Genomic DNA, 56,674 nt, shown 5'->3' with positions numbered 1-56,674 from the left:
ACGGACTGAACCACGGCTGGAGGGGCAGGACGTCAGTCCTCGAAGGGGAAGTCGGACACCGCGAGCCCCGCGGTGCTGGTGTGCAGGGTGCCGTCATGGCCGCCGATGCGCGCTGCCAGGGATGCGGGCTGTCGGTCCTCACGTGGAGCCGGCCGCCCTCGCGGCGCACGCGGAAGCGGGCCGTGTGGAAGACGCTCAGTGGGATGCCGCGCTCGGCCATGCCGTCGATGAACCGGTTTGGGTCAGCTCGCCGGAGGTGAGTTCCAGCAGCGTGCCGTCCCGGCTGACCTTCCCCACGCCCTCGCCGGCGCCGGGCAGCGCGAACTCGGGGCCGCGGCCGTGCCGCCGCGGCGGGTGACGTGCTTGACGGGGGCGTGGAGAGTCATCCGGCTGACGCCGGCGCGGACGTCCGCGACCTCGGCGGCGAAGCGCGGGGTGCAGCCCCGGCGCATCAGCCAGTAGCCGTCCGTGAACTTCATCGGGTGTCCTTCCTCACGGCACGGTGTGCGCTGATCGGGTCCCGGTAGCAGCGGTAGCTGTCCTTGGGGGTTCGGGTCAGGGTGTCGTCGGCTGCGACGGTGTCGGTCTCGGCGGAGCCGTTCTCGGTGATCCGGACCGGGCCGCTTCCGTGGTGGTCGGCGGCCGTGTCACCGGTGGCTCCGGCGACCGTGCGGCCCGGGCCGTGGCTGAAGGTGTCCCGGTTGGAGGTGCCGCGGCCGTCCTCGTCGTGGGCGCCTCGGTCTGGTGGGCGGCGGTGGCGGCACCGAAGCGGAAGCCGGCGGGCGGCACCGGGATGGCGGGGCTGGTCATGTGGTTCGGTCCTGGCTCTGTCAGACGGCTCCTGGCTCGCCGTGCGGGTCGTCGGCGGGCGAAACGAAGCGGAAGGCGGCGAGGCGGAAGGCACCGTGCAGGGTCAGCCGCAGGTCCTGGACACCGCCACCGGGGGCCGCGGTGTGGGCGGTTGCGGTGGTCCACGTGTAGCGGCTGCCCGTGACCGGTACGGCGATCTCCGTCAGAAGCCGGTCGCCGGCCCGGACCTCGAGGCGTGCCTCACCCGGGCCGGTGGCCTCGCGCGCGACCTCGGCCTCGAAGCGGGCGGCACCGGACAGGTCGACGGCGCGGAACAGCAGGGTCGCGGGGCGTGCGGGATCGGCCGGGGTGACCGCGTCGCCGGCAGTGCGGGTGGCGTCGACGAGGGTGACGTCCGTGTAGTCGTCGAAGTCGACGGCCAGGGTGCGTCGGTCGACGACCGCCCGGGGTGCGGGGGCCGCGCCGGTCACCGTCAGCGGGGCGGTCAGGGTGACGTGTTCCGCGGAACGGGCGACGAGGACCTCGTAGGCGCCGGGGTCCACGGTGAAGGCCCCGGTGACGACGTCCCAGTGAGCGAGCTGTTCGGCGGCGAGGCGGAAGACCAGCTCCCGGCTCTCGCCTGCTTCGAGCCGTACCTTGCGGAAGTCGGCGAGCTTCAGCCGGGGCGCCTCGTAGCGGGCGTCCAGGGCGCGGACGTAGAGCTGGACCACCTCGCTTCCGGACCGCGTTCCGGTGTTGGAGAGCGTCACCGTGACGTCGAGCGTGCCGTCCTGCGCCACCGTCGCCGTGGACAGCCGCAGGTCGTCGTGGGCGAAGGCGGTGTACGACAGGCCGTGGCCGAACGGGTACAGGGAGGCCGTGCGGTGGTACTGGTAGGTCCAGCCCGCCTTGATGACGTCGTAGTCGAGGGGGTGCGGGAGCTCGTCGTCGCCCCGGTACCAGGTCTGCGGCAGCCGGCCCGTGGGGTCGGCCTCGCCGAGCAGTACGGCGGCCAGTGCCCGGCCTGTCTCCTGCCCGCCGTGGGATGTCCACACCACGGCGGGCAGGTGCTCGTCGGCCCAGTCGAGGGCGTAGGGGTAGCTGCTCATGACGACGAGCGCCGTCTCCGGGCGGACCGCGGCGACCGCGCGCAGCAGCGCCTCCTGGGTCCGGGGCAGTGCGATGCCCGTACGGTCCTCGGTCTCGCGGCCGTTGATGAGCGGGTGGTTGCCGAGGACGACGATCGCCACGTCGGCCGCCTCTGCGGCGGCCCGGGCCTCGGCGGAGCCGTCCCGCAGCAGCTCGCGCTGCCAGCGTTCGGCGGCCTGCGGGGTTACGGCGGTGACGCGGACCCGGCCGTCGGCGGGATCGACGACCGCGTAGCGGCCGGTGAAGACGTTGCGCAGGAGCACGGCGTCGGCGTCGCCGGCCGGATCGGGCTCCAGGACGAAGGTTTCGTTGACGAACCAGGTCTTGATGACCTCCTGGTCCGCGACGAGTGAGTCGTCGTCCTTGCGCGTGAGGTAGCGGCCGGTCGCGGTGTCGCGCAGGGTCAGGACGCCGTTTCCCCACTCGGAGACGGCGAACGCGGTCCCGCCCAGCGGGTCGCCCGTGGTGCGGGAACGCAGTGCGATCAGGTCGGCGCCCTCCACGGTGACGACGTCTCCGCCGCCCTCACCGACCGCCGCGCGCAGACCGGAGGCGATGCCGACCTCGTAGGGCAGGGTGCCGCTGTACCAGTCCTCGTACAGGGCGTCGGCGTGCGGGCCGATGACGGCGATCCGCGGTGTGCGGTCCGCGTCGAGGGGCAGCAGGCCGTCGTTCTTGAGCAGCACCACCGATTCGGTCGCGGCGCGCAGGGCGAGGGCGCGGTGCTCGGCGCAGTCGATCACCTCCGGGCCGATGCCGGTGTACGGATCGAGGTCCGGGTCGAACTCGCCGAGCCGGAAGCGCAGTTGCAGCTGGCGCCGTACCGCGCGGTCGACGTCCGCCTCGTCGATCAGGCCGCGCTCCAGAGCCTCGCGCAGTCGTCCGACAACGGTCGAGCTGTCCTCGTTCTGGTCGGTGAAACTGTCGATGCCGGCTTTGAGCGCCGCGGCGTGGCCCGCGGCGTGGTCGTCGAAGTAGTGCTCCTGGTCGACCAGGTTGGACGGCGCCTCGGCGTCGCTGACGACGAACAACTCATGTCCGGTCGGCGGGGACCAGCTGCGCAGCTCGGTCTCGATGAGCGGGCTGACGTGACAGGGACGGCCGTTGACCAGGTTGTACGCGGCCATCGCGCCGGTCGCCGCGCCCGAGGCGACGACGGGTCGGAAGGCGGCCAGGTCGTACTCCTGCAAGACGCGCGGGCGCAGGCCGGAGGAGGTGACGCAGCGGTCGTCCTCGTTGTTGTAGGCGAGGAAGTGCTTGAGCACCGCGGCCGCGCGCAGGTAGGTGGGGTGGCCGCCGGCCAGGCCCGCGCAGTAGGCCGTGCCCAGCCGTGCCGTGTGTACCGGGTCCTCGGAGTAGCCCTCCTCGTTGCGGCCCCAGCGCGGGTCGCGCAGCAGGTTCACCACGGGGGCCCACGCCTGGAGGCTGTTGGTACCGATGCCGTTCGCCGTCGGGCGGTGGTAGTGGAAGGCGCGCAGCTCGATGGAGACGGCCTCGGCGACCTGGTGGACCAGGTCCTCGTCCCAGGTCGCGCCGAGTCCCACGGCCTGTGGGAAGACCGTCGCCTCGCCGAGCCAGGAAACGCCGTGCAGCGCCTCCGTGCCGGTGCGGAACGAGGCGATGCCGAGGCGCTCGACGGCCGGTGCGTACTGGTGCAGCAGCGCGATCCGCTCGTCGAGCGTGAGCCGCCCGAGCAGGTCGTCGACGCGCTTGTCGATCGGCAGCACCGGGTCGCGGAACGGAAGCCGGGCGGCGGGCAGGGACGAAGAACCCACGAGGAAGACCCCTAAGCAGGCTGGTTGCGGGCTGTCGAAGCGCTTCGACGCTCCCACCGCAGCGACAGGCTGTCAACGACCTAGGCCAAAGGAATTTTCTTGATTCCTGCCCTCTTGTCTCGCAAGAAGCGTGTCATTAACGTTCCCGGCCAGGTGAAGCGCTTCGATGATCCGGAGGGAAGGGCCGCCGCCTTGAGTAACGAGCTGAACCGCGGAAGCTTCGTCGGCAAAGCAGGGTCGACTCCGGCTTCGGCTCCGCGCACGCACAGACGGCTCCGCTGTCCCTGCAGAGGGCGGTGGTCGTCCTGACACTCGTACCGCTGCTGATCGTCTGCCCGTTCGGGCAGAAGCACTTCCGCACCGGTGTGCTCTCGGGCGCGATCAAGGGGTGAACCGGCCGCCCGTCTGCGCCCCCGCCCTGTGACCGGGAGCGGCTCCACCCGCCCATTCCCCGCTGCTGGAGCGGAGCCGCTCCCTCACCACCGTCAGGAGGGACGCTCTGACGGTATGTCAGAGCAGTCGCCCAGCAGTTGCCGAGTCCCTTCTTCCCGAGGACCAGTCATGACCACCCGCAGCCTGACCGACCGCCTGGGCGGCCTCGCCTTCGGCGGCGACTACAACCCCGAGCAGTGGGACGAGCCGGTGTGGAAGGAGGACGACGCGCTGATGCGCCGGGCCAGGGTCAACCTGGCCACCGTAGGCGTCTTCTCCTGGGCCCTGCTGGAACCGGACGAGGGCCGCTACGACTTCACCTGGCTCGACGCCCACATCGACCGCCTCCACGCGAACGGCGTGGCCGTCGACCTCGCCACCCCGACGGCCTCCCCGCCGCCCTGGTTCACCCTGGCCCACCCCGACGCGCTGCCGGTCACCCCGGACGGCACCCGCCTCACCCACGGCAGCCGGGACACCTACTGCATCACCGCGCCCGCCTACCGCAGCGCGGCCCGCCGGATCGCCTCCGCCCTGGCCGAACGCTACGGAGACCACCCCGCCGTCGCCCTGTGGCACGTCCACAACGAGTACGGCACGCTCTGCTACTGCGACCACACCGCCGCCGCCTTCCGGGTGTGGCTGCGCACGCGCCACGGCTCGCTGGACGCCCTCAACGAGGCGTGGGGAACAGTCTTCTGGAGCCAGCGCTACACCTCCTGGGAGCAGGTGCTGCCGCCGCGCGTGACGCAGTGGCACAAGAACCCCGGCCAGGCACTGGACTTCCGCCGCTTCTGGTCCGACGAGATCATCGCCGCCTACCGCGAGCAACGCGACGCGATCCGCGCGCACAGCGACCGGCCGGTGACGACCAACCTGATGCTCCCCGCCTACCAGAACATCGACCTGTGGGCCCTGGCCCGCGAACTCGACGTCGTCACGTCCGACCAGTACCCCGGCTCACCCGGTCTGGACGCCGCCGCCGACGCCGCCTTCCACGCCGACCGCGCCCGCTCCCTGGGCGGCGGCCACCCCTGGCTGCTGATGGAACAGGGCACCAGTACCGTCTACGACCGCGACCGGGTCCTAGCCAAGGAGCCCGGGGACATCCTGCGCCACACCCTCGGGCACATCGCGCGCGGTTCGGAGGGGGCCTTGTTCTTCCAGTGGCGGCAGTCCCGGGCCGGCGCCGAGACGTGGCACTCGGCGATGGTCCCGCACGCGGGGCCGGACAGCCGCATCTTCCGTGAGGTCGCGCAGGTCGGCGAGGCGGTCGCCCGGCTCGGCGAGCTGGCGGGATCGACGGTCACCGCTTCGGTGGCGGTCCTGCACGACGCGGACGCCTGGTGGGCGCTCGGCGTGGACGGCCTGCCCTCGGCGGACTTCGACTACCACGCGGCACTCGGCCGGGCGCACCGGGCACTGTGGGACGCCGGCGTCACCGTCGACTTCGCGCACCCCGAGCACGAGTTGAGCCGCTTCCCGCTCGTCATCGCACCGGCCCTGTTCCTCCTGCCCGACGGGGCGGCCGAGAACCTGTGCCGTTACGTCGCCGACGGCGGAACCCTCCTCGTCCAGCACGCGAGCGGATACGTCGACGACCGCATGCACGCCCGCCTCGGCGGCTACCCCGCCGAGCCGCTACGCGAGGCGCTGGGCATCCGCGTCGAGGAGTACCGGCCGCTGCGGCGGGACGAGCGGATCGCCCTGTCGGACGGATCGCACGGCACCGTCTGGAGCGAGTCGCTTCGCGCCGAAGGTGCGGAAACGCTTGCCGCCTACGCCGAGGGCATGCTCGCCGGCAGCCCGGCGCTGACCCGTCACCGCTTCGGCACCGGACAGGGCTGGTACCTCTCCACCCGCCTGGACGACGCCGGCTACGCCGCCCTGGTCGCCCGGCTGCTCGACGAGGCGGGGGTGGGTCCCGAGGTGCCGGGCCTGCCCGCTCAGGTCGAGGCCGTCATCCGACGCGCCCCGGACGGCCGTCGCTGGCGCGTCCTGATCAACCACCGCCCCGAGCCCGTGCCCCTGCCCGAGCCCGCCCACGACCTGCTCACGGGCAGCACATTGTCCGAACTGCCGCCCGGCGGCTGCGCGGTGCTCCGTACCGCCTGACTCCCCGCCCGAGTCCCTCCCTTACCGCTGGGGCCTGCCCCCGCGCGTTCTGACCCCTACCAGAAAGGCCATCATGACCGGCGCACCGCAGACTCTCCGTTGGGGCCACGCGGCCCTGGAGGTCGAGATCGACGTCGGCGAGGACGGCACCGCCCGCCTCACCCGCATCGGCCTCCCCGGCGGGACACCCCCCGAGCGGCGCTCCTGGCCTCCGCTGCCACTGCTGGAGGTGACGGCCGCGGGGCACGGCCGCGCCTGGTCGAGCGGGCGTCTCATCGACTCGTACGTCGGCGGACGGCTGCGCCACCGCGCGCACCGTGTGTCCCGCGACGGTGACTGGCACGTGCTGACCGTCGAACTCCGCGACCCTGAAACCGGGCTCGTCGCGGAGGTGACCTACCGCTCGCCGGACGGGGTGCCCGTACTGCGCAGCGAGGTGGTCCTGCGCAACGGCGGGGAGGCCGCGCTGTACCTGGAATCGGTCTCGTCCCTGGTCGTGGGGTGCCTCGCGGACGGTCCGGAGGCCATCGGGGGCGCGGATCTGCTGTGGGCGGAGAACGACTGGGTCGCCGAATGCCGCTGGCAGCGCCGGCCGATGCGGGTGACCTCGCCGGTGCTGAGCGACCGCGTCGTCGTCTACGACAACGGCAAGGGCGAGTTCACGCAGACCGGCCGGGGCGTGTGGTCCAGTTGCGGCCGCCTGCCCATGGGCGGCCTCACCGACCGTCACTCGGGCCGCACCTGGCTGTGGCAGATCGAGCACAACGGCGGCGGCTGGCACTGGGAGTGCGGTGAACGCGACCGGCTCGCCTACCTGGCCCTGTTCGGCCCCACCGACACCCACCACGGCTGGCGCCATCCCCTGGAGCCCGGCGGCGAGTTCCACACCGTACCCGTCGCCCTCGCCTTCAGCGCCGACGGCGGCCCGGACGACGCGTTCGCCGCGCTGACCCGTTACCGCCGCACCGCCCGCCGCCCGCACGCCGACCACCGGCGTCTGCCCGTCATCTTCAACGACTACATGAACTGCCTGATGGGAGACCCCACCACGGAGAAGCTGCTGCCGCTGATCGACGCGGCGGCCGAGGCCGGCGCGGAGTACTTCGTCATCGACGCCGGCTGGTACGACGACGAGATGGGCGGCTGGTGGGACAACGTCGGCGTCTGGGAGCCGGCCGCCTCCCGTTTCCCCGGAGAGCGCGGGATCCACGAGGTGCTGGACCGCATCCGCGAGCGCGGCATGGTTCCCGGCCTGTGGCTGGAGCCGGAGGTGATCGGCGTACGCAGCCCCATGGCCAAGGCCCTGCCGGACGAGGCGTTCTTCCGCCGCGACGGCGTTCGCGTCACGGAGACCGGCCGCCACCACCTGGACCTGCGTCATCCGGCCGCCCGCGCCCACCTGGACCAGGTCGTGGACCGTCTGGTCGGCGAGTGGGGCGTCGGCTACCTCAAGCTCGACCACAACATCGACCCCGGCTCCGGCACCAGCGCCCACCCCGGCGAGACCCCGGCCGCCGGACTGCTCGGCCACAACCGCGCCCAACTGGACTGGCTCGATGGCATCCTGGACCGCTACCCGCACCTCGTGGTGGAGAACTGCTCCTCCGGAGGCATGCGCTGGGACCACGCACTGCTGTCGCGGCTGCAACTGCAGTCCACCAGCGACCAGCAGAACCTCCAGCTCTACGCGCCCATCGCCGCCTCCGCACCCACCGCCGTCACCCCCGAGCAGGGCGCCGTCTGGGCCTACCCGCTGCCGGAGGACTCCCTCGACGAGGTCGCGTTCACCATGGCGAACGCGCTCCTCGGCCGCATCCACCTCTCCGGCCTGCTTTCGGATCTGCGGCCCGAGGCCCGGGCCCTGGTCCACGAGGCCGTCACCGTGTACAAGGCCATCCGTGCCGACCTGCCTCAGGCCGTCCCCGCGTGGCCGCTCGGCCTGCCGGCCTGGGACGTCCCGTGGCTCGCCCTGGCCCTGCGCACCCCGGCCACCACCTACCTCACCGTGTGGCGCCGCCCCGGCGCCGAGTCCACCATGAGCCTTCCCCTGCCTCACCTCCGCGGCTCCGCCGCTCGCGTCGACGTCCTCTACCCCACCGCGAGCCAGGCCGTCGCCGCCTGGAACCCCGACGCCGCCGACCTCACGCTGACGCTGCCCACAGCTCCGTCCGCCGTGCTGCTCCGCCTCACCCACACGGTGCCGGACGCGCCCTGAACCGCCGGTGCCACATGACAACGATCCGCTGAAGGAAAGGGACTTGGCCCAATGTCAGAAACGCAGCAGGCGGACGCCACCGTGACCAACCCCGTGATCCCCGGCTTCCACCCCGACCCCAGCGTCTGCCGCGTCGGAGACGACTACTACCTCGTCTGCTCCAGCTTCGAGTACTTCCCCGGCATCCCCGTCTTCCACAGCCGCGACCTGGTGCACTGGACGCAGATCGGCAACGCCCTGGACCGGCCGGCCCAACTGCGCCTGCCGGCCTCCATGCCGTCCTCCGGCGGGATCTACGCTCCCACCCTGCGCCACCACGACGGACGTTTCTGGCTGATCGTCACCAACGTGGCGGAGGGCGAGGGCAACATGCTGTTCACCGCCACCGACCCGGCCGGGCCCTGGTCCGACCCGGTCCGACTGCCGGAGGTGAGGGGCATCGACCCGGATCTCGCCTGGGACGAGGACGGCACCTGCTGGTGCACGGTCGCCGGGGGCGCGCAGGTCCGTATCGACCCGTACACCGGCGAGACGTTCGGACCTCCGCACAAGGTGTGGGCCGGCACCCCCGGCGCCCAGGCGCCGGAGGCGCCGCATCTGTACCACATCGGCGCGTACTGGTACCTGCTCATCGCCGAGGGCGGCACCGAGCGCGGCCACGCCGTCTCGATCGCCCGCGGGCGCACGCCCACCGGCCCGTTCGAGCCGTGCCCGGCCAACCCGGTCCTCACCCACCGCGGCACTCACCGCCCGATCCAGAACACCGGTCACGCGGACCTGGTCCAGGGGCCCGACGGTTCGTGGTGGATGGTGCTGCTGGGCGTCCGGCCGCGGGGTGGCACGCCCGGCTGGCACGTGCTGGGCCGCGAGACCTTCCTGGCGCCCGTGGAGTGGGTGGACGGCTGGCCCGTCGTCGGCGAGGTGTCGCCCGAACTGCCCGCGCCCGCCTGGCCGCTCGTCCCCGGCCCCGCCGAGGCCCGCCGGGACGACTTCGACCTCAGCGAGTTGCGGCCGCAGTGGATCTCCGTGCGCGACCGTCCGGAGGAGCACTGCACCACCAAGGAGCGGGCCGGCTGGCTGACGCTGCGCGCCCGCGGCGCCTCGCTGGACAAGCCGGACGTCGTGTTCGTCGGCCGCCGCCAGCAGCATCTGGCATGCCGGGTGCGCACGTGCATCGATCCGGCGGGAGGGCGCGGCGGCCTCGCCGTTCGGCTGGACGAGGAACACCACTACGAGATCGAGGCGTCGGACGGGGAGGTGCGGGTGCTGTGTCGCATCGGCCCGCTGCGCACCGTCATGGGGTCCCGGTCCGTGCCCGCCGGGCCCGTGGTCCTCGGCGTCCGGATCTCCGGCACCCCACCGCGGGACGCCCGCACCGGGCCCGACACCGTCACGCTCGGCATCGAGGAGCCGGACGGCACGTTCACCGTGCTCGGCACGCTCGACGGCCGCTATCTGTCGACGGAGGTGGCCGGCGGATTCACCGGCCGGGTCATCGGCCTGTACGCCGCGGCCGGCACAGTCCACTTCGACTGGTTCGACTACGAGCCGCTCGGCCTCTGAACCGGCGCGGCGAGCCGAGGCACCACGTCGGCTTCCGAAGACGCCCCGCCCCACTTGCTGCCTGCCGCTCCATCCCCCCACGGGCGGAACCCGCTCGGCCAACAGAGAGAGGTCAGAGATGAAGGGAACGCACCACCCCACCAGCCGGCGCAGAGGCGGCCCGGGCCGGGTGCTCGGTCTGCTGCTGGCGCTGGTCGCCGCGATCGGGCTGACCAGCACCACCGCGTTCGCCGTACCGTCCCACAAGGGCGCGTCCGCGGCGACGAAGAACATCGCGCTCAGTCCGATGGGCACGGTGGCCGCGATGCAGCCCAGCTGGAACCTCGGCAACACCCTGGACGCCATCCCCGACGAGACGTCCTGGGGCAACCCACCGGTCACCAAGGCCCTGTTCGACACCATCAAGTCCCAGGGCTTCCGCAGCGTCCGGATCCCGGTGACGTGGACCGACCACCAGTCCTCCACCGCCCCCTACACGATCGACGCGACATGGATGACCCGCGTCAAGCAGGTGGTCGACTGGGCCCTGTCCGACGGTCTCCACGTCGTGATCAACGTCCATCACGACTCGTGGCAGTGGATCGCCGACATGCCCACCAACCATGACGGCGTCCTGGCCCGCTTCAAGGCCACCTGGACCCAGATCGCCGCCACGTTCAGGGACTCCCCGAGCAGCCTGCTCTTCGAGAGCAACAACGAGCCGCAGTTCAACAACACCACCGACGCCCAGGGCATCCAGTACAACGACGAACTGAACACCGCGTTCCACACCGTGGTGCGCCAGTCCGGCGGCAACAACGCGACCCGTCTGCTCGTCCTGCCCAGCCTGCACACCAATTCCGGCCAGGTCTTCCTGGACGCCCTGGTGAGCGAGATGAAGTCGCTGAACGACCCCAACCTGGTGGCCACCGTGCACTACTACGGCTGGTGGCCGTTCAGCGTGAACATCGCCGGCGGCACCCAGTTCGACGCCACCGCGCAGAAGGACATGACCGACAACTTCGCCCGGATCCACGACACCCTCGTCTCCAAGGGAATCCCCGTCTACCTGGGCGAGTACGGCCTGTTGAGCTACCCCGACTACTTCCACCCCGCGCGTGTCGAACGGGGCGAGGCCCTGAAGTACTTCGAGATGCTGGGCTACGAGGCCCGCACCGCGGGGGTGACCACGGCGCTGTGGGACGCCTACAACTTCCTGAACCGCTCCACGCTGCAGTGGCGTGAGCCCGAGCTGATCGACCAGATCAAGTCGAGCTGGACCACCCGCTCGGGCACCGCCTCCTCGGACCGTGTCTTCCTGGCGAAGTCGAGTGCGATCGCCGCCAGGACACTCACCCTGAACCCGAACGGCACCACCTTCCAGGGCGTTTGGCAGGGCAGCACCAAGCTCGTCCAGGGCCGGGACTACACCGTCTCCGGCAACCAGCTCACGCTCACAGCCACCGCGCTGACCCGGCTCGCCGGCAACCGCGCCTACGGGGTCAACGCGACGATCGAGGCCCGTTTCTCCCGGGGCCTGCCCTGGAAGATCTACGTGACCACGTATGACAGGCCGGTGCTCTCCGACGCGACCGGTGACGCCAGCGGTCTCACCATCCCCACCCAATACCGCGGTGACCAGCTGGCCACCATGGAGGCCAAGTACGCCGACGGCAGCAACGCCGGCCCGACCGACTGGACTCCCTACCAGGAGTTCAACGAGGCCTTCTCTCCCGACTACCCGGGCAACGGTCTTCTCCTCACCTCCAAGTTCGTCAACTCACTGCGTGACAACACCCAGGCGACGCTCGTCTTCCACTTCTGGAGCGGAGCCACCGTGACGTACAACGTGACGAAGAACTCAGGCTCGGTGACCGGAACCGTCGCCTGACCCTTCCCCGCCCCGGGTGTCCCCTGGCACCCGGGGCTCTCTTCCTGCCCGGTCAGCCCTTCGGCGGGCCCGTGCTCTCCCGGATGGTGAGCGTGTTCGCGATCTCCGGTGAGCAGTTTTCACCCACTGGCGGAGCAGTGGTAAGCGTGAGCGGCCGAGATCGGTCAGCTGGTCAACGGGAGCCCCGCGCGCCTGCCCTCCCGACGTTGTTCAGGCGGAGCCGAAATTCGAAAGGGGGCGGCTGCAGACGCCGACGGGATTGGAACCCGCGGACGAGGACGGGCAGGGCCCGCCCGGTCCTCATCAGTCGTCGCGCGGAGGGCCTTCCGCGCGACGATCGCAATGGACCGCTCTGCCACGGCGCCGCAACCTGCCGGGCCTGAGCGGGATGGGCGTCGCCGTCCTGGACGACGTGGACGCGGCCCGGGAGCGGGCTGCTCTTGGGGGCGGGGTCGACTATCGGGGCGAGCCGCTGCCACATGCCGGCGCTGACCCGGGCGAGGATGACGGTGGAGAACTGCTCGCGGGCGCCGGGGATGAGGCGACCGCCGACGGTGGCGGGTCCGTCGTAGATGACGTGGATGCGGGCCGCGCGCCCCTCGTACAGAACGGCCTCGAGGGCGGCGATGGCCGGGGACCGCTTCGGGTCGTCCTCCTGCCGGAACGTCTCCCAGTAGCGGGCGAGATGCCGGAGCATGTCGTCGGCCCGGTCGATCACGACCATCAGCCGCGGCACACCGTCAAGGTCGCCGTCGAGGGCGATGCGGCGCTCCAACTCGGAGCCGAAGCCGACCAGGGCGTCGTGGATGCCGGCGACGTCGCCGCGGTGCGTGACCGTCGGCAGGTCCTTCGCCCACAGGTGGGCGATGCGGGTGTAGTCGAGGACCAGGGCGTGGCCGCCCTGGTGGAGGAACTGCGCGGTGGAGGAGGAGGTGGCCCGGGTACGGAAGCGAGGCCGGTTGCGGATCAACGAGGCGCGGGTGGCGGGGGCGCGGGTCGTGCTGGCGATGGGTGAGGCCGGGAAGACGGTGGCCGGGTGCAGCCATCGGTTGGGTGTGGGGGTGGAGCGGGTCAAGGAGCTGCGGCGGCTGGCGCGTGCCGATCTGGCTGCGGAGGGCTCGGAGTTAGCGCCGAGGAAGGTGGAGGCGGACGGCCCGGGGAAGGCGGCGGCTGGGCCGGGTGCGGCGCAGCGGGATGGTGTGCGTGCGCCGGTGTCGTCGGCCGGGGACACGGGGGCCGCGCCGGTCGCTGCTGCGCCGGTGACGGGGGCGCAGTTCGGCATCGACCAGCCCCTCGGTGACGCCGTGGCGATCTTCTCCCACGTCCTGGCGGGCCGTATGGCTCTCGCCGACGACGGTGGTCAGACATCCCACCGGCAACGACGTGACAACGCCCGCCGAGGCGCTGCTCACCCTCGCGAGAAGAACTCGTGCGCCATCGCGATCATGGCACGTTCCGCAGCACCGGGCGTGCGCTCTGATGGAGTGGCCAGGGAAAACGACCATTCCAGGTCGGCGTCGTCGACGGTCAGCGTGGCGACATCCTTTGCCTTGCCGAGGACGGGCCGTGGCAGCAGCGCCACGCCCAGGCCGTTTCGAACGTAGGCCACGCCGGTGGTGGGGTCGGTGATTTCGATGGCGACGCGATGGGGGACGGAGGCGGCGGCGAAGGCTCGGTCGGCGACGGCCCGGTTGCTGTAGCCCACGGGAAAGTCGACGAAGTCCAGACCGGCCAGATCGGTAATCGACACGGTGCGGCGTTTCACGAGCGGATGGTCGGCCGGCACGACTAGGTCCAGCACTGAGGTGGCAAGTTGGATCAGCGTGATGCCTGTCGGGCGCGGTCCGGGCCCCGAGACGAAGGCGAGGTCGAGCCGCCGTTCGAGGAGCGCTTCGAGCAGGCCCTGGGAGCCGGTGGGAGCCGCGCTGGTCTGCAGGAACACACCGGGATGCCGCCGGTGGAACTCGCCGAGGAACACGGGAAGGTCGATGAGCCCGACCGTGGCTATCGCGCCCAGCCGCAGGGTGCCGCGTAGTCCGCTTGAGACCTCGGCCACCGCGTCCTCAGCCTCCCGGGCGGCGTCGAGAGCGGCATGGGCACGAGGGAGCAGGGCAGCACCGGCATTGGTGAGCAGTACGCGTTTGGGAGTGCGTTCCAACAGTGGCGTGCCGAGTTCTCGCTCGAGGTTCTTGATTGTGGTGGAGACCGCGGACTGGACGACGTGCAGCCGTGCGGCGGCACGGGTGAAGTTCCCTTCCTCCGCGACGGCGACGAAGTGTTCGAGCTGGCGCAGTTCCACCCTCCGAGTATCCCTCAGCGAGCCCCTGCGGTATCTCTCAGCGAGATGGCGAGATTCGCTGACTTTCATTGGACATTTCCTGTTGCGTCCGGCGATTGTGTTGGAAGCGACCGAACCGATACAGGAGGCTGGAAGATGACCTACAAGACGCCACCGACATATCTGGGCAGCGGTGACCCTGCGCGGCAGCGCAAGGACTACTACCCTCCTTGGCTGGACAATCTTGCCGACGATGTGACACTGGAGGCCGGGGTCTTGAAAGGGACCATCCACGGGGCCAAGGACGTTCTCGCCATTCTCTCATATGCACGCACTCTGTACGATTTTCAGGACTTCATCTACATCGGTAAGTACGGAGAGAACGGTTTCGTCGAGGACTACGCTGCAACGGTAGACGGTAAGCCGATCGCGAACATCGCCGTTGTCTACTTCAATGAGGAGGGGAAGACGCAACATCTTGTGATGAACCACCGTCCACTGCAGATGCTCAACTACTTCTCCCGAAAATTGGGCGAGCATTTCGCTGTGACCGAGTACGCAAAATATGTCGCCGACTCGTCGGATACCGACCGCGACTGAACGGATTCCCGCTTATTTCTGCTGCGCCACGCAGAAACATGTAGCGGGACCAGCTAATCCCGGATGCTCGCTGGCGCGCATATTCCGAATTCTCGGAGCATGATTCTCGACCCTGGTCACCCTGACGCCCACCTGCCTGTCTCATGGCGGCAAGACCCTGTGCGGATGAAGAAGACCGGCCGCGCCGTAGGCCGGCTGTACGTGGGCATCTTCAAGGGGCGTGACTCGATCAACGGCCTCCAGGTGCACACCTTGGGCGGCCTCCCAAAGGGAGCGGAGCAGTGGGTGTTTGCGTCACGCTGCATCCGTCCGGCGCCAGGAATCTCCGGAGCCGGGCGTGGCGATCCCGAAATGGCCAAGTCATGCTCTCAACTGAGACAGTGCGCTGCGGCGAGCGGGCACCAGCAGCATTGGTGTCAAGAACGGCCGCCGAGTTCGTCGGGCGCTGATATTCGAAAGGTCACTCATGCCTCAATCCATGCGCGCGCTCGTAGCCGAAGAGGCTGGCGAGCCGACCGATGTCCTACTGCTGGAATCCCGGCCTGTTCCCACGCCGGAAGCCGGTCAGGCGTTGATCCGTGTGAACGCGACTCCGATTCACGCCAGTGATCTGCATGTGCTGCGTGGCCGCTACGGCTTCGCTCCCGAGTTTCCCACTGTCGGGGGTCACATGGAATGCGTGGGCCGTGTTGAGGCCCTCGGCCCGGATACCGAGGGGCTGAAGATCGGCGAGCGCGTGGTGGCCGCTGCGGTCCCGGCGGTACCCGGGCCCCCCATGGCCGGCACGTGGCAGGAATACCTTGTCATCGATACACGGCGGCTCCTACCGGTTCCCGATCACTTGAGCGACTCCGACGCCTGTCAACTCGCCGTGAACCCGTTGACCGCGCTGCTCCTTGTGACTCGCGAACTCGACGTGCAGCCGGGTGAATGGTTGTTGCAAACGGCCGCGGGCTCCACCGTCGGCCGGCTCGTCATTCAACTGGCCGGGCATCTCGGTATTCGCACGATCAACGTCGTGCGGCGACGAGATGCCGTCGAGGAGATCAAAGCGTTCGGTGGTGACGAGGTCATCTGCACCGAGGACGAGGACCTGTTGCAGCGTGTGGCCGAGATCGCGGGATCGGCCGGCGTCCGCAAGGCCATCGACTGCGTCGCGGGCCAGGTAGGTGCCCAGGTGTCCCAGGCACTGGCTCCGGGAGGGGAGGTCGTGGTCTACGGCGCGCTCTCCACCCATCGGCAGACCAACCCGGCAGCGCTGACGATCCCGCTGCAGGCACGCTCGGTCATTTACGACACCAAAACGGTCCGAGGCTTCTGGCTGAATCGCTGGTTCGGCACCGCCTCACCCGAGGAGGCGCTGCGCGCGCTGTCCCAGGTGCGCAGTCTCGTCGCCGACGGAGACCTGAGTATCCCCCAGGGCCGGCCGTTCCCGCTCGAACACTTCCCCGAGGCCGTCGCGCTCGCCGAGGCACCCGCGCACGGCACCAAGCCGCTCTTCGTATTCGAAGACAGCCGGAACGGGGACAACGGATAGGAAGAGGCCTGCCGGTGCGTCGGAACGCTTCCAGGTCAGCCACACCACTGCCGCCCTATGAGCCAGCCGCTACTAATGGGACCGGGGTTACGTCCAGTAGCCCAGTTCCGTGGTGGGCACCGCAGGTCGTTGCCCGCTGGACGGAGGAGAGCGTCAAGGCGGCCGTAGCGCTGCGAGGCGCGGATTCGGCCGAGCCGCCGCATCAGGTGCTGGATTACGCCAGCGCCGGATAGGGCGCCGGTGCCGCCCTCAAAGCGTTGATTCGGGTCTCCTTCGGCAGGGCGATCTTCAGTTCGCTGGAAGTGCCCCTCGGTGGGGAACCTTCCCCGCGCGCTCGGTGCCAATTCCGACGCTCCCGCCCGGGACGGATACAACCTGTGATCATCAGGAGGTTTCGGTGATCAGCGGTCCCCGGAATGGGCTGGCAGCGGGCGTAGAATGGGGCCAGCACCGAAAGCAACGCCCGTTGGGCGGTGACGCACATGCAGCCGCACAAGGCCAATCCGCCGAGTTCGAAGCGTCTTGCCACAGCCGTGTCCGACAGGGAGCAGCTGCTGGCCTCGGCGGCTGGGGACGTGGTGCGCGTCTTGAGGGCGTCGGCCGTGACGGTCTTTTTGAAGGTTCCGGGCGCTCCTGAGCTGCATGCCGCGGCGGCGGCACTGACCGCCATGGGCGTGGGGGCTCTCGAACGGATAGCCCTGGACGACCTCAGCTACGCGTCGTCGCGGGCATGGCGGTCGGGACGGGTAGAGGTCGGCAGCAATGTGGAGATTTTGGCCGGCCATCCCAACCTGACCGTCTTCGCCTCCTTCCCACTCGAGGCCGCTGCCGCTCCTCTGTTCTCGCCCAGCCACCGCTTCGGGACGCTCACCGCGTTCTGGCAGCGAGCCGGCGGCGAGGCCACCGAGCCGGAACGGCAGCGTCTGGCGGCCGCGGCCGCGTCACTGGCCCGGGACCTGGACCGGCTGGTCGATCACGGAATCTCGCTGGTCCCGCCCGGCGTCCCGTACGTCGTGGCCGTCGAAGACCTGACAGCGGGAGGCGAGGGCAGGGCCTCGGACTCCATCGCGCTGATCTACCACCTGCACAGACTCGCCATGCTCCTGGCAAGCGCGGTGCATCCGCAAGAGGTGGTGGAAAGGACCATGCAGCGCGTCATGGACGGGCTGGGGGCCCGGGCGGCCCTGGTCTGCCTACTCGATACCGACCGGCTCAGCGTGGCCGGTGCACAGGGCTGTGCGGGCGCATTCATCCGCGCCATCAACGGCTCACCACTCGGGCAGTGCGGGCCAGAGGGGGAGGCGATACGCCTTCAGCAACAACTGGTGTACAGCCCCGCGGATGTGCGGACGGCCGGCCGTCTGCCTGAGCCGCTGTCCGGCCAGGAGTGCTTCTGGGTCGTCCTGCCGCTGCTTGCCGGACACAGGGCGGTCGGCGCGCTGTCGATGGCGTTCGGCAGCGAGCGCCAGGACATCATCGCTGGGCAGGGGCCGCTGACGGCGCTGGCCACGGCAGTCGGCCAAGCCGTCGAACGCACCCGGATGGACGAAGTCCGCCACGCACTGGCCGACGACTTGCAGCACGCGCTGCTGCCCCCGGTGCTGCCCCAGCCGGCCGGGGTGGTGAGTACCAGCAGATACGCCTCGGCGACCAGCGGGATAGACCTCGGCGGAGACTGGTACGACCTCATCACCCTTCCCGAGAACCGCATCATGATGGTGATCGGGGACGTCCAGGGCCACAACACGGCGGCTGCCGTGGTGATGGGCGAGCTTCGTAGCGCGGTGCGGGCCTACGCGGCCGAGGGACACGATCCCGCAGTCGTGCTCAGCCGGGCCAATCAGCTCCTCATCGGCCTGGACACCGGCCTGTTCGCCACGTGCTGCTGTGCCTGGCTGGACCCGGACACCGGCCGAGCCCAGCTCGCCACGGCCGGGCATCCGCCGCCGCTACTGCGCACCGCTGACGGCCGCATGCCACCCGTTCGCGCCGAGGCGGGCATACCGCTCGGGATCGACCTCCAGGCGGCCTACACGGTGACCGACTTGTCCTTGCAACCGGGAACCCTGCTCGCCTTCTATACCGACGGCCTTGGCGGGATGGGAGGCGATGTGGATCCGGCAGCAGTACGTTCGGCCTTCGACGAGCCTGGCAATCTGGAGTCCGTCGGCGACCGACTCATCCGGGGTTTCAGCAGGTCGCCCCCGCGGCACGCTGACGATGCCGCCCTGCTCCTGGTCGGATACGAAGGGCCCTCGGCCGACGCTCAGCGCAATGTCCGCCAGCTGCACATCCACCGGCGCGACCTTCACGGAGCGCAGCACACCCGCAGACTGCTGCGCGAGTGGCTGGATGGGTGGAAGCTGTCCACCATGGCCGACGACGAGGAACTCCTGGTGTCGGAGGTGGTCACCAACGGCTTGGTCCACGGCGACAGCGACGTGTACGTCTACGTCCGCCGGTATCCCGAACGCATCCGGGTGGAGGTCCGCGACAGCGATCCCCATCTCGCGCAGGCCGTGACGATCCCTCGCGAGGAGGACCAGGCCGAGGGCGGGCGCGGACTGGTCATCGTCTCCGCGCTGGCTTCCGCGTGGGGCAACTCACCCAGCGGACGGGGCAAGACGGTGTGGTTTGAAATGCCGACGCCCGATTCCCGCGATGTCGAAGCCTGACCCGCTGACCTCTGTACCCACCGCGGGCCGCATGGCGTCGCCGCCCACCACGGCCCGCGCGGCAGATGTCGGTGACGACGAGGCAGCGGCCCTTAGCCGAGCCGGGTGGCGGTCAGGAGCTTGGGCCGCTTCGGGGCCGTCTGATCATGCCGCCTCCTCGCTCCTTGTGCCAGGGATCGCTCCCTGGGCGCGCAGCTGGGCGATCTCGATGGGGCTGAATCCCAGCTCGGCGAGAATCTGGTCGTTGTGCTCGCCCAAGTCCGGTCCCCGCTTGGCCGGGACCTTCGGCACCCCTCGGAGGGTGACCGGGCTGTTGACGGTGTGTGCTAGCCCGCTGACCCCTTGCAAGGGGACGACGATGTCGTTCGCGCGTAGTTGCGGGTCCTGTGCGGCTTCTTCCGGTGTCTGGATGAGGCTATAGGTGATGCGTTCCCTGGCCAGGGCCTCCCTCCAGTGGGCGAAGGGCCGCGAGCTGAACTTGGCGTCGAGCAGCTCGCTCAGCGCGACGGCGTTCTTGGCGAAGGACTCGATGTCGGTGAAACGCGGATCATCGATCAGTTCGGGGCGCTCGATGGCCCGCGCCAGTTCCGCCCAGTGCAGGGGCGAGGTTGCCAGCATGATCCATCGGCCGTCAGCGGTCTGGTAGGGGTTGGTCAGCGCGTTCACCGGCGTGCTGCGGTCGTGCAGTTCGAACGGTGTACCGTCGGCGAGCGCTCCGGCCACGAGTGTGCCCGTGGCCCAGACGCCCGTGGCGAGCAGCGACGTCCCGACACTGGTGCCTTGTCCGGTCCGCTCGCGGCGGTAGAGGGCGGTCACGATCGCCGCGTAGAGGGCGGTCGCCGACGTGTAGTCGCCGCTGCCCCAGACCGGCACGGTCGGTGGGGCTCCCGCGTCCCGGGTGGAGGCCAGCAGCCCGCTGCGCGACCAGAAGGCGGTCAGGTCGAAGCCCGGTTGCCGGGCGTCGGGGCCGGCGTCCCCGAAGCCGGTGAGGTCGGCGTAGATGACCCGCGGGTTCCAGCCGGAGACCTCGTCGTAGCCAAGGTGCAGCTTCTCGCGCGTTCCATGCGGGAAGTTGGTGATCACCACGTCGGCCCACTGGACGAGGCGTTTGAGGACCTCGGTGGTGGCCGGGGACTTCAGGTCGAGCACCATGCCGCGCTTGTTGCGGTTGGCGAGGTGCCAGCCGTAGTTGGCCTCGGCCCGAGGGCTGGGCGGTACGGAGCTCAGCCTCCGCTGGGGGTCGCCGTGTCCCGGTGGCTCGATTTTGATGACGTCCGCTCCGAAGTCGGAGAGCACAGTGGCCGCGGCGGGTCCTGCGATGAAGGTCGACGCGTCGAGGACCTTCAGGCCGGTGAAGACGGATTCGGTGGTCACGGTCGTCACCCCACGAAGGCGCTGTGGCCGGTGATGGACTTGCCGACGATGAGGGTCTGCATCTGGTGGGTTCCCTCGTAGGAGTAGAGCGCTTCAGCATCGGAGAAGAACCGGGCGACGTCGTATTCGAGGACTATGCCGTTGCCGCCGAAGAGTTCGCGGCTCCAGGCGACGACCTCGCGCATGCGGGCCGCGACGAAGTCCTTGGCAAGTGCGGACTGCTCGTCGCGGAAGACGCCCTGGTCCTGAAGCCGGGCGAGCTGGACCAGCATGCCCCAGGAGGCGGTGATGTTGCCCACGCTCTTGACCAGCAGGTCCTGAACCAGCTGGAACTTGGCGATCGGGCGGCCGAAGGCGATGCGCTGCTTGGCGTAGTCCAGGGCGAGTTCGTAGGCGCCGATCATGACGCCCAGGGCCTGCCAGGCCACGCCGCTGCGCGTCTGGCGCAGGATCTCCGCGACGTCCCGGAAGCCCTTCATGTTCTGCAGCCGGTTCGTCTCCGGGACGCGGACGTCGGTCAGGGTGATCTCGGCGTTCTGCACGATCCGCAGCGCGATCTTGCCCTCGATCTTCACCGGCTCGAAGCCGGGGGTGCCCTTCTCGACGACGAATGCCTTGACCTTGTTGTCTTCGACGTCCCGCGCGAAGACCACGACGTATTCGGCGAAGGTGGCGTTGCCGATCCACTTCTTCGCGCCGTTGAGGACCCAGGTGTCGCCCTCGCGCTTGGCGGTGGTGCGCATGCCGCCCGAAACGTCGGAGCCGCCGAGCGGCTCGGTCAGGGCGAAAGCGGCGATCTTCTCCATCGTGGCCATGGCGGGCAGGAACCTGTCGCGCTGTTCCTGGTCGCCGCCGTAGTAAATGGAGTAGAAGCCGAGCCCGTTGTGGACGCCGAAGAAGGTGGCGCACGAGGCGTCGACCCGGCTCAGCTCCATTGCGAGCATCCCGCCGAGCATGTGGCTGATGGCCGGCTGGTGCTCGCCGTAGCCCTCGTAGCCCAGGGCATTCAGGCCGCTGCCGCGGAACTTCCCGATCATCTCCTGGGGCAGCTCGCCCTTGCCCCAGGCCTCGTTGACCAGCGGCTTGATCTCGTCCCGCAGGAAACTGCGAGCCTTGAGCAGTATCTTGCGCTCCTCATCCGAAAGCAGCGACTCGTACAGGTAGAAGTCGGCGGTCAGCTGGTCGTCGAGCTGCGCGAGGGGGGTGTTGTTGCTGGTCATCTCAGGTCTCCTTCTGGTGCTGGTTGTGGCGGGTGTCTTCGACGGCGGACAGGACAGCGAGTTGCTTGCGGTCGCGGGCTTCGGCGAGGTCGGTGTACGGCGTGGAGGCGTATGCCTTCTCCACCGCTTGGACGACTCGCTCGCGGTCCTGGGGATCATGCGAGGGCTGTCCGAGGGTCAAATGCTGCATGGACTGGCCGATGTGCGCGCTCATGTGGCGGTAGCCGCCGGGGCCTCCGCCCAGGTGGGAGGCGAGGAAGGGCCCGACCGTCGCCCAGCGGATGCCGAGCGAGTGAGTGACGACGGTGTCCAGTTCGTCGGGGGTCACGACGCCCTGCTGGACGAGGTAGACGGCCTCCCGGCTGAGCGCGCTCTGGAGACGGTTGCCCACGAAGCCGGGGATCTCCCGGCGTTCAACGACGGGGGTACGACCGACGGCGGTGTAGAAGTCGACGGCCGCCTGCACGGCCTTCTCCGTGGTGCGTTCGCCCGGCACGACCTCCACGAGCGGCAGCAGGTGCGGGGGGTTGAAGGGGTGTCCGATCAGGATGCGACCGGCGTCTTGGAGTTCCGTGGTGAAGGCGGTCGCCGGGATCGCCGACGAGGAGCTCAGCAAGAGCGCGTGTCCAGGGGCCTCTCCCACTAGTTGGGCGAACAGTTCCTTCTTGAACTCGACGCGCTCGGGCCCGTTCTCCTGGACGATGTCCGCGTCCCGGACGGCTTCGGTGGTGTCGGCCGCGAGGCGGACACGGTCGGCGAGCCCGTCGGTGCCCAGGCCCTGGGCGGCCAGGTGCGGGCCGAATTCCGCCAGCGCCTCGGCAACCGCCTCCTTCAGGTCGGGGCGGGGATCGCTGACACGGACGGTCAGACCGTGTGCGGCGAACAACGCCGTCCAGGACAGTCCGATGGTGCCCGCGCCGATCACGGCGGCGGTGCGGAAGGGGTGCGTCATCGCTCGTCTCCCTTGAGGTAGTCGAAGACCGGCTTGACCGGGGCAAGAGTCAGATCGGTGAGGATGTGGCTGGCGGAGACGATCTCCAGGACGGGAAGGTCGGCCAGCGGGGCGAGGACGTGCTGGAACAGCTGCAGCCTCGCCGGGCCTGTGTAGGCGGCCTTGACGACCACGTCGGTGATCTGGGTACGGACCAGCTCCAGGACGCGCGGGGCGCCGTCGTAGCTGGGCATGGCCTTGAGCATGAAGGTCGGCACTGTGATCTGCTCTTCGGCGTCGCAGGGGTCGAGCGCGTGGTGCTTGTAGCCCATGGTCGCCGTGGCGACCCGCAGCGTGCCGTAGTCGAGGGTGCCCACCAGCACGTCCTGGTCGATGTACAGCCTTGGCGCGCCGAGCACCTTCGGGTAGGCGCTGACCTCGCGTCCGGCCGCGGTTGCGGGGAAGTTGTCGAGGTACATCGCGTGCAGGTACTCGCCCCGCTCGCCGTCGAAGCTGACCTGGATCGCCTGGCCGCCCTCTGTGTAGGGGCCGAACCCGGTGACGTCGTTCATCTTCATGATCTCGAATCGGACCAGCGGCTCCTCGATCCGCAGCGGTTCAGGAACGACAGCCCGCAGCGTTTCCAGGTCGGTGCGGTAGACGATGTTGAGGTACTCGCGGTCGGTGAACCAGGCGGCGGAGTGAGGAAACGCCGGGCGGGTCAGCGGTGTGGTGGCCTGGCGGCGCACGTCTTCGATCCGCATGTCACTTCCCCGTCCACTTGGGGGCGCGGCGCTCGGCGAAGGCGGTCATGCCCTCATGCGCGTCGGTCGAGGACATCAAGGCGCGCATCTGCCTGTCCTGCGCGGGGAAGACCTCGCTCTCCGGGACGCCGTCGGCGGCCTGGAGGAGGCTTTTCACCGCGGTCAAGGCGAGCGGGGCGTTGCGGTGGAGCTGCTCGGCAAGTTGGAGGGCGACGGCCACGGCTTCACCGGGCGCGGTGACCCGATTGACCAGGCCCAGCTCGCCGGCGCGCCTGCCCGTGACCGCCTCGCCGGTGAGCAGCATCTCCATCGCCAGGTGGTACGGGATGCGTTTGGGCAGCCGGATTACGCCGCCGCCGGCAGCGATCAGGCCGCGCTTGACCTCGGGAAGGCCGAGGGTGGCGTTGTCGGCGGCGACCAGCAGGTCACAGGCCAGGGCGAGTTCGAATCCGCCGCCCAGGGCAAAGCCCTCCACGGCGGCGATCAGCGGCTTGGTCCGGTCGGCCTCGGTCAGGCCGCCGAACCCGCGGCCCGGGATGGACGGCGGCTCGCCGTTCAAGGCGGCCTTGAGGTCCATGCTGGCGCTGAAGGTGCCGCCCGCGCCGGTGAGGACACCGGCCCGCAGCCTGGGCTCGGTCTCCAGTTCATCCAGTGCGGCGGCCAGGCCGACGGCGACCGCGGCGTTGACCGCGTTGCGGGCTCTGGGGCGGTCGATCGTGATCAGCAGCGTCGAGCCCAGCCGCTGCACGCGTACGTCATCAGTGCTCATCGCATTCTCCTACGGGTTCTCGGGCGTCTTCAGCGGGTGGCGGCCAGCTAGGCCAGAACATGCGCGGTGTCCAGGGCCGGGCGTGGCGGAACACCGCACCAGAAGCCTGTTCGTCGGCAGCGGGCCCGCGGCGGGCGCGCGACCGGGTCCAGCAGGTAGCCCTCGCGCGCGGAGGAATCCTCCTGTGTGTGATCCAGTTGAAGCACCGGTCCCGTCGGGATGCTGTGCTTTACGCGCACCTCGGCCCACTCGACCGTGGTCAGCGCCTCATCGACCAGGTCGGACGAATCGTCTACGTCGTCCAAGTCCAAAGCGGAGCCGTCGACGCGTGGATCCGCAGCGAGGTCCGGGCGGCGCGCTGCAGAGAAGACGTGGCGGAAGGACTGCGGGTTGTAAGGGGTTACGGCAGCCAGGCCGTCCGGGGTGCGCCGCGAACCGAGCACCACCGTCGACAGATCAATGACCCGCATGCTTTCAAGCGGCCCTGCCATATGTATCTCCGTCACGGTCGCATTCCTTTCGCCGTCTCGACTGGCTATGACAAGGAACGCTAGCGGCAAAATGCCCGGTGGCGGAATTACCGCCTCGCTCATGCCGGTGTTACCGTGACAGTCACACCAAAACCGGGGGGGGGTGACCGACAGGAAGGAACGGCCGTAAATCGGTGTTTCGGTCTTCCTGATTCTTGGTACCTGGGCGTGCCGCAGGGTGCGGGCATCACAGGTGCAGCGGGACACCGACGATCTCACGGGCGCAAGCCGAGTTCGCAGGTGCCGCCCACCACGGACGTCGGGGAAACGGGCGACCCTCCGAGAGCCTCGTGCGGGAACCCTGTTTTCTACCTGCACCTGCCGACAACTGCGGGTGTCAGAGGTTGATCGGCTCGGCGAAGACCTCACGAGCTACTTGCACGAGTTCATCTAGATCGCCGCCCGAGGCGCGGTCGCGGCGCCAGACCAGAGCGGTCTCCAGCCGCGGCTCGAAATCGGTAAACGACACCACCTTCGTATTCTCCAGCGCATACCCGTGCATGGGACTTTCCGGGTCGAGCATGGCGAAATAGAATGCCGTACCAGTGGAGACCATTTCAGCGATTCCACCATAGCCGGCTTCGATCAGCTTGATGCGTTTCCTGATTCCCCGCTCGAATATTTCCCGGTCGAGCTGGTCGAAATATGTGGACCTGATCTCGTTGGGCGCCACGACGAAACACAGATCGCTGAGGTCGTCCAGCGCCACAGAATTCCGCCCGGCGAACCGGTCGGCCGGCACCACCGCCCCGAGCCGTTCCGACATGACCGGCAGCACATCCAGCGACGCATCGCTGACCGGCAACCGGGCCAGCGCGATCGCCAGCGTGTTCTCCCTCACCCCGGCGATCAGAGCCTTGGACGTGCCCGGCCAGCGCAGCAGCTCGCACCACTGCGCGACACGATCGACGAGCGCGGTGACAAGGTTCCGCAACTTCGGATGCATCCCGGTGGGAATACCCACGAACATGGTGCTGCGCCCCGGCTGGGTCGCCTTACGCACTCGGTACGGAATGGCATTGATCTGCTCCAGCACCTCCCGCGCGAGCGGCAACAACGCCTCCCCCGCGGGCGTGAGCGCGACGCGGTGGGTGTCACGCTCGAACAGCCGGCGATCAAGTTCCCGCTCCAGAGACCTGATCCGCTGACTCAAGGGCGGGGTTGCCATGTGCAGCCGCCGGGCCGCCGCCGAGAAATTCAGCTCCTCAGCAACCGCAACGAAGTACCGCAAATGCAACACATCCACCCGGCCACATTAACCCCGAACCGCCCGCCCTCACCGACCCATCTCGTACGGGAAGCGCCAACAGTGTGGTTGCGATCATCGAACTCCTCGCGGAGGAAAGGAGAAGTCGCTGCGCCTGGTGGTTCACGCACTGCAGTGGGGCGGGGACTTCCTCTTCACCAAGGACGAGGAGCCTTTGCCGCTTGTGGAGAGGAGCACCGGTGAGCGGAAGCGCCCGGCCCAAGCCGGCGCTTCCCAGTGGTCGTGTGCTCACGGCCGATTCCAGGACCTGGAGGATCGCCCTGTGATGATCAGCAGAGACCACCCGTTCCCGAGCTGATCGAGCGACCGTGCCACTGGGCGTGAGGCAGCGGTGAAGGCAGTCCTGGGTGCGTGCAGTTCGGCCAGCGTTGAGCTCAGGCTTATCGGGCGAGGCCGATTGCTTCTGAAGGCTCGGTGAAACGCCTGACGCCTGCTCGAGTGCTGACCGTCATCTGGTTATCGCCCCTCAGCCCGAGGCAGGTCGGGTGCGGGTTTTTCGAGGCTGACCGCGCCGATGACCGAAGGTCGCTCAGCTTTGACTGGCTCGATGGGACGTACTCGCCGTCGCGGACTGCACTGGACCGGACTGGTCCCAGCCGGGCGTGAGCTCCTCCCGATGGATGTCCTCGCCATGGACCTGTTCACCACAGGTCTCGCAAACCGTGTAGGTGACGAGTTCGTGGTCCCGGTGAATGAGCCGGCTGGGCGGCGTGGTGACGGCCCAGCGGTCGCCCCAGCCGATGAGCTCGCGGGTGATGTTTCCCAGATCGCGCCCCGCCTCCGTCAGGTAGTAGCCGCTGTGGCGTACGTCGTCCGGCAGCGGACGCCGTTCGAGGACACCGCTCTCCACCAGCGCCTTCAGACGGGCCGCCAAGCGGTCCGTGGGGGCGCCGGTGTTCCTGGCGATCTGCCGGAACCGGTGATTGCCGAGCATGACCTCGCGGATCGCCGGCAGAGCCCACCGGTCGCCGACGACCTGCAGGGCGGCAGCCAGCGAGCAGGGTCGTCCAGTCATGTCCTTGGGATCGATGCGCGTCGTCACCACCCCATTGTCACTCGACGTGGTTTGATTCCCAAACTGAGCTGTGTTTGGCTTGCCACATGACTGAGATGCTTCGATTTTCAAAGCACTCCCGGACGGCCGCCGCGGTCGTCCTGGTGGCCGTGTTCATGACCAACCTTGATCTGCTGATCGTCAACGTCGCACTTCCGGCGATGGGAGAGACCTTCTCCGGTGGGGGCGGCGGGGGCGCGAGCCTCGGTTCGCTGTCCTGGGTCCTGAACGCCTACGCGATCACCTTCGCCGCGCTGCTGGTGGTGGCCGGGCGCGCCGGTGACCGCATAGGCCAGCGGCCGGTCTTCCTCAACGGAATCGCCGTCTTCACCCTCGCGTCGCTGGGCTGTGCCCTCGCCCCGAACCTACAGACCCTCGTCGTGGCCCGGATCGTGCAAGCTGTCGGGGCGGCCGCCCAGATTCCCACGTCCCTGGCCCTGCTGCTGGCGACGGTGCCGGCCGAGCGACGTACCCAGGCCACCCGGAGCTGGGCTGCGGTCGGCGGACTCGCCGCGGCCACGGGACCCGTCGCCGGCGGTCTCCTGACCGAGGTGGACTGGAGGTGGGTGTTCGCCGTCAATCTGCCCATCGGGATCGCGGCGCTCGCCGCCGGCCGATCGGTCCTGCCGAAGCCGGCCGCCCGGGAGGCCGGCCCGCTGCCCGCCCTCCTCGGCGCCGTGCTGGTCGTCTCCTCGGTCACCGCGCTGTCCGGGGCGCTGGTCCAGGCGCCGGACTGGGGCTGGACGAGCGGCAGGACTGTACTGCTCCTGGCCGTTGCCGTGATCAGCGGCGCCGCGTTCGTCCTCAGGTCCCTGCGGCACCCTCGGCCGCTGTTCGAGCTGGACCTGCTGCGGCTGCCGCGCTTCGGAGCGGCGAACGCGGGCAGCTTCGTGTTCGGTGTCGCCTTCGCGATCATGCTGCTGTCGAATGTGCTGTGGTGCCAGGAACTCTGGCACTGGAGTGCACTGCGCACCGGTCTCGCCCTGGTCCCCGGTCCCGCCCTCGTGCCGATCGTCACCCTTCTGACCGCCCGCGCCGCGCAGCGCTTCGGACACGGTCCGCTGGTCGCCACGGGCGGCTTGCTGTTCGCCGGCGGCATGGTGTGGTTCGCGTACTTCGCGTCCGTCACCCCGGACTATTGGCGTGGGATGCTGCCCAGCCAGTTGTTGACCGGTGCGGGTGTCGGTCTGGCCCTGGGCACTTTGGTGGCCGCCGGTGTGCACGCCGTTCCGGGGCACCGTGCGGCGACCGGGTCGGCGCTGGTCAACTCCGTCCGTCAGATCTCAACCTCGGTCGGCGTCGCGGTCCTGGTCGCTGTGGTCGGCTCCCACGTCGGTGCCGCCTCCCTCCACGACTTCCGGGTCGTCTGGTGCGTAGCCGCCGTACTGGGCCTGGCGACATCCGCGTTCGGTGTACACCTCAGCCGTGGCAACGGCTCAGCCCAGACGGCGCTCGCCGCATCGAAATAGCTCAAGGCGGATGTGCGGACTCCAAGGGACACGTCCACATTGACCGTTTTAGGCGTTAAAAGCCCCAGTGCGGGCAGTACTTCGGCCGCCCGCAACGGTCGCGCTCGCTCGGCCGTGAACAACGGCGCGGAAAGCGGATAAGGCTGACCTCGGTAGCTCCGCCGGGAAAAACGGTGAGTGCGATCGACGATGCCGATGATGGTCACCAAACCCTGGCTGATAACCAACTGCAGGAGACTCACGTGAACGAACTTCTCACATCGGCAATCGAAGCCCACGGCGGAAACGCACGCTGGCGCTCCCTTACCCGGGCGCGAGCCACCCTTGTCAGCGGAGGACACCTGTTCGCCACCAAGGGCCTGCCGCAGGATCCCGAACCCCGCGAGATGACCGTGCTGCTCCACGAAGAGCACGCCTCGGTCAGACCCTTCGGTGCCCCTGACCAGGAGACCGACTTCACGCCCGGACGGGTGAGCATCAACAAGCTCGACGGGCGAGTGGTGGCTGCTCGCGAGGACCCGCGGGCGTCCTTCAGCGGCCACACGCTGGAGACCCCCTGGGACCCGCTGGACCGCGCCTACTTCAACGGCTACGCCCTGTGGACCTACCTCACCACCCCGTTCCTGCTGGCCATGCCCGGCTTCACCGTCACCGAGATCAAGCCGTGGCGGGAAGGAGACGAACTCTGGCGAGGACTGCGCGCCACCTTCCCACCCGGCATCGCCAGCCACAGCACCCGCCAGGACTTCTACTTCGGGCCCGACCGGCTGCTGCGCCGACACGACTATCACGTCGACGTGGCGGGCGGATTCCCGGCCGCGCAGTATGTCTATGACTGTGTGGAAGCGGACGGCATCGTCCTGCCCACCAAGCGCCGGGCCTACCGCCGCGACGCCAACGGCTACCCCATTCTCGATCAGGTCATGGTCTCCATCGACCTCAGCGACATCCACTTCAGCTGACAGTGACAGGTTTCCATCTTGACAAGCGCTGATCAGTGGGCCGCTGTGAGTTGGGTGGTGCTGTGGGAGCACGGCTGAACGTCTCGGGCGGCGGTCAGGAGGCAACGACGCATCGTCGGCGGTCCCGGCTGCGCGGGAGGGGTCCCGGTGTTCGATCCCGAACTTCGGTAGGCACACCACCCGAGGCTGCCCACTTGGTAGGCCCCTGGTGCCAGTGAAGGGACGTAAACCGACAGCGGTCATAGCGACACCGAAGCCGCCCGGACCGTCGTCGGCCCGCCGTGTCGGCGAGAGCGCGTCGGTGCGACCACACCTGCTGGCTCTGTCAGCCCGGGAACCCCGCCACCGCCTTGCCGAGGTGGCGTTCGAGGTCACCAGACGTCTGGAGGCCCCGGTTCGCAAGGTAGTCCAGGCGCTCACGGCTTTCAGGCAAAGCGACCAGGCTCAGGAAAATGGCCGAGTCGGAGCGGACGTTCGCCGGCTGTGGCAGCGTCAGGTCATTGATGGCGCGCTTCTCGGCCCTGACTCCTGCGGGCGGGAATCCGGCGATGCGCTTGGCCAGGCGTTCGACGAAGCCGTCCAGTTGGGCATCGGGCAGGGCGCGGTTGATCCAGCCGTAGCGCTCTGCGAGGTCGGCATCGAAGTCGTCGGCGCCGGTGATGGCCTCGATGGCGCGTGCTCTGCCAAGCCGCCGGGTCAGGTGCTGGATACCGCCGGCGCCGGGAAAGGCGCCGGTGCCGGACTCGAACTGCCCGAAGATCGCGTTCTCGCGCGCGGCGAAGATCATGTCGCAGGCCAGGGCCAGTTCGTTGCCACCGCCGCGGGCCCTGCCGCGCACCTTGGCGACAGTGATCAACGGGACGTGCGCCAGCTTGTACAGGAACATGCCGAGCGAGGCGTCACCAGGGCCGCCAGCCTTGGCGGCCTCCGCGGCGTACTGCGGGATCGCCGTGAGGTCCACGTGCGCCGAGAAGAATTTGGGTGAGGCGCTTTCGATGACTACGACCCGCACGTCACCGGGGGGTCGCTGTACAGCGCGTCGACGAGCGAGACCAGGTCACGGACGAGGTCGACACCGATGAGGTTGAGGGGGCCAGCGTCGAGGGTGGCGAACAGGACGCCCGCCACCTCCCGGGTCCGAATCGACGAGTAGGCGAAGCTCATGGTTTTCCTTTGGAGCGGGGGTGCGGAAGGGGGCTGGGATAGGGCGGAGGCTTTACTGGATCCGGTGGTGCCATGGTGGTCGCAGGCGCCGGTACCGCAGGGTGCCGGTCTGGGGCACGCCGGGGATGGGGCGTTCGCCCGTCAGGCGAGGTGCTCACGGAACCAGGCGCGGGCTGCGCCGCTCGACTGGGCGGAACCGGCTCGTGTACGGGTCGAAGTGGCCGCCCTGGATCATCTGCAGTCGCTTGGGCTCAAGGGCACGTTCGTAGGCGGCGAGCGCCAGGTCGGTCATGGTGACCGCGTCGCCCAGGGCCACCACCATCAGCAGGGTGTGGGCGAGACCCACGTAATCCAGATCCCGGGTTCGTACATGCGCGCAGCGCGGGTTGAACGGACCGTGACCTTGTTCTCCCATGCGCCGTCGGGCGTGGGCTGCAGGTAGAAGTCATGATCAGTTGCGCACTGCCCGTGCCGACCTCAACGATCCCAGAGCAGGGGATCTTCTGGTGGTACCGGGCTCCCGGGATACGGGCCTCCGAGCGGGTCAGCAGGTCGACCACCTTGCTGTGATCGGTCTCGGCGTGTGAGGCCCAGGTGAGCCGATCAGGGCGGGTCGGATGGCCTGTGACCCAGGCGGGTGCGAGGTCGCGGACAGCTCCGATGCCGGGCGGCATCCGGTGCCACCCGGCATCGGGAGGCGGGTCAGGGCAGGGCGATGCCGTCCAGTTTGCCTGCCTTGGCGTCGGCGACGATCGAGGAGAACTGGTCGGCGCTCATCTGGACGCGCTGGCCGAAGTCGTCGGTGAGGATGATCCGGCGGTCGTCCGTGGCGCTGGGGTCGACGAACAGTTGGGGGCAGCCGCAGTTGCAGTTGCCGCAGAACGTGGCGACGGGCTCCAGCCCGCTGGTGTCGGTCATGCTGCTCCACCTCCGTGGACATGGGGTTGCGGTGCTCCGGTGCCAGGGCCGGTGGCCGCGGGGGACTGTCCGGGAGATACCCGGCGCGGATGCGGCGGACGCGCGACCCCGTCGTGTGTGGGGGCGTGTGGGCGGACGGCGTGCGCCTGTGCTCCTTGCTCTGCTTCCGGTGCTTCGATTTCGCCGAGGTGGCCGGGAACTGAACGGCCGCCGCCTCCGACTCGTTAAAGGGGGCGGATTGGCCAGGTGTTCGTGGGCGGTGATGCGATGCATGGGCGAGGAGAGAGATCGTCTTGCTGCGTGGCAGCATCGGGTGTCGTGAGTGTGTCCCTGGCGGTGCGGAGCGTGCGCGCGGCGGTGTTCGCCGTGCTGTGCGTGCTGCTCGGTGCCGGAGGGCATGCCCTGGCGATGGGTGCGGCGCCGCAGGTGAGGGTGCAGGTCGCCGCGTTCGTGCCGGTCTTTGCGGGCGGCTGTCTGCTGGGGGGCCGGGAGCGGTCGCTGGCCGCAATCGGCGTGGGGACTCTGGCTGCCCAGGGTGGGCTGCATCTCCTCTTCCATGCCGTGCAGCCGCATCACACGGCGATGGTCATGCACGGAATGCGGATGGCCCACGCGCATGCGCTGACGCCGCACGCCACTGCCGCCCACGTCGGGGCGGCCCTGGTGCTGACCTGGTGGCTGCGGCGAGGTGAGGCGGCGCTGTGGTCGCTGCTGCGGTGGGCGGTCGCGTTCATGCCGGGGCTTGCCGCCTGGTGGCAGGCTGTCGGCGGGGCGCGGTCGCGGGGCGTACCGGACGCGCACGGGCTCGTAGGTCGGGCTGCCGGTGAGGCGTGGTCGTTGCGGCAGGCACGGCTGAGGCACGCTGTGCACCGGCGGGGGCCGCCGATGGGGATGTCGTACGCGAGCTGACCCCCGACATCCTTTTCTTCCGTACGGAGATCCATCACCTCATGTCCAGGACCCGCACCACCCTGCGCCGCGCCGGCGCCGTCACCGCCCTGACCGCCGCCGGACTCCTCGCTGCCGCCGGCGTCGCTTCCGCGCACGTCACCGTCCACCCCGACAGCTACGCCAAGGGCGCCACCGACGGCGTCCTGACCTTCCGCGTCCCCAACGAGGAGGACAACGCGAGCACCAAGCAGGTCCAGGTGTTCCTGCCCACCGACCACCCCGTCCTCGGGGTGCTCGTCTCCCCGCAGGACGGCTGGACCGCCAAGGTCACCAACACCAAGCTCAAGACGCCGATCAAGACCGACGACGGCACCATCACCGACGCCGTCTCCGAGATCACCTTCACCGGCGGCCAGATCGACCCCGGCCACTACGAGGACTTCAACGTCGCCTTCGGTCAGCTGCCCGACGACACCGACCAGCTCACCTTCAAGACCCTCCAGACGTACTCCGACGGCAAGGTCGTGCGGTGGATCGAGGAGGCCCAGGGCGGTCAGGAGCCGGAGAACCCGGCACCCGTGCTCAAGCTCACCGCCAAGGCGGCAGAGGACGGCGGCAGCGCGACCGCCTCGTCGGCGAGCCCGAAGACCTCCAACAGCTCGAAGTCGACCGCGTCGGCCAGTGACTCGACCGCCCGCGGTCTGGGTGTCGCCGGTCTGGTCGTCGGCGTGCTGGGGCTGGCCGCGGCGGTGTTCGCCGTCCTGCGCGGCCGCTCCGCTGGATCCCGGGCGGAGTAAAAAACTGCGCCTGCCCTGCCGGCTAAGAGGTTGCGCAGATAGGCGCGTTCGGGACGCCTGGCAGCGGCGCAGGCAACTGGGCCTGGCGAGTATGGAGCTGTAACGCTCGGTGATCACCTTGAGTGGCTGTTGTTCTACCGATCTTGATGGTCGCGAGTTCGACGGCGGCGCTTCCGTTCGTCGTCGGTGTCGCCACCCCAGGCAGGCTGAGCGCCTGGGTCGCCGGTAGGGTCGGACGCCATGAGCGACTGGACCGGGGTGCGCGATCGGGTTCTGGCTCTGGCCGCAGCGCCAGGCGGCGACAAGGTGTTCGGGGCGAGGGCGCACGGCTTTGCCCTCGATGCGGCTCTGACCGCCGCCGAGGTGGCGGACCTCGAGGCATGGCTGGACGTTGACCTGCCCGAGGACTATCGCTCGTTCCTATTGCATGTCGGAGCGGGAGGGGCCGGGCCGGCTTACGGCATTCTCCCGGTCATGCGGCGTGAGGGTTCCGCAGGCTGGCACTGGGTCGGAGAGCTCATTGAGGAGGTCGAGCCGGGCATGTTCGCTGAGTTGTTCCCGGGTGGGGCGGATCCAGCGGCGACGGTGGGGATCCTCGCTGAGCGGCCGGTGGAGGAGGAGTTCGACGACCTCGCCGATCTCGCCGCGGCCGTTGAGGAGTGGGAGGAGCGTCTGGGAGAGGTGCAGTACGATCCGCGCCGCACGGCCGGGGCGCTTTGCCTGTGCGATGAGGGCTGCGGGATGGTGGTCTGGCTGGTCGTTACCGGGCCAGAGCGAGGCCGAATGTGGCGTGACGATCGCATCAATGGCACGGATCTTCAGCCGATGCGCGACGCCGACGGCTCTCCTCTGGACTTCGCCAGTTGGTACCTCGGCTGGCTCGCAGACGCCGAAGCTGCCTGCAACCAGGCCCGATAGCAAGAAGTCCGCTGCCGATCACGGCAACGCATGACGCTGCGCTTGTCGCCCGGTTGGGGGATCTGCGGCCCGTGCGCGCATGGAGACAGGGCCTCCTGAACAGCTCGCGGGTGTCGAAGTCCACGTGCAACAGGAGGCCCTGTGCCGCAGTCTTCCGTGTCGCCCTCAAATCCGTCCGACTCGGGTGCCCGACGGTGTGATTGCCTCGCACACGCGTACGGGAACGCGGCCGACCACGGGTCACGTCTGCGACGCTACCCCTCCGACATGACCGACGCCGGCAGGCTGCGGACTCAGATGAGAGACCGCAGCTTCCAGCCGGTTCCTGGGTAGGCGACAGCCGGGCCGACTTCTCCGGAGCCGGCAGACCCGCGGATGCGGCGGGGCCAACCACGGCATCGTCGCCGGGGGCCAGCACCTCACCGACGCGCGAGCGAGCGATGACCCACTCGTTCCACTCACGCTCGGCCACGTCCAGCTCCGCCTGGATGCGGTCGGCCTCCTCCCGCAGGTCATCCACACGACGGCGAGCAGTGAGCTCACGCAGTTCCAGCATCCCCACGACCGACGGCATCCGGGACCTCCACCCGAGCGACGAGACGACACGTCACCACTGCCACAGGCCCGCCGACCCTATTCCTGACCAGCGGAAACAGAGCCATCAAGCCCGGAAAGACAACAACCACTGAGGGCCTGTGCCTGCCCTGTCCTCAGGGCCGATCAAGCCGCTCGTGGGGGGCCGAATGAACTTCCCTGGTGGGCCGATCTGGCCTCAGCGCCAGTGGAAGACCCGCATGGGGGAGCGGCTGCCGCTGGGGCCGATCACGGCGAACCGGTCGCCTGCTCCGCGGAGTAGCCCGGAACCGGAACCGTAGCCGCGCAACCGGCGGCGGGCGATGACACGGCCGTCGCGGGCATCGAGCGCGGAGATCCCGTTACTGAATGAGTGAAGTACGAGAAGCATGCCGCGATGCGGAAGCAAGGTCTGAACGCTGAGCCCCGGGCGCCGCTCCCAGCGGAGCTTGCCCGTGGACAGGTCGAAGCCGCCGATCCGCTCCTCGGCGTCGAGGGAGTCGTCCGGGTGGATCAGCTTGGCCACAAGCATCTCGTTCACGATGGCGGCGGGGAGAGCGACCTTTTTGTACGGAGAGAGAAGGGAGAGCGACGCCGTCACGTTCCCGCTGTCGTCGAAGACGAAGATCCGTCGTTCGCCACGCCTGCCGTGCCCTGTGCTCACGGCGACCACCGGATCGGCGCACATGACCCACGCATCGACCTTCGGGGCTTCGCTCGGCAGCGGACTGCGCCAGAGCGTGGCGCCGTCCTCGGGGGCAGCCGACTCGACGTGCTTGTCCGTCACTGAGACGATGCGCCGGCCGCTCAACGCCGTGTGCGGCGTGGATCGGTAGAAGTAGCCAAGGTCAGGACCGTGATGGTCCCGGGACCTCAGTTGCCTGCCTGTGGCGAGGTCGACGGCCGCGACTCTCGGCCGACCTCCGTCGGTTCGCCCATCGTCGAAATGCAGCACCAGGGCGATGCCATCATCGGCGTCCGGGGAGACAGCCAGGAGCACGTCGCGGTCCGGCACGGGCCAGGTCCAACGGACAGTGCCGGTACCGATGTCGTACGCCCGCAGCCGGTCGAAGTCGGCACGTACGACGAGTTCACCGATCAGCCAGCCGCCCAGCGGTTCATCCTCGTAGGTATCGCCTCGGCTGCTGTCCTCGGCGGCTTTCCACGCGGGCCGCAAAGCCCTCAGCCGTCGAGTGCGCCCCCAAGCAGATACCGGCGCGCTGTCCTCGTACATCCCTGCCCCCGACGGTTCCGATGCGATCAGACGTAGATCGTGAAGATACCCGGAACCCCCGGGCAGGGCTCCGGGTGGCGACGCACCGCCGCAATCCCCCAGCCGGGAGCGGGCCCCGCACGGGCGTCGGCTGTGCATGTCGTCCAGGGCGCCCACCCCACAACCAGCCCCTACAGGGCGCTCCCCCCGATCAGCAGCTGTCACGCCAAGGCACCCCGCAGCAACGCAGGCACAGCGCCTGGCGACCGTGGAGCTGCGACGCTCTGTGATCACTCTGGGGGACCCGTGCCGACCCTGCCACCATGGCTGACCGAACCGCTCTGGGACCAATTCGCAGCCCTGCTGCCGGAGCGTCCGGTGTACCACCCGGACCATCCGCTGGGCTGCCACCGCCCGCGGGTCAGCGACCGGATCATCTTCGACAAGCTCCTGCAACTGCTGCGCTTCGGCTGTTCCTACGAGGCGATCGCCGACTCGACATGCTCGGCCACCACGATCCGCAACCGCCGCGACGAGTGGATCCGACTCGGGGTCTTCGCCCGGCTCAAGCAGATCGCGTTGGAGTCCTACGACCGGATCGTCGGCCTCATCCTCGATCAGATCGCCGTCGACGGCTCCATCACCAAGGCCCCCGGAGGCGGCGAGGTCGCCGGACGCTCACCGGTCGACCGCGGCAAACAGGGCCTGAAACGCTCGGGCATGACGGATGGATACGACATTCCGTTGGGTCGTGTCCTGGCCGGAGCCAACCGCCACGACTCCCCGCTGCTCGCCCCGACCCTGGACCGCCTGGACGACCTGGGACCGCTGCCCAACGACATCACCGTGCACCTGGACGCCGGCTACGACTCGAACACCACCCGCGTCCTGCTCAGCGAGCGCGGCCTGCACGGCCGCATCGCGCACAAGGGCGAGAAGGCACCGATCCAGGCTAGTCGACGCTGGCACGTCGAACGCACTCATGCCTGGCAGAACGCCTTCCACCGGCTCACGCTGTGCTACGAGCGCCGTGCCGCCGTCATCGACGCCTTCTGCGACCTTGCCGACACGATCATCACCGTGCGTAGCCTGATTCGACGCGCATGGAAGACTCACCGCTGGGACGAACGCCCGAATCGCCGACCATGACCGTACTCCTATCTGCGCGGCCACTAAGACCCGTCGGCAGGGCACCCGTCTTTCGGTGTGACGCGCGACGGATGAGAGTCGGTCACGTACGGCCCGCTCCGCCGTCGGGTCAGACGGCGACCTGGTCGGTGACGCCGTACCCCGCCTCGACGATCGCCGCGCGCAGCCGCCCGTCGTCGAGTTCCGTGCCGTGCACGGTGACGGAGTTCGTGGCGACGTCGACCACGACGTCGCTCACCCCGGGCACCTCGGAAACCTCTTCCCTGATGCTCGCCGCGCAGTGCTCGCAGCTCATGCCGGTGACGTTGTACTGCTTCTGGGTCATGGGGGAACTCCTGGGTGGCCGTAAGGGCTTTGGGTGGCGTACGGATCGCGGGTGCGGGTGTTCAGGCGGATGCCGTCACCTCAGAGGTCGGCTGAGCGGAGCACAAAGTTCCGCACAGCGCGCCTGCGCATGCTGCCGGGGCGTTCCGAACCGGTGGGCGGACGCCGGTTCCGATGCCGGGCATGAGGGAAGAGTGCCTCCACAGAATGTGCTTGGACCGCGTCGCGCCTTGGTGCGGATCACTGGCGAGGAGGCCAGCCGGATGGCGGATCTTCGGCACGAATCCCGGGACCAGGCCGATGCGACATGGCCGTGCAAATCGGAGGGAAGGCTCGGCACACCCGAATACGGGTCACGGGTGGAGCCTGGCCGCTGACCGCAGCCACCATGGCCGTCGTCGTTGTTGGGTACGGCTGGCTCGGCTCCGTTGCCGGGGGCGCTCTCGGTGCTCTGGTCGGCTGCGCTGCCGGGCTGGCGTTGAGCGGATTGCTGTACGTGCTGATCGAGCTGACGGTGTCGGGTATGCCGCCGCGTCGCCGCAGGGGGAACCGGCCGCAGGCGAGGCGTTCGGCTCACTGACTTTCCCACTGCAGCGCGGGACCACACAGATCGAGCACTGACGTGACTTGGATCACATGCAAGCTTCGGAACTCCATCCCCTGTGGCTCCGACTCCTGAACCGGTACGGCTCGGACCGAGTGGCGGCCGTACGACGCGACCAGGAGACCTTGTGATCGATGAGTCCCGTCAACCCCCTGCCGGCGCGAGTGCGGTGCTGAGGAAACGGGTGCCGCCACCCGCCTTGTGCGGCTTCCTGCTGCTGCTGGCGCTGATGTTCGCGGCGTCGTATGCCGTCGGCGCCGCCTATGGACCGGTCGCGCCCGGCATGCACGGCACCCGCACCGGTTCCGGCGGTGGAGGCACCGCGCCGCACAGCGACAGTGGTGGCATGAGCGGGATGCACGGTTGACTTCCTCCCCCGCCTAAAGCGGGATTCCAGCGGTCACCCGCTGGGGTTCCTGCTTCACCGACGACCGCCCCGTCCGGGAGGACTCCCGTTGAGGTCTTACACCGTCTCCACAGGCAGACGCCGCCAGCCCGGCGGCCAGGATGTTGCGCGCCGCGTTCACGTCGCGGTCATGCACGGCTCCGCAGTCGCACGTCCACTCGCGGACGTTCAACGGCAACTTCTCGCGGACCGTGCCGCAGGCCCCGCACAGCTTCGAGCTGGGGAACCAGCGGTCGATCGCGACGAATTCACGCCCGTACCAGGCGCACTTGTACTCCAGCATCGACCGGAGTTCCGTCCACGACGCGTCGGAGATGGCGCGCGCGAGCTTGCCGTTCTTCAGCAGGTTGCGGACGGTGAGGTCCTCGATCACGACCGTTTGGTTCTCACGGACGAGACGAGTCGACAGCTTGTGCAGGAAGTCGCGGCGCCGGTCGGCGATCCGCGCGTGGATCTTCGCGACCCGCTTGCGAGCCTGCTCCCGGTTCGCGGAGCCCTTCGCCTTCCGCGACAGCTCCCGCTGCGCCTTCGCCAGGCGGGCGCGGTCTCGGCGCTCATGCCGGGGGTTTGCGACCTTCTCCCCGGTGGACAGGGTCACGAGGCTGGTTATGCCCGCGTCGATACCGACCGCGTTCGCGGTGGTCGGAGCCGGAGCGATGTAGTCGTCGCACAGCATCGACACGAACCAGCGCCCGGCACTGTCACGGGAGACGGTCACCGTCGTCGGTACCGCCCCCTCGGGCAGCGGACGCGACCAACGGATATCCAACGGCTCGGACATCTTCGCCAGCGTCAGACGGCCCTCGCGCCACGTGAAGGCGCTGCGGGTGTACTCCGCCGAAGCACGAGACTTCTTCCGCGACTTGAAGCGCGGGTACTTCGCGCGCTTGGCGAAGAAGTTCCCGAACGCCGTCTGCAGATGCCTGAGCGCCTGCTGGAGCGGGACGCAGGACACCTCGGACAGGAACGCGAGTTCCGCGGTCTTCTTCCACTCTGTCAGCGCGGCCGACGACTGCACGTAGGAGATCCGGCGCTGCTCGCCATACCAAGCGCGAGTGCGTTCCTCCAGCGCCTTGTTGTAGACGAGACGGACGCAGCCGAACGTCCGGGACAGCTCGGCTGCCTGCTCGTCGGTGGGGTAGAAGCGGTACTTGAAGGCCCGCTTGACCTGCTGCGTCATTCCTCACATTGTATCAACTCCCATGTGAGCGGCACTCGTTGCTGGAATGGCGAAGCGATCTCCGCCGCTGCGCGGCTCCGCTCCGGGGATCCGTTTCCTCCCCGCCCTGAAGGACGGGGTTTCCACGCAAGGAGATTCCGATGACGGCCCCGGAGACGGCGGCCACCCTGACGACCACCGATCTGATCGTCGGCGGCATGACCTGCGCAGCCTGCGTACGGCGGGTGGAGAAGCGGCTGGCCAAGCTGGACGGCGTGAGTGCGACGGTCAACCTGGCCACGGGGCGTGCCCGGGTGAACCATCCGCCGGACGTCACCCCGGCCGAACTCGTCGCGGCAGTGGAGCGCGCCGGGTACACGGCTGAACTGCCAGCCCCGCCCGGGCCCGAACTCGAATCCCAGCCGGAAGGCCCGGAGCAGACAGCCGCGTTCGAGGGGCGGGACCGACTGGTCGTCACCGCGCTGCTCTCGCTGCCCGTACTCGTGGTGTCGATGGTGCCCGCCTGGCAGTTCCGGAATTGGCAGTGGCTGTGTTTCGTACTGGCCGCGCCGGTCGCGGTGTGGGGTGCGTGGCCGTTCCACGTGCGGGCCGTGCGAGGGCTGCGGCATGCGGCGGCGACCATGGACACGCTGGTGTCGCTGGGCGTGGTGGCGTCCTTCGGCTGGTCTGCCTATGCCCTCTTTCTCGGTGGCGCGGGCGACCCCGGCGTGCGGATGTCCTTCAGCCTGCTGCCGTCCGCCGAGGCCGGCTACGGCAGCGCGCACATCTATCTGGAAGCTGTCGTCGCCGTACCGCTGTTCGTGCTGACCGGGAGGTTCCTGGAAGCGCGAGCCCGGCACGGCACCGGGCAGGCGCTGCGGTCGCTCGCCGAGCTGGGAGCGAAGGACGTCGCTGTGCGGGAAGGCGAGCATGAACGACGTGTTGCCATAGGTGAGTTGCTGGTCGGGCAGACCTTCGTCGTCCGGCCGGGAGAGCGGGTGGCCACCGACGGCGAGGTGGTGGAAGGCAGTTCCGCAGTAGATGTCTCGCTGGTCACGGGCGAGAGCGAACCGGTCGAGGTCCAGCCGGGCTCGGCGGTCGTCGGCGGTGCCGTCAATGCGGGCGGGCTGCTGCTGGTGCGTGCCACGGCGGTCGGTGCCGACACCCAGCTGGCACGGATCACCCAGCTGGTGACCGAGGCGCAGGCGGGCAAGGCGCGTGCCCAGCGCCTGGCTGACGCGGTGGCGGGGGTGTTCGTGCCGGTGGTGCTGTCGATCGCGGTCACGGTGCTCGGCTTCTGGCTCGGTGCGGGAGCCGATCCGCAGGCGGCCGTCACCGCGTGCGTGGCGGTCCTGGTCGTCGCCTGTCCCTGCGCGCTGGGGCTCGCCACTCCCACGGCGCTGATGGCCGCCACCGGCCGCGGCGCCCAGCTAGGTGTGCTGGTCAGCGGTCCGCAGGTGCTGGAGGCTCTGCGGCACATCGACACCGTCGTCCTGGACAAGACCGGCACCCTCACCACAGGGCAGATGAGTGTCACGCGGGTCACGGAGGTTCCGGGCGGGATCGGCAAGGAGGCGGTCGTGCGTCTCGCGGGTGCCGTCGAGCAGGGCTCCGAGCATCCGCTGGGCCGGGCGATCGTCGCCTACTCCGGGCGGCCGCTGCCCGAGGTGGCCGACTTCCGGGCACTGCCCGGGCTGGGCGTGCGCGGTCGGGTCGAGGGCCGGCTGGTGGAAGTCCGCTCGCCCGACAGCGAGCTCCCTGAGCTGTTGGCCCGTGCCTTGGACGCGTGCGAGACGGCCCGGCACACTCCGGTCCTGGTGCTGGTGGACGGCCGGCCCGAGGCACTGATCGCGGTCGGGGACCTCGTACGGCCGGGCAGTTACCGTGCCGTGGACCGGCTTCGGCGCCTGGAGGTGCGGCCGGTGCTGGCCACGGGCGACCGCGAGCACACCGCCCGCGCCGTCGCCGCCGAGCTGGGGATCGATGACGTACGGGCGCGCTGCACGCCTGAGGACAAGGCGGAGCTCGTACGGGGGCTGAGGGCACAGGGCTGCCGGGTCGCGGTGATCGGCGACGGCGTGAACGACGCCGCCGCGCTGGCCGGTGCCGATCTCGGGATCGCCATGGGCAGCGGCACGGACGTGGCCATCGGAGCCGCCGACGTGACCCTCGTCCGGGGGGACATCGAGGCCGTCGCGGACGCGGTCCGCCTCGCCCGCCGGACCCTCGGCACGATCCGGACCAACCTCCTGTGGGCGTTCGGCTACAACGCCGTCACCGTGCCGCTCGCGGCCGTGGGCCTGCTCAACCCCATGCTCGCGGCCGCCACCATGTCGGCCAGCTCCCTGCTGGTGGTGGGCAACAGCCTGAGGCTGCGCACCTGGCAGCCGAGGCGGACGGGTGGTGCGCGGTGACCGAACTCGCGGTGTGGCGGCCCTCTCGGCGTCGGCTCGCCGAGGCGTTCCTCGCCGCGCTCGCTCCCGTGGCGGCGTGTGTACTGACGCTCGGCGGTCTCGCCGCCTGGACCGCCTCCGGGGCGGCGGGCGGTCCCGCGCGCATCGACGTCACGTCCGGGCGGGTGTTCCTCCCGTACGGGGACAGCCAGGAATCAGCCGCCTTCTTCCGGATCTCCAACTCGGGTGGCGGAGAGGACGAATTGACGGGCATGACCTCGACCGCCGTGGACGGGGCGATGCTCGGCCGCAACACGACGGCACCCGGCAACGCCGGGTACATGCGTCCCGTGGACTCGGCCATCGTCCCGGCGGGCGGCACGCTGGAGATGTCACCGTGGGGCCTGGACGTGATGGTGACCGTGCGTGGGAAGTGGCGCGCCGGGGACCTCGTTCCGTTCGTGCTGCACTTCCGGCACAGCGGGCGGATCAAGACCTTGGCGGTGGTGGTACGCCCCGGCACCGGCTGAGACCGGAAGCGGCGGAGACTGCGCGCACTCGTCTCTTCGCCGAGAATCGCCGGGAACTCATCGCCCTGCCCGTCCGACTCCTCTCGCAGAACGGACAGGAGGTGGGATGGACGGGCTGGATGTGCGGATGCGCCAGGTCGCTTGCCGGCACGGTCGCGTAGAGGCCGTGCGCGAGGTGGATCTCGACATCGAGGCGGGCGAGCGGGTGGCGCTGACCGGAACCAACGGGTCGGGCAAGACCACGCTGCTACGTGCCGTGCTGGGCCTGCACCGCCACGCCGACGGGGAGATCCTCGTCGGCGGCCGGGGCACCGGCACCGCGGCCGAGTGGGCGTGGCGGCGCCGGGCGTGTGCCTGGATCCCGCAGAAGCCCGCAGTCGGCAGATTCCCCCTGCTGGGAGATGAGTTGTTGGCGAGCAGTGGGGCACCGGCCGAAGCGGTGCAGGCGGCGGAGAAGCTGGGTGTCGGGTCGTTGACCGGCCGACCGCTGCACACGCTGTCGGGCGGCCAGCTGCAGCGCATGTATCTGGCCCGCGCGGTCGGCTGTGTCGCGGCCGGGGCGGGAGTGCTGCTGGCCGACGAGCCCACCGCCGCGCTCGACTTCGCCGGGCAGGAGGAGGCGGCCGACGTCCTGCTGTCGCTGCCGGTGACCGTCGTGGTCGTCACTCACGACCGGGCGCTGGCCGACCGCTGCGACCGCGTGCTGGAGATGGCCGCCGGCCGGCTCAGGGAGGTCCGGTGAACAACCTCGCCGCCGCCGACCTCGGAACGCTCCTGCAGCTCATACCCGTACAACGGGCCGGAGCCGCCCTGCTCTTGGCGGCCGTCGGCCTTCCGGTGATCGGTGTCGTGATCGTCGGGCTCGACATCATGCCGGTCCGGTTCGCGATGATGCACGTCGCGCTCCTGGGCATCGCACTCGGACTGCTGACCGGGCTCGACCCCATGCTGTGCGCGCTTCTCGCTTGCGCCCTCGCCGGGGCAGGGGTCGCGCCGCTCGCCCGCACCCCGGACGGCCTATCGGGCGCTATGGGCCTGCTGATGAGCCTGGCGATCGCCGCCGCGCTGCTCGTCCTGGCCGTGTCCGGCGTCAACGCGCAAGGTGCGTTCGCGCTGCTGTGGGGCTCGATCCTGTCGGTGGGCACGCCCGAACTGTGGCTGCTGGGCGTGCTCGCCGTCGTCGTACCGGCCCTGTTCTGGTGGCGCCGCCGCGACCTCGCACTCCTGCTCTACGACCGTGAACTCGCCCTCTCCTCCGGGGTGCGCGTCGACCGGCTCACCCTCTTGCTGCTCGTGCTCGTCGCGGTGTCCGTCGCCGGCGCCCTCAAGCTGACCGGCGCGCTGCTCGTCGACGCGCTGACCCTCCTGCCCGCGCTCGCCGCCCGCCGGCTGGGCACGTCCCTGAAGTCCATCACCGCCTGGGCGGTCGGCATCGGCGTCGCGGTGAACCTCACCGGGTTCCTCGTCGCGCTGAAGCTCGACTGGCCGCCCGGGCCCGTGCTCGTCCTGACGGCCGGGGTCCTGGTCCTGGCCGTGCACCTCATCCCCGAACGGAGAATCCGCTCATGGCGCGCACCCGCGTCCGCACCGTCCGTGTCCCTTCCCTCGTCGCACTGAGCCTGACCACCGCGCTGGCGCTGACGGCCACCGCCTGCGGCTCCGACAAGGCCGACAGCGGCGACAAGACCGCGAACAAGAACAGCGGCGGCCCTGTCGTCGTGGCCACCACCACCTGGGAGGGCGCCCTCGCCAAGGCCGCCGGTGCCAAGGACGTGAAGGTCATCGTCCCGTCGTCCGTGCAGCACGCCCCGGACTACGACCCCAAGCCCTCCGACCTCGCGGCGGTCGCGGGGGCCGACTTCGTGCTGTACGCGTCCTTCGAGCCGTACGCCAAGAAGATCAAGGACGCTGCCGGGTCGAGCGCGAAGATGGTCGAGATGAACCTCGACAACGACGTCGCCACCACGAGTGCGGACGTCACGCGCCTGGGCAAGCTGTTCGGCACCCAGGACGCCGCCGCGAAATGGAACACCTCCTTCAAAAGCGAATACAGCGCGCTGCAGAAGGAGCTGAAGGCAGCATGGCCGGGCGGCAAGGCGCCGGCCGTCGTCGCGCAGGTCTTCTCCGCCTGGTCGGCGAAGATGGCGGGCGCGGACCTGCGCGGCACCTACGGTCCGCAGGCCGTGACCGCCAAGCAGCTGGCCGATCTGGAGACGAAGAAGCCCGCGTTCGTCCTCGACAACATCCACATGACGACGGGCACGGTGCTGCCGGACTCCGGCGCACGGCAGGTGGAGATCGTCAACTACCCGGGCAAGGACCTGGACCTGCTGGCGGTCTACAAGAACGCCGCCAAGACGATCAAGAAGGCGATGACCTCTTCCTGACCTGGGGTGCGTCGTGAGTGCGAGGCCGCCCGGAGGCTCGGGGCGGCCCGCTCTCGTGGGGGTCAGCCGACCTGCGCGACGGACTCCGGCGCCTGCGCCGAACACCGCTCACGCAGCTGCGCACGGTCCGGCTTGCCCGCCGGGGTGAGCGGCAACTCCGGTACGACCAGGAGACGCTCCGGGTGCTTGCGCTGCTCCAGGCCGCGCGCGTCCAGGTGCGCGCACAGTTCCTCCAACGTGGGCGCCGGCTCGCCCCGCGGCACGACGCAGGCGGCCAGCCGCTCGCCCATCAGCGGATCGGGCACGCCGACGCACACCACGTCCCGCACGAGCGGATGCGCCGCCAGCTCGATCTCCACCTCGGCCGGGCTGATGTTGGCCCCGCCCCGGATGACGACGTCCTTCAAGCGCCCGACGATCCGCAGGTTCCCGTCCTCGTCGATGAGGCCGAGGTCGCCGGTGCGCACCCAGCCGCCGGCAGTGCGGTAGCGGGCGTCGAGGTCGGGGGCGGCGACGTAGCACAGCGGGGTCATCGGGCCGCGGGCGACGATCTCACCGACACAGCCGCGCGGCGCCTCCCGGAGTTCGGCCGTGCCAGGGACGGCGATGCGTATGTCGGCGACGATCGGGTCCGGGTGACCGGCGAGGATGCCCGGTCTTTCACCGCGCAGGGGAGGGTCGGACAGCCCGGTGTGGCAGTTGACGCCGTCGGCCGAGCCGTAAAGGTTCACGACCGGGCAGCCGAAGACGCGTCGGGCCTCCTCGGCCGTGGCCTCATCGAGTGGCGATCCGCCGACGATGACCGCCGTCGGAGGAGTGAAGGTCGGAGGCTGTCCCTCCGCGATCCGGTCCAGCATCATCCGGATCATGGTCGGCACCCCTAGGACATGGGTGGGCTCGTGGGCGGCGAGCGCGTCCAGCGCGGCCTCGGGCGTGAAGTGGTCCAGTAGGACGAGCGTTCCGCCGTGCCGGGCGAGCGTGACGGCGGTGCCGCTGCTACCGAAGGCGGAGGCCAGTGGTACGAGGAAGAGGCAGCGCGGCGGCTGACCGTCCGGCATGAGTGCGGCGAGGAAGTTGCCGCGGCCGCCGGCCAGCGCGTTGTGCGAGTACGCCACCATCTTCGGCTCGGTCTCGGATCCGGACGAGACCAGGATGCGGGCGGCGGAGTCGGGGTCGGGGCGGGCCGGCTTGAAGGACGTGGGGTCGGTGCGCAGCAGCGCGGAGAGCGCGACTGTCCCCTCCGGGGCTCCGGGCCCGGCGGCGATCACCGTGCGCAGGGAGGGGAGTTGACCGGCGAGCGTGAGCAGATCGGCGGCGTGGTGGTTTCCGCGGTGCTCGGTGGCGGCGATTACGGCGACCGCCTCCGCCCGGCGCAGCAGGGAGGCCGCCTCGCGAGTGCCGCGGCCGACGGGGAAGGGCAGCGCGATGGCACCCAGCGCGGCCAGCGCCAGGTCGGCGATGACGGCGCCCCGGCCATTGGGGAGTTGTATACCGACCACGTCACCGGTGCGTATGCCGAGCCCGGACAGACCGGCGGCCAGACATCGCGCCTTGCGGTCCAGAGCGGTGTAACAGAGCTTCCCCTTGGCGTCGATGACCGCGGTGCGGTGCAGGTCGGCGACCTGGTGGGCGCGGTAGAGGCTGTAGAGGTCCAGGTCCGGGCAGGTGCCGTCGACGGCCCAGGTACGGCGCAGCTCGGCGGGCAGCAGGTCGTGCAGGTCCACGGTCATGCGAAGCTCCAGGGGTCGGGCACGGCGGGGGCGCCGTACGCGTCGCGGTTGATCGGGCCGCAGGAGAGCAGGTCGGTGAGGTCGGTGACGACCGGGACGGCGGCCAGGCCGCGGTCACGCAGCCGCTCCAGCGCCTGGTCTATGGACAGCTCTGCGATGTCGTAGGGGGCCGCGGACAGATCGGCTAGGGCAATCCAGCCGTCGGCGGTGCGCAGCGGGCGGCGAAACCCCGCCGGTCTGCGCGGGTCGAGTCCCTGCGCGGCCCGGGCCCGATGGGGTGCGGTGAGCACGTCGGCGGCGCCGAGGAGTGACGAGTCGACGCGCACCCCCCGTCCGGTGCGCTCCCGCAGCAGCAGCCCTGCCAGGATCGCCTCGGCGCCGAGCAGGCCGCCGAGTACGTCGAGCAGCGTCATCAGGGACGGAGCGGGCGGCTCGTCCGCGGGTCGCACGGCCTCGCCCACGCCGGTGCGGGCCTGCACCATAAAGTCGGTGCCCATGGGGGCCTCCGGCAGCCGGTCCGCCCAGCCGCTGGTGTAGGCGTAGACGAGCGCCGGGTTGGCGAGGGCCAGGTGCTCGCGGTCGAGGCCGAGACGGGCGGCCGTGCCCGGTGCCCAGTTGTGCAGGAACACATCCGCGTCGGCGGCCATCTCGCGCAGCCGCTCCCGGTCGGCCGCGGACTTGATGTCCACTTCGACGGCCTTCTTGCCCCGGTTCAACGCCAGCCAGCGCGCCGAGACGCCGGAGCAGGCGGGCGGCATCCCGCGCAACGGGTCACCGCCCGGCGGCTCGATCCGGATCACCTCCGCGCCCAGCAGGCCGAGGAGGTGGGCGGCGAGCGGGGCCTGGATACGCCGCCCGGCTTCCAGGACGGTGAATCCGGCCAGGGGCAGGGCGTCGGCGGAACTGCCGGGCAGGTACGCCTCGTCGTAAGAGGTCAGCTCCCAGGGCGCCGCACCGTCGTACTCGGCCGCACGCTCGGCGAGCGACCGCAGCGGGCACACGTCGGCGCCGGACATCTCGGCGGCGTACCGGATCCGCTCCCAGGAGCTTGCCCGCGTCGCCTCGTGCAACGTCTGTGGGAAGGGCGCGCAGGCTGTGGCATACCGGAACTGGAAGGGCCGCCACCCCCGGCGTATCGATTCCTCAGAGGCCTCGAGGGCGCGCCAGAACGACGCCCACACCCCCGGATCCAGCGTCTCCAGCTCAAAGACGATCCCGTCGGCCGACGTGAACGGTGGCCCGCCCGGGGCGAGTTCGGCCGCCTCGCCTTCCTCGGCACCGGCGGCGGCCAGGTACTGGGAGACCGCGAGCAGCCCGGCCCGCTCGGCGCTGACCTCGACCTGTGCGACATTCCCGCCGCGCGCCCGCGCCAGCAGCCCGGCCAGCAGGCCCTGCACGGCCAGCACGCCGGTGGCCGTGGCGGTGTAGTCGACGGCGAGACCGCGCGGGGCGCCGTCACGGCGGCCATGTACGGCCATGACGCCGGTCGCCGCCTGGACAGTGGCCTCGTCGGTCGCGGTCTCTCCCCACGTGCTGCGGGCGGTGACACCACCGATGTGCCCTCCGATGACGGTGAGCCGGCCACCGGAGCCGCCGTCGGTCTCGGCGCCCAGCAGTCGCAGATGCTCCGCGATGAGACCGTCCGCCGGGCCCGGTGGGCCGGAGTTCTCCAGACGGAGGCCGTCGAGTGGTCCGGCCGTCCGCGCGACGGCCGGTGTGGCTGGAGTTGCCATGCCTCTCCTTTCCTGACGCGCGGGAACCCGGGGACGGTCGCCCCCGACCTGTTCCACGGAAGAGGGAGTCGGACGGCCGACGGCCGGGGTTCCCGCGGATCACGAGGAAAGTGACGGAGACCCGCATGGACGAGATCACCGGGACGCCCCACTGTCCGCCGGACACAACGGCGTTGAGGGTTCGCGTCGCCGAGTTCGTACGCGGACGGGTGATGCCCTGCGAGCCCGTACTGGACGCCGGCGGTGCGGAGGCCGCCGCCGTGCTGCGCAGGCTCCAGCGCGAGGCGAAGGCCGATGGGCTGTGGGCGCTCCCGCTTCCCTCGGAACTAGGCGGCCAAGGGCTGCCGCTGCGGTCGTACGCCCATGTGGCCGAGGCCGAGGGAGCCAGCGACCACGGCCCGGCCGCCCTCGGCTCGGCACCCCTGCTCGACGCGTTGATGCTGTGGCGGCACGGCAGCCCGGCCGTCCGTGAATGGTACGCCGAGCGCCTGGTCGCCGGAGACATACGCGCCTGCTACGCCATGACCGAGCCCGAGACGCCAGGCACCGACCCCTTCCTCACCACCACCCGCGCCGTACCCGCGGACGACGGAGGCTGGCGGGTGAGCGGACGCAAATGGTTCACCAGCGGGGCGGCCGACGCCGACCTCGTCACGGTCCTCGCCCGCACGGACAGCACACCGCCGGACCGCGAGGGACTGTCACTGCTCCTGATACCGACAAACTCGCCGGGCTTCCGTGTGGTTCGTGAACTGCCGGTGCTCGGCGCGGGCGGGCAGTGGGAGATCGAGCTGGACGGGGTCATGGTCAACGACAACCACCTGATCGGCGAGCGCGGCAAGGCACTGGACGTCGCGGCCGAGCGGCTCCAGCTCGGCCGTACCTTGCGGTGCCTGCGCTGGCTGGGGCAGGCCGGGCGGGCCTTCGACCTGATGCGGTCACGTGCGACGACCCGTAACCGGTCCCGCGGCCCGCTCGGAGACCTTCAGCTCGTCCAGCGCCACGTCTTCGAGTCGCTGCTCGCCCTGCGCACGACCCGCCCGCTCGTGTACGAGGCCGTGGCCCGCTTGGACGCCGGACTCGACGCGCACGTGGAGGTGGGCCTGGCCAAGGTGGCCGCCGCCCGTACCCTCCAGCAGGTGACCGATGCGGCGATCCAGGTACACGGTGCTGCGGGCCTCGGTCCGGACACTGCTCTGCCCGCGCTGTTCCGCACCGGCAGGGCGGCCCGGATCCTCGACGGCCCGGACGAACTGCACATCACCTCGGTCGCGCGCCGGGTGCTGCGTGCCCCCTAGATTTCGTGGGGATCGATGAGGCCGGTGAGGGCGGCGAGCGCGTAGGCGAGGAAGTAGTCGCCCCAGATCAGCTCGTGCCGTGTCGCCGTTCCTGAGGTGAGGTCGTAGCAGCCGTCCAGGAGTCGCCCGTCGCTCGAGAGATGGGTGCGGACCAGTTCTTCCAGTATCCGGACGGCCCGTTCACGTCGACCGAGCTTCAACAGGGCCACCGCGGATATGGCGGCGGCGGAAGTGTCGAGGGGGCCTCCCGGGCGGGTCTCGTCCGCGGGCGGGACGGCATGGGCCGCAATCAAGTGGCGTGCGACATGTGCCAGGTCATCGGCGCCGAGACGGTGTACGGCGTCGGCCACGGCCAGCAGCAGCCAGGCCCGGCCCCGGCTCCAGCCGGGCGGCGGATCGTCACACGGGACCCAGCGCGCAGGGCGCTCGTACCGCCAGGACCAGCCGAAGGAGCCGTTGTCGAGACAGAGTTCGAGATGGCGGCGCAGGTGAGCCTCGGCAGCCTGCTCATCCACCGTTGCCAGGAGCGGCACCATACCCGGCACGCCGTCCACGCGGGCCAAAAGGCGGGGGCCGCCGAACGCCGAGCCCCACGGGACGAGACCGAGTTCGGCGTCATACGCATCCCGGCAGACGCGGGCGGCTCGATCTCGCAGCTCGCTGGCCTCGGGAGCGAACGCGGTCCCGTACCAGAAGATCAATCCGCGGGCGGCCGTGTCGGCGTGCACCCAGTCCGCGAGTCGACCGGTGCACTTCGCCGCCGCCTCGCGAGCGCCATCGTTCCCTGTGTACCGGGCACGCAGCCACAGCAGCCCCGCCCAGAAGCCACCCGTCCACGAGCCCCGCCCGGTCGTCGTCCACAGGCCGGCACCGGGATCGGCGAACAGCGGGAAACGGTCACCGACTGCGGCCTGGGTGACGGCCACCCGCTCCAAGACGGAATCCAGCGCAGGAGCCACCCAGTCGGGGACGTCAGGGCGGGGCTGCGGAGCCATGCCCGCCAAGCCCTTCGCCGCACGCGCCGCGCTCATCGCCCTACGACCGAACGCCGCTCAAGCACCGCCCAGGTCAGCGCCACCACACTCGCCCCCACGAACTCTCCGGCGACCAGCAGCCACCCCGTCCCGTACCGCCCTGCACCCGCCAGCAGCCCGAACAGCGGCGGGCCGATCGCGAACCCGGCGAAGAAACCGGCCGAAACCAGCGCCGAGTCCTGTCCGGCCCGGCCGGGCGCCGCACGCTGCAGCACCACCACCATCGAGACCGCATTGGCGGCCACCGCGAAGACACCAACGGCCACCGCAGCGGCCCACGCCAGCGGGTGCGCGTACGATGAGGCCGCGAGCAGCAGTGCCGCTCCCACCGCACCGGCGGCCAGGCCGCCCGGCAGCCACACCGCCCGGCCCGGCTGGCCCGCCACCTTCGACCAGCCCACCCGCCCGGCGATGCCCGCGATGCCCAGCACCGCCACCAGCGCACCGGCCGCCGTCGGCCCGAGCCCGAGCCGCCGCACGCCGTACAACGCCAGATACGTGTTCACCGACGCGATGCCACATCCCAGCAGCAGCGAGAAGAGCGCCAGCCACGCGATCGCGCCACGCGGGACCCACGAGGCCGGCGCAACCTTCGGCGGCGGGTCGGCGGGCAAGGCACGAGCCGCCCAGACGGCCGCCAGCACGGCCGCGCCGGCCGCCGTCCACACCGCGCCCCGCCAGCCGGCAGCCCCAGCCAGCGCGGCCAGCGGCAGCCCGGCCGCGAACGCACCCAGCTGCACCCCGGACTGCTTCATCCCGGTCACCGAGCCCCGCCGCTCCACCGGTACGGCGGCCAGGATCGCCTTGTTCGTGGCGGGATTCGCCAGCGCCTGCGGAAGGCCGCCCAGCGCGACCGCGGCCAGCAGGAACCCGGCGCCCGGCGCCGACCCGATCAGCGCCAGCGCCGCCGCCGACACCAGCAGCAGCGCGACGAGGCAGCGGCGCGGACCCAGCCGGTCCACCACACGCCCGCCCGCGGGCGAGAGCACGGCCGCGGCCCCGAAGCCGACGGTCGTCGTCAACCCCAGCACGGTCGGTGACACCTTCAGGTCGTCCACGAGCCGTGGTCCGAGCGCGCCGAGCAGGAACAGCTGCATCATCGAGAAGGCCATGGCGCACGTCAGCAGCGCCGTCATGGCACCTGTCCCCCGTGCCGGGCCGTTTCCGGCCGCTGTCCCGATCTGACTCTGAGTCTGGCTCTGGTCCGCAGCCACCGACGTTCCTCCTCCCCACCCTGGAAATCTCCGGGGCTTCGAGAGGAGTCGGGCTCAACCGCCGAGGAGTTCCGGCCCGTTACTGTGGCCTGTATCACAAGTTCGGGGCTGAGGGGGCATAGTCCGTTTTCCGTACCCCCCGGTGACCATGGAAGCGCGAATGCGAGGATGAGGCCGCCATGACTGCTGGGTGGTGTTCTCGCACAGTACGGGCCGCGGTGTTCGCGGCCTGTTGTGTGCTGCTCACCGCCTTGGGTCACATCATGATGTCGGGAACCGCGGTGCCCTGGTGGGCCATGACCGCGGGCGCGGTGGCGACGGGCGGTATGGCCTGGCGGCTGGCCGACCGGGAACGCGGACCGCTTCTCGTCGTCTCCGCCGCGGTGGCCACCCAGGCCGTACTCCACGCGTCGTTCTCTCTCGCCCAGGCTGTCGCCCACCCCGCACCGTCCGGCGCGAGGCCCCTCGCCCAGCAGTGGCTCACCTACCTCCTGTGCGGTTCGCCGTCAGGGGCGGGCTCCATGGAGGAGATGAACTCCATGGGCCACGACATGGCCGCCATGCAATCCATGCCTTCCATGGGCTCGATGGGCTCCATGGGCTCGATGGACCACATGGCTTCCGCAGCGCCCGTCGGCGCCGTTGCCCACGACATGGCCGCCATGTCCGCGACCGGCATGTTCCTCGCCCACCTGCTGGCCGCGCTGCTGTGCGCGTTGTGGCTCGCGTACGGCGAACGTGCCGCGTTCCGCATCCTGCGGGCCGTCGCCGGCTGGCTCTTCGCGCCGCTGCGCCTGCTCCTCCGGCTGCCCGTGCCGCCGCACCGGCCGCGTGTCCGCGCCCGCCGAGCGGAGTCGGACCGGGCACCGCGCCGCCTGCTCCTCACCCACGCGATCACCTCTCGGGGCCCGCCCGCCGGGACCGCTGTCGCCTGACGACAGCCGGTTCCCCGAGGCCGTCCCCACAGCCGTCGAGCCGTCGGTTCCCGCCTCGGGCATCGGCCGTGCGCTCCAGCGCCCGGCCGTCCACCCCACCACCGGGTTCCGATCCGCCCGCTGCCCTACGGCGCGCCGGCCGGACGCCGGATACCTGATTCCCGAGAAGGACAGATCCCAAATGATCACTCCTGCCCTGCCCGCATCGCGCGAACAATCGAGGAAGCACTCGAGAGAAGACTCGATCACGGCCTTGGCCCTCGCCGCCCGCAGCGGCGAACCCGATGCCGTCGACCTCTTCGTACGCGCCCTGCACCGAGACGTCCGCCACTACGTGACGTACCTCGGTGCCGACCCCCAGAGCGCCGACGACCTGACTCAAGACACCTTCCTGCGGGCCCTCGGCAGCCTGCACCGGTTCGAAGGCCGCTCCTCGGCCCGCACCTGGCTGCTCTCCATCGCCCGTCGCGCGGTCATCGACAGCATCCGCTACAACTCGTCCCGCCCCCGCCTGTCGGACACGGACGACTGGCAGTCGGCGGCCGAACGCACCCAGCCGCGCGACCTGCCCGGCTTCGACGAAGGCGTCGCCCTCACCGAGCTGCTGGACACACTCCCCGAGGACCGCCGCGAGGCATTCGTCCTCACCCAGATGGTGGGACTCCCCTACGCGGAGGCTGCCCTCGTCAGCAACTGCCCGATCGGCACGGTGCGCTCGCGGGTCGCCCGCGCCCGCACCTCGCTCATCGAGTGGCTGGACGAGGCCGAGCAGGCCGCGCCGGTCGCCGTAGCGGCATGACGTACCGGTCGCACGGCGGCCTGGATCCCCGATTGATCCGGGCCGCCAGCCTCCATAGCCACATGGCCCCGTCGGGTGCCGTGCGGGTGTCCGGGGTGCCCTTGGCGGTGCGGAACGCGCACGGCACTGTTCGCCGTGCTGTGCGAAGCTGCTTTGCCGCCGGAGCACATGCGCTCGCCACGGACCTGCGGCCGCGTGTGGGGACGCAGGTCGCCGCGGTCGTGCCGCTGCCCTTGATCGGCTGCCTGCTGGGCGGCCTGGAGCGGTCGCCCGCGGGGCTCGGCGGTGGGACGTCGGCCGCGGAGATACGGTACGTCTTACCGAAGAAGCCCGGCTGGCTGGAAGAGGGGAGGGCTGCCGCCAACGAACGGGGCCACCTTCTCACCAGAGACGCGCCATAGCCGGGCAGGACGCGGAGGTGGCGCCGCCCTTCCGCATTGCGCGGCCCTGACCGGAAACGGAGTCATATCCCAGCCGAAGAAACGGCCAGCCACCAGCGCTCTGACGGCGCCCTCTGTTTGGTCACCGCGGCATGCGGCTCCTTGACCGACAAGGCCGGCGGCGACGCGTCCGCCGCCGTGAAGTCCGGCCACCCCGTGACCCTCGAAAACTGCGGAGTGTCCGAGACGTTCACCAAGAAGCCCAGCCGGGTGGTCGTCATGAACGGCGTCTCGGTCGCCGAGGTCTCCACGCCGCTCTCCCTCGGCCTCGGCGACCGTATCGTGGCCAACCAGGAGCACTACGGGATGTCCGAGGTCCCCGGCCGCGTCCAGGCCATCATGCCCGGCGCGGCCGTCACGAGCAGAATCCCGCCCCTGCGGCCACCCTTCGCGGCAGCCGGGAGCTCCTCCATCACCGACCGCTGCAACGGATTCGTCGGCGGTCTTGGTCACGGTGGTGATCCTGGCGGACTGGCTCGTCAGTGCACCTCAGGGGTCGCTTTGCAATTTGATTAGGCTCTCAACGGGCAGGGCCGCCACTCGGAGGCCGAGGCGCTCGCCCGCGAGGCCCTTGCCGCCCATCGCCTACCGGGCCGGTTCGCCTTGGTCCTGCGGCTCGGCTTGGCCCGCAGTCTCAATGGCCAAAGCCGCCATGCGGAGGCTCTCGCCGAGGCAGAGCACGCCGACGAGCTGCGCCGCAGCCTGCCCGAACAGGAGTGCCGCCCGGAGACTGGCGCCGTCGAGCTGGCTCTGGCCACCGCCCTGCTGGGGCTGGGCCGCAGTACCCAGGCCCGCACCCTGGCCGCGACCGCCCACCACGCCTGTCTGGCCGCCTTCGGCCCGGACCACCGCCGCACCGCCGAGGCCCTGGCGCTGTTCGACCGCATCGACGGCTCATGACCCGGGCGCAACATGATCTACATGACCGCGCGTCTCCGAGCTCCTGACCTGCGCACTGAACCACCCGGACCGTCGACGGCGACGAACGGAAGTCCACCGGGAACCCGCATATCCCCGCACGGGAACTAGGAGCATGGGTCAGTAAGCAGCAGCGTGCATTTGTCCGCGGACACGGCGGCGTCCTTCGGGGTGGAGATGTCAAGTCCCTGCGTTCAGACACTTCATCCCCCTGTCCGGTATGACTTTCGTCCCTCGGGTGGGGCGGCGGGTCAGTGAGCCTTTTCCAACCTCAGGTTGCGGTGACTGAGGCCGTGACGGGTCTACCTCCGAGCGGTCGTGAGGTAGCACGGGCGCCCAACGCCTGGATTTAGGACAGAAGATGACCTAGATCCCTCCTAAGGTCGCGGCTGGCAATCAACATTGGCGGAAGGGCCGTGATGTCTGAGCAGACCAACTCCGCGCCGGCGGGCTACACCACCGTTGCCCCCTGGGTCGTCACCGACGACACGGGGGCTTTCCTCGACTTCGTCTCCCGGGCGTTCGGGGGTGAAGAGCTGGCGCGAGTGCCCACCGAGGATGGTTTGATCGGTCACGGCGAGATTCGAGTCGGCGATACCGTCGTGCTGGCCTTCGACCGGCACACGAACTGGCCCGCCATGCCAAGCCTGCTGCGCGTGTTCGTCACCGACGCTGACCAAGCGTTTTCACGAGCCGTCGAAGCTGGCAGCCATGTCGTCACGCCTTTGGCCTACGACGCCTTCGGACAGCGCGGAGGCCGTATCAAGGACCCGTTCGGCAACATCTGGTGGGTGATCAGCCGCGTCGAGGACGTCTCTGAAGAGGAGATGTGGAGGCGACTGCAGGACCCCGTGTACGCCGAAGTCATGCGTGTGGCTCAGGAGACACTCGACACCGAGCTCAGCGGTCGAGACCACGGACGCAGCAGTGCTCCTGTCAGGACAACCAACTGATCAATGCCCAACTCGGCTGGACTGATGGCCAGTTGGTTGGGGGCCGGGTAGTGGTGAAGGTCCTGGCAGATGGGTTGTCGACCGAGATCAACCCGTCTGCCCGGAGCTTCACGTGCTCGTTTACCCATCGGGGGTCGATCTGTCCAGTTCGACCCTGCGTTACCTCTCCCGCTTGCTGGCCACCCGACGCCTGAAACGGGGCACGCGGTGGCGTCGGCTCCCCGCAGACCGGCAGGCGCTGCTGGTCCTGGCCCACCTGCGGTGCGGACACACATACACCCAGCCCGTCCAGGTGCGGACATAGGTCATGTCGGCCACCCACAGCTGGTCGGGCCGGCTCGCGGTGAAGTCGCGCTCGACCAGGTCCGGCGGCCTGGGTGCCGACGGCTCCGGCACGGTGGTGCGGCGCCGCTGGCCGCGGATGACGCCCTCCAGGCCCAGCTCGGCCATCAGCCGCTCGACGGTGCAACGGGCCACGTGTACGCCCTTGCGCCGCAGTGCGCGGGTGATCCGACGGACGCCGTAGGTGCCGCCGGACTCGGCATGGACCTGTTCGATCAGCGGCATGAGCTGCTCGTCACGCAGCCGGCGGGCCGACTTCGACCGCTTCTTGCGCGCGTAGTACGCCGGCTCGGACAGTCCCAGCACCGGCAGGCGAACCCGACCCCGACGCCCTTGTCCCTGAGGTGCTCGATCACCTGGTCGGCCTCGTCCGGGGACGGTCGAGTTTCGCCGCAAAAAACGCGCTCGCGGCCTTCAGAATCTAATGGGCGGTGAAGGGCGGGGCACCGCACCTCGTCCGGTCCGATCGTGCTGCACCATCCAGCAGGGCGGCACGGAAAGACGTGGGGCGGGT

At 69.9% G+C, this 56,674-nt stretch carries 50 protein-coding genes, 1 tRNA gene and 2 pseudogenes; 27 read left to right on the top strand and 26 right to left on the bottom strand.

The window, feature by feature from the left end; translation table 11 throughout:
- Positions 1-242: 242 nt before the first annotated feature.
- Genes ACIRC0_RS36430 through ACIRC0_RS36420 form a run of 3 tightly spaced genes read right to left on the bottom strand, consistent with a single transcriptional unit; the run spans position 243 to position 3,713 of the window.
- The gene (locus ACIRC0_RS36430) at positions 243-479 is read right to left on the bottom strand and encodes a hypothetical protein (RefSeq protein ID WP_403625431.1); all 237 of its coding nucleotides are present in this window, start codon (positions 477-479) and stop codon (positions 243-245) included.
- Positions 476-904 carry a family 1 glycosylhydrolase gene (locus tag ACIRC0_RS36425; protein WP_403625428.1) on the bottom strand — a complete coding sequence of 143 codons (429 nt, stop codon included), beginning with the start codon at positions 902-904 and terminating at the stop codon, positions 476-478. Before ACIRC0_RS36425 ends, ACIRC0_RS36430 begins: the two co-directional genes overlap by 4 nt.
- Positions 831-3,713 carry a glycoside hydrolase family 3 C-terminal domain-containing protein gene (locus ACIRC0_RS36420; RefSeq protein ID WP_403625426.1) on the bottom strand — a complete coding sequence of 961 codons (2,883 nt, stop codon included), beginning with the start codon at positions 3,711-3,713 and terminating at the stop codon, positions 831-833. Before ACIRC0_RS36420 ends, ACIRC0_RS36425 begins: the two co-directional genes overlap by 74 nt.
- A 561-nt stretch (positions 3,714-4,274) precedes the next feature.
- On the opposite strand from ACIRC0_RS36420, the gene ACIRC0_RS36415 reads away from it, so the two are divergent.
- The 4 genes from ACIRC0_RS36415 to ACIRC0_RS36400 all read left to right on the top strand — a co-directional run bounded on the left by ACIRC0_RS36415 (position 4,275) and on the right by ACIRC0_RS36400 (position 11,908).
- A complete protein-coding gene (locus ACIRC0_RS36415; RefSeq protein WP_403625423.1) occupies positions 4,275-6,260 on the top strand; it encodes a beta-galactosidase in 1,986 nt (661 codons plus the stop codon).
- 73 nt (positions 6,261-6,333) lie between these two features.
- Positions 6,334-8,475 (top strand): alpha-galactosidase, encoded by a 2,142-nt coding sequence (locus ACIRC0_RS36410; protein WP_403625420.1) that lies wholly within the window; start codon positions 6,334-6,336, stop codon positions 8,473-8,475.
- Between the two features lie 51 nt (positions 8,476-8,526).
- Positions 8,527-10,038: a glycoside hydrolase family 43 protein gene (locus ACIRC0_RS36405; protein ID WP_403625417.1), complete on the top strand. Its 1,512-nt coding sequence runs from the start codon at positions 8,527-8,529 to the stop codon at positions 10,036-10,038.
- A gap of 118 nt (positions 10,039-10,156) precedes the next feature.
- A complete protein-coding gene (locus ACIRC0_RS36400; RefSeq protein ID WP_403625414.1) occupies positions 10,157-11,908 on the top strand; it encodes a cellulase family glycosylhydrolase in 1,752 nt (583 codons plus the stop codon).
- A 245-nt stretch (positions 11,909-12,153) separates the two neighbouring features.
- Here ACIRC0_RS36400 and ACIRC0_RS36395 read toward each other — a convergent pair.
- Positions 12,154-12,273, bottom strand: a tRNA-OTHER gene (locus tag ACIRC0_RS36395).
- A 23-nt stretch (positions 12,274-12,296) separates the two neighbouring features.
- On the opposite strand from ACIRC0_RS36395, the gene ACIRC0_RS36390 reads away from it, so the two are divergent.
- On the top strand, positions 12,297-12,923 hold the full coding sequence (locus tag ACIRC0_RS36390) for a hypothetical protein (RefSeq protein ID WP_403625411.1): 627 nt from the start codon (positions 12,297-12,299) through the stop codon (positions 12,921-12,923).
- Between the two features lie 109 nt (positions 12,924-13,032).
- On the opposite strand, the gene ACIRC0_RS36385 is transcribed toward ACIRC0_RS36390, so the two are convergent.
- Together ACIRC0_RS36385 and ACIRC0_RS36380 are read right to left on the bottom strand one after the other, a co-directional pair.
- A complete protein-coding gene (locus ACIRC0_RS36385; protein WP_403625409.1) occupies positions 13,033-13,320 on the bottom strand; it encodes a hypothetical protein in 288 nt (95 codons plus the stop codon).
- Complete coding sequence (locus ACIRC0_RS36380) at positions 13,317-14,207, bottom strand: LysR family transcriptional regulator (protein WP_403625407.1); 891 nt, start codon at positions 14,205-14,207, stop codon at positions 13,317-13,319. Before ACIRC0_RS36380 ends, ACIRC0_RS36385 begins: the two co-directional genes overlap by 4 nt.
- Before the next feature lie 135 nt (positions 14,208-14,342).
- Between ACIRC0_RS36380 and ACIRC0_RS36375 the strand changes: the two genes are divergently transcribed.
- The 3 genes from ACIRC0_RS36375 (at position 14,343) to ACIRC0_RS36365 (ending at position 18,998) form a co-directional block, all read left to right on the top strand.
- Positions 14,343-14,786 (top strand): hypothetical protein, encoded by a 444-nt coding sequence (locus ACIRC0_RS36375; protein WP_403625403.1) that lies wholly within the window; start codon positions 14,343-14,345, stop codon positions 14,784-14,786.
- 478 nt (positions 14,787-15,264) lie between these two features.
- On the top strand, positions 15,265-16,323 hold the full coding sequence (locus ACIRC0_RS36370) for a zinc-dependent alcohol dehydrogenase family protein (RefSeq protein WP_403625400.1): 1,059 nt from the start codon (positions 15,265-15,267) through the stop codon (positions 16,321-16,323).
- 602 nt (positions 16,324-16,925) lie between these two features.
- Positions 16,926-18,998, top strand: coding sequence for a SpoIIE family protein phosphatase (locus ACIRC0_RS36365; RefSeq protein ID WP_403625397.1), 2,073 nt, complete (start codon positions 16,926-16,928; stop codon positions 18,996-18,998).
- Positions 18,999-19,142: 144 nt separating this feature from the next.
- On the opposite strand, the gene ACIRC0_RS36360 is transcribed toward ACIRC0_RS36365, so the two are convergent.
- From ACIRC0_RS36360 to ACIRC0_RS36325, 8 genes are all read right to left on the bottom strand, one after another.
- The gene (locus tag ACIRC0_RS36360) at positions 19,143-20,372 is read right to left on the bottom strand and encodes a CaiB/BaiF CoA transferase family protein (RefSeq protein ID WP_403625394.1); all 1,230 of its coding nucleotides are present in this window, start codon (positions 20,370-20,372) and stop codon (positions 19,143-19,145) included.
- A 5-nt stretch (positions 20,373-20,377) separates the two neighbouring features.
- Complete coding sequence (locus ACIRC0_RS36355; protein ID WP_403625392.1) at positions 20,378-21,592, bottom strand: acyl-CoA dehydrogenase family protein; 1,215 nt, start codon at positions 21,590-21,592, stop codon at positions 20,378-20,380.
- Position 21,593: 1 nt separating this feature from the next.
- Positions 21,594-22,544 (bottom strand): 3-hydroxyacyl-CoA dehydrogenase NAD-binding domain-containing protein, encoded by a 951-nt coding sequence (locus ACIRC0_RS36350; RefSeq protein ID WP_403625389.1) that lies wholly within the window; start codon positions 22,542-22,544, stop codon positions 21,594-21,596.
- Positions 22,541-23,287 carry an acetoacetate decarboxylase gene (locus ACIRC0_RS36345; RefSeq protein WP_403625386.1) on the bottom strand — a complete coding sequence of 249 codons (747 nt, stop codon included), beginning with the start codon at positions 23,285-23,287 and terminating at the stop codon, positions 22,541-22,543. Before ACIRC0_RS36345 ends, ACIRC0_RS36350 begins: the two co-directional genes overlap by 4 nt.
- A gap of 1 nt (position 23,288) precedes the next feature.
- Positions 23,289-24,056: a crotonase/enoyl-CoA hydratase family protein gene (locus ACIRC0_RS36340; RefSeq protein ID WP_403625383.1), complete on the bottom strand. Its 768-nt coding sequence runs from the start codon at positions 24,054-24,056 to the stop codon at positions 23,289-23,291.
- 47 nt (positions 24,057-24,103) lie between these two features.
- Positions 24,104-24,562: a CoA transferase gene (locus ACIRC0_RS36335; RefSeq protein WP_403625380.1), complete on the bottom strand. Its 459-nt coding sequence runs from the start codon at positions 24,560-24,562 to the stop codon at positions 24,104-24,106.
- 361 nt (positions 24,563-24,923) lie between these two features.
- Positions 24,924-25,832 (bottom strand): LysR family transcriptional regulator, encoded by a 909-nt coding sequence (locus ACIRC0_RS36330; RefSeq protein ID WP_403625377.1) that lies wholly within the window; start codon positions 25,830-25,832, stop codon positions 24,924-24,926.
- Positions 25,833-26,382: 550 nt separating this feature from the next.
- Positions 26,383-26,868, bottom strand: coding sequence for a winged helix-turn-helix transcriptional regulator (locus tag ACIRC0_RS36325; RefSeq protein WP_403625374.1), 486 nt, complete (start codon positions 26,866-26,868; stop codon positions 26,383-26,385).
- Between the two features lie 86 nt (positions 26,869-26,954).
- Between ACIRC0_RS36325 and ACIRC0_RS36320 the strand changes: the two genes are divergently transcribed.
- Both ACIRC0_RS36320 and ACIRC0_RS36315 read left to right on the top strand, forming a co-directional pair.
- On the top strand, positions 26,955-28,376 hold the full coding sequence (locus tag ACIRC0_RS36320) for an MFS transporter (RefSeq protein ID WP_403625371.1): 1,422 nt from the start codon (positions 26,955-26,957) through the stop codon (positions 28,374-28,376).
- Between the two features lie 242 nt (positions 28,377-28,618).
- Positions 28,619-29,338, top strand: a complete 720-nt coding sequence (locus tag ACIRC0_RS36315) for a hypothetical protein (protein ID WP_403625368.1) — start codon at positions 28,619-28,621, stop codon at positions 29,336-29,338.
- A gap of 325 nt (positions 29,339-29,663) precedes the next feature.
- On the opposite strand, the gene ACIRC0_RS36310 is transcribed toward ACIRC0_RS36315, so the two are convergent.
- From ACIRC0_RS36310 to ACIRC0_RS36295, 4 genes are all read right to left on the bottom strand, one after another.
- A complete protein-coding gene (locus ACIRC0_RS36310) occupies positions 29,664-30,299 on the bottom strand; it encodes an enoyl-CoA hydratase/isomerase family protein (protein ID WP_403625365.1) in 636 nt (211 codons plus the stop codon).
- Positions 30,300-30,337: 38 nt separating this feature from the next.
- Positions 30,338-30,502, bottom strand: a complete 165-nt coding sequence (locus ACIRC0_RS36305; protein WP_403625362.1) for a hypothetical protein — start codon at positions 30,500-30,502, stop codon at positions 30,338-30,340.
- 154 nt (positions 30,503-30,656) lie between these two features.
- Positions 30,657-30,848 (bottom strand): hypothetical protein, encoded by a 192-nt coding sequence (locus ACIRC0_RS36300; protein ID WP_403625359.1) that lies wholly within the window; start codon positions 30,846-30,848, stop codon positions 30,657-30,659.
- A gap of 356 nt (positions 30,849-31,204) precedes the next feature.
- Positions 31,205-31,420, bottom strand: a complete 216-nt coding sequence (locus ACIRC0_RS36295) for a hypothetical protein (RefSeq protein ID WP_366024374.1) — start codon at positions 31,418-31,420, stop codon at positions 31,205-31,207.
- Positions 31,421-31,738: 318 nt separating this feature from the next.
- On the opposite strand from ACIRC0_RS36295, the gene ACIRC0_RS36290 reads away from it, so the two are divergent.
- From ACIRC0_RS36290 to ACIRC0_RS36280, 3 genes are all read left to right on the top strand, one after another.
- Positions 31,739-32,329 carry a hypothetical protein gene (locus tag ACIRC0_RS36290; RefSeq protein WP_403625356.1) on the top strand — a complete coding sequence of 197 codons (591 nt, stop codon included), beginning with the start codon at positions 31,739-31,741 and terminating at the stop codon, positions 32,327-32,329.
- 41 nt (positions 32,330-32,370) lie between these two features.
- Positions 32,371-33,108: a YcnI family protein gene (locus ACIRC0_RS36285; RefSeq protein WP_403625353.1), complete on the top strand. Its 738-nt coding sequence runs from the start codon at positions 32,371-32,373 to the stop codon at positions 33,106-33,108.
- Positions 33,109-33,348: 240 nt separating this feature from the next.
- Entirely contained in the window at positions 33,349-34,026 is a 678-nt protein-coding gene (locus ACIRC0_RS36280) for an SMI1/KNR4 family protein (protein WP_403625350.1), read from the top strand.
- Positions 34,027-34,798: 772 nt separating this feature from the next.
- Here ACIRC0_RS36280 and ACIRC0_RS36275 read toward each other — a convergent pair.
- Complete coding sequence (locus ACIRC0_RS36275) at positions 34,799-35,833, bottom strand: PQQ-binding-like beta-propeller repeat protein (RefSeq protein WP_403625347.1); 1,035 nt, start codon at positions 35,831-35,833, stop codon at positions 34,799-34,801.
- Positions 35,834-36,118: 285 nt separating this feature from the next.
- On the opposite strand from ACIRC0_RS36275, the gene ACIRC0_RS36270 reads away from it, so the two are divergent.
- Entirely contained in the window at positions 36,119-36,961 is an 843-nt protein-coding gene (locus ACIRC0_RS36270; protein ID WP_403625344.1) for an IS5 family transposase, read from the top strand.
- A 109-nt stretch (positions 36,962-37,070) separates the two neighbouring features.
- Here the strand turns inward: ACIRC0_RS36270 and ACIRC0_RS36265 are convergent, their stop codons facing one another.
- The gene (locus tag ACIRC0_RS36265) at positions 37,071-37,286 is read right to left on the bottom strand and encodes a heavy-metal-associated domain-containing protein (protein WP_403625341.1); all 216 of its coding nucleotides are present in this window, start codon (positions 37,284-37,286) and stop codon (positions 37,071-37,073) included.
- 733 nt (positions 37,287-38,019) lie between these two features.
- Between ACIRC0_RS36265 and ACIRC0_RS36260 the strand changes: the two genes are divergently transcribed.
- A complete protein-coding gene (locus ACIRC0_RS36260) occupies positions 38,020-38,256 on the top strand; it encodes a hypothetical protein (protein WP_403625443.1) in 237 nt (78 codons plus the stop codon).
- Between the two features lie 13 nt (positions 38,257-38,269).
- Here ACIRC0_RS36260 and ACIRC0_RS36255 read toward each other — a convergent pair whose 3' ends face one another.
- Positions 38,270-39,475: an RNA-guided endonuclease InsQ/TnpB family protein gene (locus ACIRC0_RS36255; RefSeq protein WP_403625338.1), complete on the bottom strand. Its 1,206-nt coding sequence runs from the start codon at positions 39,473-39,475 to the stop codon at positions 38,270-38,272.
- A 140-nt stretch (positions 39,476-39,615) separates the two neighbouring features.
- Here ACIRC0_RS36255 and ACIRC0_RS36250 point away from each other — a divergent pair, with 140 nt between their 5' ends.
- The 5 genes from ACIRC0_RS36250 (at position 39,616) to ACIRC0_RS36230 (ending at position 44,764) form a co-directional block, all read left to right on the top strand.
- A complete protein-coding gene (locus tag ACIRC0_RS36250; protein WP_403625335.1) occupies positions 39,616-41,868 on the top strand; it encodes a heavy metal translocating P-type ATPase in 2,253 nt (750 codons plus the stop codon).
- Positions 41,865-42,377: a copper chaperone PCu(A)C gene (locus ACIRC0_RS36245; protein WP_403625332.1), complete on the top strand. Its 513-nt coding sequence runs from the start codon at positions 41,865-41,867 to the stop codon at positions 42,375-42,377. Before ACIRC0_RS36250 ends, ACIRC0_RS36245 begins: the two co-directional genes overlap by 4 nt.
- A 106-nt stretch (positions 42,378-42,483) precedes the next feature.
- A complete protein-coding gene (locus tag ACIRC0_RS36240; protein ID WP_403625329.1) occupies positions 42,484-43,119 on the top strand; it encodes a metal ABC transporter ATP-binding protein in 636 nt (211 codons plus the stop codon).
- Positions 43,116-43,994, top strand: coding sequence for a metal ABC transporter permease (locus tag ACIRC0_RS36235; protein WP_403625328.1), 879 nt, complete (start codon positions 43,116-43,118; stop codon positions 43,992-43,994). Before ACIRC0_RS36240 ends, ACIRC0_RS36235 begins: the two co-directional genes overlap by 4 nt.
- Positions 43,943-44,764, top strand: coding sequence for a metal ABC transporter solute-binding protein, Zn/Mn family (locus ACIRC0_RS36230; RefSeq protein WP_403625326.1), 822 nt, complete (start codon positions 43,943-43,945; stop codon positions 44,762-44,764). Before ACIRC0_RS36235 ends, ACIRC0_RS36230 begins: the two co-directional genes overlap by 52 nt.
- Positions 44,765-44,826: 62 nt before the next feature.
- Here the strand turns inward: ACIRC0_RS36230 and ACIRC0_RS36225 are convergent, their stop codons facing one another.
- Positions 44,827-46,494, bottom strand: coding sequence for a class I adenylate-forming enzyme family protein (locus ACIRC0_RS36225; RefSeq protein WP_403625323.1), 1,668 nt, complete (start codon positions 46,492-46,494; stop codon positions 44,827-44,829).
- A complete protein-coding gene (locus ACIRC0_RS36220; protein WP_403625320.1) occupies positions 46,491-48,227 on the bottom strand; it encodes a CoA transferase in 1,737 nt (578 codons plus the stop codon). Before ACIRC0_RS36220 ends, ACIRC0_RS36225 begins: the two co-directional genes overlap by 4 nt.
- A gap of 125 nt (positions 48,228-48,352) precedes the next feature.
- Here ACIRC0_RS36220 and ACIRC0_RS36215 point away from each other — a divergent pair, with 125 nt between their 5' ends.
- The gene (locus ACIRC0_RS36215) at positions 48,353-49,525 is read left to right on the top strand and encodes an acyl-CoA dehydrogenase family protein (RefSeq protein ID WP_403625317.1); all 1,173 of its coding nucleotides are present in this window, start codon (positions 48,353-48,355) and stop codon (positions 49,523-49,525) included.
- Here the strand turns inward: ACIRC0_RS36215 and ACIRC0_RS36210 are convergent.
- Together ACIRC0_RS36210 and ACIRC0_RS36205 are read right to left on the bottom strand one after the other, a co-directional pair.
- Positions 49,522-50,520, bottom strand: a complete 999-nt coding sequence (locus ACIRC0_RS36210; protein WP_403625314.1) for a sugar ABC transporter permease — start codon at positions 50,518-50,520, stop codon at positions 49,522-49,524. The two genes, ACIRC0_RS36215 and ACIRC0_RS36210, sit on opposite strands and share 4 nt — an antisense overlap.
- A 32-nt stretch (positions 50,521-50,552) precedes the next feature.
- On the bottom strand, positions 50,553-51,695 hold the full coding sequence (locus ACIRC0_RS36205; protein ID WP_403625311.1) for an MFS transporter: 1,143 nt from the start codon (positions 51,693-51,695) through the stop codon (positions 50,553-50,555).
- 257 nt (positions 51,696-51,952) lie between these two features.
- On the opposite strand from ACIRC0_RS36205, the gene ACIRC0_RS36200 reads away from it, so the two are divergent.
- The 6 genes and pseudogenes from ACIRC0_RS36200 to ACIRC0_RS36175 all read left to right on the top strand — a co-directional run.
- Positions 51,953-52,708, top strand: a complete 756-nt coding sequence (locus ACIRC0_RS36200) for a hypothetical protein (RefSeq protein WP_403625309.1) — start codon at positions 51,953-51,955, stop codon at positions 52,706-52,708.
- A 181-nt stretch (positions 52,709-52,889) separates the two neighbouring features.
- Positions 52,890-53,507, top strand: a complete 618-nt coding sequence (locus ACIRC0_RS36195; protein ID WP_403625307.1) for a sigma-70 family RNA polymerase sigma factor — start codon at positions 52,890-52,892, stop codon at positions 53,505-53,507.
- A gap of 542 nt (positions 53,508-54,049) precedes the next feature.
- Positions 54,050-54,463 (top strand): hypothetical protein, encoded by a 414-nt coding sequence (locus ACIRC0_RS36190; protein ID WP_403625304.1) that lies wholly within the window; start codon positions 54,050-54,052, stop codon positions 54,461-54,463.
- Positions 54,464-54,568: 105 nt separating this feature from the next.
- On the top strand, positions 54,569-54,847 hold the full coding sequence (locus ACIRC0_RS36185; protein WP_403625301.1) for a hypothetical protein: 279 nt from the start codon (positions 54,569-54,571) through the stop codon (positions 54,845-54,847).
- A gap of 437 nt (positions 54,848-55,284) precedes the next feature.
- Complete coding sequence (locus tag ACIRC0_RS36180; RefSeq protein WP_403625298.1) at positions 55,285-55,818, top strand: VOC family protein; 534 nt, start codon at positions 55,285-55,287, stop codon at positions 55,816-55,818.
- A gap of 112 nt (positions 55,819-55,930) precedes the next feature.
- Positions 55,931-56,101 (top strand): annotated as a pseudogene (locus ACIRC0_RS36175) (IS5/IS1182 family transposase); the annotation flags it as partial.
- Here the strand turns inward: ACIRC0_RS36175 and ACIRC0_RS36170 are convergent.
- Positions 56,089-56,466 (bottom strand): annotated as a pseudogene (locus tag ACIRC0_RS36170) (IS3 family transposase); the annotation flags it as partial. The pseudogenes ACIRC0_RS36175 and ACIRC0_RS36170 sit on opposite strands and share 13 nt — an antisense overlap.
- Positions 56,467-56,674: the final 208 nt, after the last annotated feature.

This window comes from Streptomyces sp. NPDC093984 (assembly GCF_044764595.1).
GTDB lineage: Bacteria > Actinomycetota > Actinomycetes > Streptomycetales > Streptomycetaceae > Streptomyces > Streptomyces cynarae.
Note: the sequence above shows the minus strand (reverse complement) of the source record. Positions and strands in the feature narration are given on the sequence as shown.

Excerpts from the sequence above, each read along its gene's own strand:
- ACIRC0_RS36285 (WP_403625353.1), top strand. The coding sequence starts at position 32,371 with ATGTCCAGGACCCGCACCACCCTGCGCCGCGCCGGCGCCGTCACCGCC.
- ACIRC0_RS36220 (WP_403625320.1), bottom strand. The coding sequence starts at position 48,227 with ATGGCAACTCCAGCCACACCGGCCGTCGCGCGGACGGCCGGACCACTC.
- ACIRC0_RS36215 (WP_403625317.1), top strand. The coding sequence starts at position 48,353 with ATGGACGAGATCACCGGGACGCCCCACTGTCCGCCGGACACAACGGCG.
- ACIRC0_RS36210 (WP_403625314.1), bottom strand. The coding sequence starts at position 50,520 with ATGGCTCCGCAGCCCCGCCCTGACGTCCCCGACTGGGTGGCTCCTGCG.
- ACIRC0_RS36205 (WP_403625311.1), bottom strand. The coding sequence starts at position 51,695 with ATGACGGCGCTGCTGACGTGCGCCATGGCCTTCTCGATGATGCAGCTG.
- ACIRC0_RS36305 (WP_403625362.1), bottom strand. The coding sequence starts at position 30,502 with ATGAGCTTCGCCTACTCGTCGATTCGGACCCGGGAGGTGGCGGGCGTC.
- ACIRC0_RS36295 (WP_366024374.1), bottom strand. The coding sequence starts at position 31,420 with ATGACCGACACCAGCGGGCTGGAGCCCGTCGCCACGTTCTGCGGCAAC.
- ACIRC0_RS36355 (WP_403625392.1), bottom strand. The coding sequence starts at position 21,592 with ATGACCAGCAACAACACCCCCCTCGCGCAGCTCGACGACCAGCTGACC.
- ACIRC0_RS36275 (WP_403625347.1), bottom strand. The coding sequence starts at position 35,833 with ATGTACGAGGACAGCGCGCCGGTATCTGCTTGGGGGCGCACTCGACGG.
- ACIRC0_RS36180 (WP_403625298.1), top strand. The coding sequence starts at position 55,285 with ATGTCTGAGCAGACCAACTCCGCGCCGGCGGGCTACACCACCGTTGCC.
- ACIRC0_RS36200 (WP_403625309.1), top strand. The coding sequence starts at position 51,953 with ATGACTGCTGGGTGGTGTTCTCGCACAGTACGGGCCGCGGTGTTCGCG.
- ACIRC0_RS36240 (WP_403625329.1), top strand. The coding sequence starts at position 42,484 with ATGGACGGGCTGGATGTGCGGATGCGCCAGGTCGCTTGCCGGCACGGT.
- ACIRC0_RS36265 (WP_403625341.1), bottom strand. The coding sequence starts at position 37,286 with ATGACCCAGAAGCAGTACAACGTCACCGGCATGAGCTGCGAGCACTGC.
- ACIRC0_RS36405 (WP_403625417.1), top strand. The coding sequence starts at position 8,527 with ATGTCAGAAACGCAGCAGGCGGACGCCACCGTGACCAACCCCGTGATC.
- ACIRC0_RS36415 (WP_403625423.1), top strand. The coding sequence starts at position 4,275 with ATGACCACCCGCAGCCTGACCGACCGCCTGGGCGGCCTCGCCTTCGGC.
- ACIRC0_RS36430 (WP_403625431.1), bottom strand. The coding sequence starts at position 479 with ATGAAGTTCACGGACGGCTACTGGCTGATGCGCCGGGGCTGCACCCCG.
- ACIRC0_RS36280 (WP_403625350.1), top strand. The coding sequence starts at position 33,349 with ATGAGCGACTGGACCGGGGTGCGCGATCGGGTTCTGGCTCTGGCCGCA.
- ACIRC0_RS36400 (WP_403625414.1), top strand. The coding sequence starts at position 10,157 with ATGAAGGGAACGCACCACCCCACCAGCCGGCGCAGAGGCGGCCCGGGC.
- ACIRC0_RS36375 (WP_403625403.1), top strand. The coding sequence starts at position 14,343 with ATGACCTACAAGACGCCACCGACATATCTGGGCAGCGGTGACCCTGCG.
- ACIRC0_RS36230 (WP_403625326.1), top strand. The coding sequence starts at position 43,943 with ATGGCGCGCACCCGCGTCCGCACCGTCCGTGTCCCTTCCCTCGTCGCA.
- ACIRC0_RS36255 (WP_403625338.1), bottom strand. The coding sequence starts at position 39,475 with ATGACGCAGCAGGTCAAGCGGGCCTTCAAGTACCGCTTCTACCCCACC.
- ACIRC0_RS36320 (WP_403625371.1), top strand. The coding sequence starts at position 26,955 with ATGACTGAGATGCTTCGATTTTCAAAGCACTCCCGGACGGCCGCCGCG.
- ACIRC0_RS36410 (WP_403625420.1), top strand. The coding sequence starts at position 6,334 with ATGACCGGCGCACCGCAGACTCTCCGTTGGGGCCACGCGGCCCTGGAG.
- ACIRC0_RS36250 (WP_403625335.1), top strand. The coding sequence starts at position 39,616 with ATGACGGCCCCGGAGACGGCGGCCACCCTGACGACCACCGATCTGATC.
- ACIRC0_RS36345 (WP_403625386.1), bottom strand. The coding sequence starts at position 23,287 with ATGCGGATCGAAGACGTGCGCCGCCAGGCCACCACACCGCTGACCCGC.
- ACIRC0_RS36225 (WP_403625323.1), bottom strand. The coding sequence starts at position 46,494 with ATGACCGTGGACCTGCACGACCTGCTGCCCGCCGAGCTGCGCCGTACC.
- ACIRC0_RS36340 (WP_403625383.1), bottom strand. The coding sequence starts at position 24,056 with ATGAGCACTGATGACGTACGCGTGCAGCGGCTGGGCTCGACGCTGCTG.
- ACIRC0_RS36325 (WP_403625374.1), bottom strand. The coding sequence starts at position 26,868 with ATGACTGGACGACCCTGCTCGCTGGCTGCCGCCCTGCAGGTCGTCGGC.
- ACIRC0_RS36195 (WP_403625307.1), top strand. The coding sequence starts at position 52,890 with ATGATCACTCCTGCCCTGCCCGCATCGCGCGAACAATCGAGGAAGCAC.
- ACIRC0_RS36390 (WP_403625411.1), top strand. The coding sequence starts at position 12,297 with ATGGGCGTCGCCGTCCTGGACGACGTGGACGCGGCCCGGGAGCGGGCT.
- ACIRC0_RS36350 (WP_403625389.1), bottom strand. The coding sequence starts at position 22,544 with ATGACGCACCCCTTCCGCACCGCCGCCGTGATCGGCGCGGGCACCATC.
- ACIRC0_RS36370 (WP_403625400.1), top strand. The coding sequence starts at position 15,265 with ATGCGCGCGCTCGTAGCCGAAGAGGCTGGCGAGCCGACCGATGTCCTA.